46 protein-coding genes (2 of these 46 running past the window's edge) are annotated in these 57,671 nt (G+C 52.8%); 22 read left to right on the top strand and 24 right to left on the bottom strand.

Going from position 1 to position 57,671, the window contains the following annotated elements; all coding sequences use genetic code 11:
• A protein-coding gene (gene ppk1, locus JI741_RS23020) for a polyphosphate kinase 1 (protein ID WP_202013774.1) crosses the window boundary here: on the bottom strand, positions 1-378 show its start. It extends 1,677 nt beyond the left edge of the window; 378 of the gene's 2,055 nt are visible here — the first part of the coding sequence; the start codon lies at positions 376-378; its stop codon lies off the left edge, out of view.
• 275 nt (positions 379-653) lie between these two features.
• Here ppk1 and JI741_RS23015 point away from each other — a divergent pair, with 275 nt between their 5' ends.
• The 8 genes from JI741_RS23015 (at position 654) to JI741_RS22980 (ending at position 11,147) form a co-directional block, all read left to right on the top strand.
• Positions 654-3,194 (top strand): ATP-binding protein, encoded by a 2,541-nt coding sequence (locus tag JI741_RS23015; RefSeq protein WP_202013773.1) that lies wholly within the window; start codon positions 654-656, stop codon positions 3,192-3,194.
• Positions 3,195-3,652: 458 nt separating this feature from the next.
• Positions 3,653-4,675 carry a DUF2278 family protein gene (locus JI741_RS23010; RefSeq protein ID WP_202013772.1) on the top strand — a complete coding sequence of 341 codons (1,023 nt, stop codon included), beginning with the start codon at positions 3,653-3,655 and terminating at the stop codon, positions 4,673-4,675.
• A gap of 170 nt (positions 4,676-4,845) precedes the next feature.
• The gene (locus JI741_RS23005; RefSeq protein ID WP_202013771.1) at positions 4,846-5,169 is read left to right on the top strand and encodes a hypothetical protein; all 324 of its coding nucleotides are present in this window, start codon (positions 4,846-4,848) and stop codon (positions 5,167-5,169) included.
• Positions 5,170-5,414: 245 nt separating this feature from the next.
• Positions 5,415-8,132: a hypothetical protein gene (locus JI741_RS23000; protein ID WP_202013770.1), complete on the top strand. Its 2,718-nt coding sequence runs from the start codon at positions 5,415-5,417 to the stop codon at positions 8,130-8,132.
• Positions 8,129-8,857 (top strand): hypothetical protein, encoded by a 729-nt coding sequence (locus JI741_RS22995; RefSeq protein WP_202013769.1) that lies wholly within the window; start codon positions 8,129-8,131, stop codon positions 8,855-8,857. The genes JI741_RS23000 and JI741_RS22995 overlap by 4 nt, the downstream gene beginning before the upstream one ends.
• A gap of 148 nt (positions 8,858-9,005) precedes the next feature.
• Entirely contained in the window at positions 9,006-9,623 is a 618-nt protein-coding gene (locus tag JI741_RS22990) for a c-type cytochrome (protein WP_202013768.1), read from the top strand.
• Positions 9,624-9,686: 63 nt separating this feature from the next.
• Positions 9,687-10,616, top strand: a complete 930-nt coding sequence (locus JI741_RS22985; RefSeq protein ID WP_202013767.1) for an NmrA/HSCARG family protein — start codon at positions 9,687-9,689, stop codon at positions 10,614-10,616.
• Between the two features lie 15 nt (positions 10,617-10,631).
• Positions 10,632-11,147 carry a hypothetical protein gene (locus tag JI741_RS22980; protein WP_202013766.1) on the top strand — a complete coding sequence of 172 codons (516 nt, stop codon included), beginning with the start codon at positions 10,632-10,634 and terminating at the stop codon, positions 11,145-11,147.
• 152 nt (positions 11,148-11,299) lie between these two features.
• Here the strand turns inward: JI741_RS22980 and JI741_RS22975 are convergent, their stop codons facing one another.
• The 9 genes from JI741_RS22975 to cysS all read right to left on the bottom strand — a co-directional run bounded on the left by JI741_RS22975 (position 11,300) and on the right by cysS (position 24,864).
• Complete coding sequence (locus JI741_RS22975; RefSeq protein ID WP_202013765.1) at positions 11,300-12,760, bottom strand: Gfo/Idh/MocA family protein; 1,461 nt, start codon at positions 12,758-12,760, stop codon at positions 11,300-11,302.
• A gap of 25 nt (positions 12,761-12,785) precedes the next feature.
• A complete protein-coding gene (locus JI741_RS22970; RefSeq protein WP_202013764.1) occupies positions 12,786-13,448 on the bottom strand; it encodes a gluconate 2-dehydrogenase subunit 3 family protein in 663 nt (220 codons plus the stop codon).
• Positions 13,449-13,502: 54 nt separating this feature from the next.
• Positions 13,503-15,245: a GMC family oxidoreductase gene (locus JI741_RS22965; protein WP_202013763.1), complete on the bottom strand. Its 1,743-nt coding sequence runs from the start codon at positions 15,243-15,245 to the stop codon at positions 13,503-13,505.
• Between the two features lie 195 nt (positions 15,246-15,440).
• Positions 15,441-16,979, bottom strand: a complete 1,539-nt coding sequence (locus JI741_RS22960) for a RagB/SusD family nutrient uptake outer membrane protein (RefSeq protein WP_202013762.1) — start codon at positions 16,977-16,979, stop codon at positions 15,441-15,443.
• 24 nt (positions 16,980-17,003) lie between these two features.
• On the bottom strand, positions 17,004-20,594 hold the full coding sequence (locus JI741_RS22955) for a TonB-dependent receptor (RefSeq protein WP_236676233.1): 3,591 nt from the start codon (positions 20,592-20,594) through the stop codon (positions 17,004-17,006).
• Positions 20,595-20,630: 36 nt separating this feature from the next.
• Complete coding sequence (locus JI741_RS22950) at positions 20,631-21,632, bottom strand: FecR family protein (RefSeq protein ID WP_202013761.1); 1,002 nt, start codon at positions 21,630-21,632, stop codon at positions 20,631-20,633.
• 613 nt (positions 21,633-22,245) lie between these two features.
• Positions 22,246-22,848, bottom strand: a complete 603-nt coding sequence (locus JI741_RS22945; protein WP_202013760.1) for an RNA polymerase sigma-70 factor — start codon at positions 22,846-22,848, stop codon at positions 22,246-22,248.
• A 237-nt stretch (positions 22,849-23,085) separates the two neighbouring features.
• Positions 23,086-23,325 (bottom strand): membrane protein insertion efficiency factor YidD, encoded by a 240-nt coding sequence (yidD, locus tag JI741_RS22940; protein ID WP_202013759.1) that lies wholly within the window; start codon positions 23,323-23,325, stop codon positions 23,086-23,088.
• A gap of 36 nt (positions 23,326-23,361) precedes the next feature.
• Positions 23,362-24,864, bottom strand: coding sequence for a cysteine--tRNA ligase (cysS, locus tag JI741_RS22935; protein WP_202013758.1), 1,503 nt, complete (start codon positions 24,862-24,864; stop codon positions 23,362-23,364).
• 317 nt (positions 24,865-25,181) lie between these two features.
• Here cysS and JI741_RS22930 point away from each other — a divergent pair, with 317 nt between their 5' ends.
• The 3 genes from JI741_RS22930 to JI741_RS22920 all read left to right on the top strand — a co-directional run bounded on the left by JI741_RS22930 (position 25,182) and on the right by JI741_RS22920 (position 33,936).
• Positions 25,182-28,463 carry a SusC/RagA family TonB-linked outer membrane protein gene (locus JI741_RS22930; RefSeq protein ID WP_202013757.1) on the top strand — a complete coding sequence of 1,094 codons (3,282 nt, stop codon included), beginning with the start codon at positions 25,182-25,184 and terminating at the stop codon, positions 28,461-28,463.
• 18 nt (positions 28,464-28,481) lie between these two features.
• Positions 28,482-30,305, top strand: a complete 1,824-nt coding sequence (locus tag JI741_RS22925; protein WP_202013756.1) for a RagB/SusD family nutrient uptake outer membrane protein — start codon at positions 28,482-28,484, stop codon at positions 30,303-30,305.
• Between the two features lie 67 nt (positions 30,306-30,372).
• Positions 30,373-33,936 carry a VCBS repeat-containing protein gene (locus JI741_RS22920; RefSeq protein ID WP_202013755.1) on the top strand — a complete coding sequence of 1,188 codons (3,564 nt, stop codon included), beginning with the start codon at positions 30,373-30,375 and terminating at the stop codon, positions 33,934-33,936.
• A gap of 83 nt (positions 33,937-34,019) precedes the next feature.
• On the opposite strand, the gene JI741_RS22915 is transcribed toward JI741_RS22920, so the two are convergent.
• From JI741_RS22915 to JI741_RS22905, 3 genes are all read right to left on the bottom strand, one after another.
• Positions 34,020-35,054, bottom strand: coding sequence for a DUF72 domain-containing protein (locus JI741_RS22915; protein ID WP_202013754.1), 1,035 nt, complete (start codon positions 35,052-35,054; stop codon positions 34,020-34,022).
• Between the two features lie 279 nt (positions 35,055-35,333).
• Complete coding sequence (locus tag JI741_RS22910; protein ID WP_202013753.1) at positions 35,334-35,618, bottom strand: winged helix-turn-helix domain-containing protein; 285 nt, start codon at positions 35,616-35,618, stop codon at positions 35,334-35,336.
• A 3-nt stretch (positions 35,619-35,621) separates the two neighbouring features.
• The gene (locus tag JI741_RS22905) at positions 35,622-36,197 is read right to left on the bottom strand and encodes a hypothetical protein (protein ID WP_202013752.1); all 576 of its coding nucleotides are present in this window, start codon (positions 36,195-36,197) and stop codon (positions 35,622-35,624) included.
• A 250-nt stretch (positions 36,198-36,447) separates the two neighbouring features.
• Here JI741_RS22905 and JI741_RS22900 point away from each other — a divergent pair, with 250 nt between their 5' ends.
• The 3 genes from JI741_RS22900 (at position 36,448) to JI741_RS22890 (ending at position 39,307) form a co-directional block, all read left to right on the top strand.
• Positions 36,448-38,106, top strand: a complete 1,659-nt coding sequence (locus JI741_RS22900) for an amidohydrolase (RefSeq protein ID WP_202013751.1) — start codon at positions 36,448-36,450, stop codon at positions 38,104-38,106.
• Between the two features lie 60 nt (positions 38,107-38,166).
• Entirely contained in the window at positions 38,167-38,751 is a 585-nt protein-coding gene (locus JI741_RS22895) for a riboflavin synthase (RefSeq protein WP_202013750.1), read from the top strand.
• 61 nt (positions 38,752-38,812) lie between these two features.
• Positions 38,813-39,307, top strand: a complete 495-nt coding sequence (locus JI741_RS22890; protein ID WP_202013749.1) for a DUF937 domain-containing protein — start codon at positions 38,813-38,815, stop codon at positions 39,305-39,307.
• Between the two features lie 36 nt (positions 39,308-39,343).
• On the opposite strand, the gene JI741_RS22885 is transcribed toward JI741_RS22890, so the two are convergent.
• The gene (locus JI741_RS22885) at positions 39,344-39,931 is read right to left on the bottom strand and encodes a phosphatase PAP2 family protein (protein WP_202013748.1); all 588 of its coding nucleotides are present in this window, start codon (positions 39,929-39,931) and stop codon (positions 39,344-39,346) included.
• 4 nt (positions 39,932-39,935) lie between these two features.
• Positions 39,936-41,834, bottom strand: coding sequence for a sensor histidine kinase (locus JI741_RS22880; RefSeq protein WP_202013747.1), 1,899 nt, complete (start codon positions 41,832-41,834; stop codon positions 39,936-39,938).
• A 419-nt stretch (positions 41,835-42,253) separates the two neighbouring features.
• Here JI741_RS22880 and JI741_RS22875 point away from each other — a divergent pair, with 419 nt between their 5' ends.
• The 3 genes from JI741_RS22875 to JI741_RS22865 all read left to right on the top strand — a co-directional run bounded on the left by JI741_RS22875 (position 42,254) and on the right by JI741_RS22865 (position 45,752).
• Entirely contained in the window at positions 42,254-42,853 is a 600-nt protein-coding gene (locus JI741_RS22875; RefSeq protein WP_202013746.1) for an arginine deiminase-related protein, read from the top strand.
• 79 nt (positions 42,854-42,932) lie between these two features.
• A complete protein-coding gene (locus JI741_RS22870; protein ID WP_202013745.1) occupies positions 42,933-44,417 on the top strand; it encodes a dihydrolipoyl dehydrogenase family protein in 1,485 nt (494 codons plus the stop codon).
• Between the two features lie 114 nt (positions 44,418-44,531).
• Positions 44,532-45,752, top strand: a complete 1,221-nt coding sequence (locus tag JI741_RS22865; RefSeq protein WP_202013744.1) for an acyltransferase family protein — start codon at positions 44,532-44,534, stop codon at positions 45,750-45,752.
• Here JI741_RS22865 and hisIE read toward each other — a convergent pair.
• Genes hisIE through hisG form a run of 8 tightly spaced genes read right to left on the bottom strand, consistent with a single transcriptional unit; the run spans position 45,709 to position 52,822 of the window.
• Positions 45,709-46,308 (bottom strand): bifunctional phosphoribosyl-AMP cyclohydrolase/phosphoribosyl-ATP diphosphatase HisIE, encoded by a 600-nt coding sequence (hisIE, locus tag JI741_RS22860; RefSeq protein WP_202013743.1) that lies wholly within the window; start codon positions 46,306-46,308, stop codon positions 45,709-45,711. The two genes, JI741_RS22865 and hisIE, sit on opposite strands and share 44 nt — an antisense overlap.
• A gap of 32 nt (positions 46,309-46,340) precedes the next feature.
• Positions 46,341-47,096, bottom strand: a complete 756-nt coding sequence (hisF, locus tag JI741_RS22855; protein WP_202013742.1) for an imidazole glycerol phosphate synthase subunit HisF — start codon at positions 47,094-47,096, stop codon at positions 46,341-46,343.
• A gap of 7 nt (positions 47,097-47,103) precedes the next feature.
• A complete protein-coding gene (hisA, locus tag JI741_RS22850) occupies positions 47,104-47,817 on the bottom strand; it encodes a 1-(5-phosphoribosyl)-5-[(5-phosphoribosylamino)methylideneamino]imidazole-4-carboxamide isomerase (protein ID WP_202013741.1) in 714 nt (237 codons plus the stop codon).
• A 9-nt stretch (positions 47,818-47,826) separates the two neighbouring features.
• A complete protein-coding gene (hisH, locus tag JI741_RS22845) occupies positions 47,827-48,411 on the bottom strand; it encodes an imidazole glycerol phosphate synthase subunit HisH (protein WP_202013740.1) in 585 nt (194 codons plus the stop codon).
• Positions 48,412-48,423: 12 nt separating this feature from the next.
• Positions 48,424-49,539, bottom strand: coding sequence for a bifunctional histidinol-phosphatase/imidazoleglycerol-phosphate dehydratase HisB (gene hisB, locus JI741_RS22840; protein ID WP_202013739.1), 1,116 nt, complete (start codon positions 49,537-49,539; stop codon positions 48,424-48,426).
• 9 nt (positions 49,540-49,548) lie between these two features.
• Positions 49,549-50,604, bottom strand: coding sequence for a histidinol-phosphate transaminase (gene hisC, locus JI741_RS22835; protein ID WP_202013738.1), 1,056 nt, complete (start codon positions 50,602-50,604; stop codon positions 49,549-49,551).
• 20 nt (positions 50,605-50,624) lie between these two features.
• Positions 50,625-51,908: a histidinol dehydrogenase gene (gene hisD / locus JI741_RS22830; protein WP_202013737.1), complete on the bottom strand. Its 1,284-nt coding sequence runs from the start codon at positions 51,906-51,908 to the stop codon at positions 50,625-50,627.
• Positions 51,909-51,958: 50 nt separating this feature from the next.
• A complete protein-coding gene (hisG, locus tag JI741_RS22825; protein ID WP_202013736.1) occupies positions 51,959-52,822 on the bottom strand; it encodes an ATP phosphoribosyltransferase in 864 nt (287 codons plus the stop codon).
• 417 nt (positions 52,823-53,239) lie between these two features.
• On the opposite strand from hisG, the gene JI741_RS22820 reads away from it, so the two are divergent.
• Together JI741_RS22820 and JI741_RS22815 are read left to right on the top strand one after the other, a co-directional pair.
• Positions 53,240-54,253, top strand: coding sequence for a tetratricopeptide repeat protein (locus tag JI741_RS22820; protein ID WP_202013735.1), 1,014 nt, complete (start codon positions 53,240-53,242; stop codon positions 54,251-54,253).
• A gap of 83 nt (positions 54,254-54,336) precedes the next feature.
• On the top strand, positions 54,337-54,960 hold the full coding sequence (locus JI741_RS22815) for an NUDIX hydrolase (protein ID WP_202013734.1): 624 nt from the start codon (positions 54,337-54,339) through the stop codon (positions 54,958-54,960).
• Positions 54,961-55,005: 45 nt separating this feature from the next.
• Here the strand turns inward: JI741_RS22815 and JI741_RS22810 are convergent, their stop codons facing one another.
• Complete coding sequence (locus JI741_RS22810) at positions 55,006-55,566, bottom strand: ferritin (RefSeq protein ID WP_202013733.1); 561 nt, start codon at positions 55,564-55,566, stop codon at positions 55,006-55,008.
• A gap of 338 nt (positions 55,567-55,904) precedes the next feature.
• On the opposite strand from JI741_RS22810, the gene JI741_RS22805 reads away from it, so the two are divergent.
• The 3 genes in view from JI741_RS22805 to JI741_RS22795 are tightly spaced (at most 17 nt apart) and all read left to right on the top strand, a layout consistent with a single transcriptional unit that may run on beyond the window.
• Positions 55,905-56,924, top strand: coding sequence for a hypothetical protein (locus tag JI741_RS22805; RefSeq protein ID WP_202013732.1), 1,020 nt, complete (start codon positions 55,905-55,907; stop codon positions 56,922-56,924).
• Between the two features lie 4 nt (positions 56,925-56,928).
• The gene (locus JI741_RS22800; protein WP_202013731.1) at positions 56,929-57,360 is read left to right on the top strand and encodes a QcrA and Rieske domain-containing protein; all 432 of its coding nucleotides are present in this window, start codon (positions 56,929-56,931) and stop codon (positions 57,358-57,360) included.
• Positions 57,361-57,377: 17 nt separating this feature from the next.
• Positions 57,378-57,671: the 5' end (the start) of an imelysin family protein gene (locus tag JI741_RS22795; RefSeq protein ID WP_202013730.1), read on the top strand. Its footprint extends 780 nt past the window's final position; the window shows 294 of its 1,074 coding nt (coding positions 1-294); the start codon lies at positions 57,378-57,380; its stop codon lies off the right edge, out of view.

Raw genomic sequence — 57,671 nt, 5'->3', positions numbered from 1 at the left:
GTGGCGGATGGCGTCGGGTATGGGTTCGTTGTACAGGAGGCGGATGCCGTTGTCGCGCAGGGCCTGGAGGATGTCGGAGCCGATGATGTTGCCAAAGCGCGTCTGCTGTTCCATCACCATGTTGTGAATGGTGGCCAGCGTTTCTTTAAACTCCGAGGCAGCCTTGTCGGCAATGCCGGTGAGGGCGGTGAGGGCGGGCATGCGCACGCGATAGAACTCGTCGAGGTTCGACGAATAGATGGCAAGAAAGCGTATGCGTTCCATCAGCGGCACGGTGTTGCGTTGTGCCTCCAGCAGCACACGCTCGTTGAACGAGAGCCAGCTGATGTCGCGATCGAAAAAGGGATAGGAGAAAGAAGTGTCTGATTTGGGGGCCATGAGGTCGGGTCAAAGAAACATTTGAGCAGCTGCCAAAGTAATAAATTAGCCAATGGCTTGTATAGGTTTAAACGCTTATTTGAATGGCCGTATTGTACATTATGCAGGGTGGTGCCGATAGTCATTCATAAAATTTAACAAAACCGTAACAGGCAAAGATTCGTGTGTTATGTCGGCGTGATGGGCGTGTTCGTATAGTCATTTTTGTTACCTTCATTTTCTTTGAAGTCTCTATGCGCTACGTCGGTTTTGTATTTTTAGTGTTGCTCCTGATAATGCCGAGGGTTTCCGAAGCGCAGCAGGTCAACGTGGACAGCCTGCTGGCGGCGGTCGGCAAGCAGTCGGGAAAAGATCTGATGACCACCTACCGCGAGTTGAGCATCTACTGCCTGGAAGATAAGATCGACTTCGACAGGGCGCTGGTCTATGCGCGCCGGTCCGACTCGGTTGCATTGACCATTCATTCGGCGTCAGGTCATGCCGATGCGCTTTGTCTTCAGGGAGCCATCTTGTCGCAGATCGAACGCGGCGAAGAGGCGGCCGTTGTGCTCAAGGCAGGAGAGGAAGCGGCACGCGCGGCCAGCGACACGCTGCTGGTGGAAAAATGTCTCCGCATCCTGGCGCGCAACTACCTCAAGATGGGCCAGCACGAACTGGCCACAACCTACATCAACAAGGCCATCGCCACCGACAAGCGCTATGGATTTCACCGCGAGCTGGTCTTCAACCTGCGCACAAAGGCACGCATCCGCATGGGCGTTTTTGATTTTGAGGAAGCCAAGAAAATTTTCGACGAGGCCGTCTATCAATTAAAAGTCCATCCCGACCCAAGAACTTCCATGCTGGTGTTTGAAAGTTATGCCACACTGCTTCATGACCTCAATCAGTTTAACGACGCCCTGCACTACATCGAACAGAGCGTGGCCATCGCCACCGCGTTGAAAGACACCGTGGCCCTGGCAAACGGATACAACATTCAGGCAACCATCCTGAAGGCGAGCGGAGATTACAGAAAATCACATGTCTTCTATCAGAAGGCGTTGGAGTTAAACTACTCTATCAACAACCTTCCCGGAATGCATCGCAACCTCTCGAACATAAGCGATGCCTACTATCACACCGGCGATCTCAAGAACGCCTTCATCACGCTCGACTCGTGCATAAGGCTGTCGGCCAAACACAGCGGCGGCCACGAAACGGAAGCCGTGATGCGAACCAACCTGGGCATGGTCTACACGGCCATTGGCGACTACGAGCAAGCCCACCGGGTGTTGAACGATGCCCATAAAATTGATTTCGACAGCCAGCGAAACGACTGGGAAATCTACTACCGCCTGGCCGCGCTGTTTGAGAAGGAGAACAAACCCGACTCCGCCCTGTTCATGAATTTGCTGGGCTATCAGAAAGACGTTCGCGAGTCGTCGCGCCAGGTGTTGCGCCTGCAACGCGCCAAAATACTTTCGGCCCTTCACCGCATGGACAGCGCGGCCTACTACCTGAACCAGGTCCGTTTGGCGTTGGCACGAAGGCATGGCCCCGAAGGTGTTGTGCAGGTGCAGGATCGCATTCAACTTAACTATCTTCTGGTGTTGGCCTTCCACGAACAACAGGCCGGTAACGTTCAGGACGCAGCCCTGCACTATCAGAAAGTGGCGGGCAAGCTCGACTTCTGGGACAACATGGAAACGTTTAAGGCGCTCTATGCATGCTACAAAGCAGGCAACCAACCGGCTGCTGCCTTAACGGCGTTTGAGTCCTATCAGCAACTGCGGGATTCCATAAACAACAACCTCGCCCTCTATCATCAATTCGAATCGCTCACGCGCTTCCGGACGCTCGAGAAAGAAAAAGAGAATGCACAACTGCAAGCCGATAAAATTGCCTCGGCCGACCGTGTTCGAAACACTTACACCCTTGCCGCTGCCGTGGCCGGTGTGCTGCTGATGCTGGCAGGTTTTTATTTCTACACCAGCCGGAAAAATCAGAAAGCCAACGAAGTGCTCACCCTAAACAACGAAGAGAAAGAACGCCAGCGCCTGCGGGCAGAAGATGCGCTACGCGAGCTGAAGGAAACAGAAGCCCAACTGATACTCGCCGAAAAAACATCGACCATCGGCCAGATGATTGCCGGCATTGCGCACGAAGTGAACAACCCCCTCAATTTCATTCTGTCGGGTGTGGAAGCATTGCGTGAGCGCATGGCGGATTTGAAAAACGTGGAAGATCATTCGAACAAGACACCCGAGGTGAAGGCCGAAGTAGACGAAACCCTGGCCGACATCGATTTGCTGACAGACACCATCGGCAAAGGCGCCTCGCGCACCAAGATAATCATCGATGGCCTGCTCAAAATCAGCCGCGACCATGGTGGTGTGTTCAGCAGCACCAACCTGCTCGAAAACCTCGACATGGCGTTGCTGTTTCTTAAACCCGTCATCGCCCAGAAAAACATCACCACCAGCATCACTCATGGCGAGGTGCCGTTGCTCACCCTCAACGCAGGCGAAATCAACCAGGCCTTTGTGAACATCCTGCTAAACGCCGTGCAAGCCATTTCCATGAAAGGCACCATCAACATTCACATCGACACCCTCGAAGACAACATCCGCATCGTCATCCGCGACTCGGGCCAGGGCATCGCCCCCGAAAACCTCAACAAAATTTTCGACCCATTCTTCACCACCAAAGAAGTAGGCAGGGGCATCGGCCTGGGCCTCTCCATCGCCCGCAAAATCATAGCCAACCACGGCGGCACCATCCACATCGACAGCGAACAAAACACCGGCACCACCGTGACCGTTATGTTGCCGTGTTGAGTTTGGGAGCACGCGGAGTGCGTATTGACGCAAGGAAATTATTAGCGTTTTGTTATAGGATCGTTGATGAAGAGAAGTAAAGGTCATCAAACGTCTGCTTCCAAAAAAACGAATGCCACCACGACGAACATCACCACTATCTGGTATCTTCATCATTCTTTCAATATTATTTTTTTATTTCCCCAGACAATCCCACATCAATACTTTCCGGGATACAACATCGCTTATTTTAATTTCTAAGCAGACCACACCCATCATCCAAAACAATTGTTAAAACTACCCTAACCCCAACGGGTTGTAAATCATATCCCAATAATTTACCTTCGACGAAGGAGCCCGTCTATATCTTCGACCATGCCGCGAAGTAGACGGGTTTTTGCTTTTAGGCTCCCTGAACAACGTTTGGGGAATGAATGGTTTTGTTGTGATGAATTAATCAACCTAAAAAAAATAAACGTATGCCTCTCGCAAATTATGGAGTGTTAAAAGGAAAAGTGTCGAACTACATTTTGGCCAGTTCGGGCAATGAACATTTTCAAGTTGAGGTGGATGCCGGTGGGGTTTTCTTTCGCATCGCCATCAACGTGAAGTCGTCGGTGAGTCCGCCGGAAGTTTTGTTTTTTATGGACGAGCAGTTTGAGCATCCGGTTCTTCAGCAACTGGAAGGTGAAAATCTGGCTGCGGGGTTCACGGCGCTGGCCTCCACACCGGCGTCGCTGGCGCTGGATTTTATCCGGAAGAATTTGTTTCCCATCAACCAGATGAAACCCATCCCGTTCAACAAACCCGGCGCCGACAACGACCTGAACGAGAAGCTGGAGTTTTATGTGAAGCAGGCACATAGCGATGCCGACGCCGTGGTCTATGCGTTTGGCCAACGCTGGGGACCCGAACCACAAGACGACAAATATTTCCATTTCCAACCGGGCAATGGCATACACGACATCCACATGAACCAGGGCAACAGTGGCCGGTTCAAAAAAGACAACGGTGTGTATCAGGACGGCGGCCTGTTCATTCACCTGCCGTCGCGTGGCCGGTGGGTGGCGGTGTTCATCGCCTTCCAGGTGCAAGCCTGGCACACCGACGACCAAACGGGCAACCCGCTCGCCGATGTGCCCAACGATGGCGGCGGTGGCCAGCCCGGCAACACCGCGTCCGTTCGCATTGTGGCGGCCATGGTGAACCCACGCAAAGGCGATGTGGGAAAAGAATACATCATCCTCATGAATAAGTCGTCAGACCCGGTGAATCTGCAGGGCTGGAAGATCGTGGACAAAACCAAAGTGAACGCAGACCTGCTGGGCAACGTGACCATGGACGGCGGCAGCACCTTGCGCGTGAACCTCACCGGCCGTGGCGCACAGCTCGGCAACAAGGGCGGCGTGATCACGCTGTTGAACAAGAAGGGCCTGAAAGTGGACGGCGTGGCGTATAGCAAAAAAGACGCAGCGAAAGAAGGAGAACTCATCGAGCTGTAGACACCAGTGAATGCAGAGGGAGCAGAGGAAGGGCGACACGCAACGAAAGCGAAAAAATATGACGCACGCCGTTCCGGGCAGGGTTGGAAATTGTTTAGGTTGCAGGCTGCCGTGTCCGGCTGGGTTTGGCCTATCGGTCTTCGGCAGTGTCACGTAACCCGCATGGTTGTATGTTTCGAATTGTAGCTCCCTTCATCACCGGCAAGCACGACGGCATGTCGTTCTTTGTTTTCATCTTCGTGCGCAACAGGGCCACGCTCAAAGATCATGAACTGATCAATCACGAAACCATTCATTTCTATCAGCAGATGGAATTGTTGTTTGTGTTTCATTGGCTACTCTATGTTGGCTTTTATGTGTGGAAGCGATTGCAGGGTAAGCCACATCACGAAGCCTATCGCAGCATTCCCTTTGAGGAGGAGGCTTATGCGGAAGACAAGAATCTGAAATACATTTTCGAGCGAAGGCCTTATGCGTGGGTGAAGTATGTTTGACTCCGTTGGAGTCTCCTGAAAGCACAGCTTGCAATACATGATGAAAAATTTAACCAAGCCCCCATCACCTCCCCAACAACAGCTAAATGCATTCGGCTAGCTGGAATTAGATCTGCCGTTTCCCTTGCGACGGCATGGCCATTTCTTTACATTCGGTTATGAGTCCATCTATTCTGCCAACGCATGTGCAGGTAGGTGGTTTTTTTTTGGTCGTTTGTTCAAACATCGATAAACCTCTCTTTATCATGAATGCTGTTTGTTTTTCGATTTCACTGCGCCGTGTTGTGGCCGTTGGGCTGTTCACGTTGCTTTGCGCATGCGGCGGACTGCCCAAGGCCGAAAAGGTTTACATCGTGGTGCGCGAGTCTCCCAACACGCTTCTCCGGCAGCGGGCAAGCGTCGCCTATTTCAACGGCAAAGACACGGTGCATGCTTTCACCAACCCGTTTGGTTTCCTGGTCATCACACAGGATTCGCTGGTGAAAGGGAAGATGAGTTTTGAACGGCTTAAGGTCACGGCGCGCTATAGAAATCCGGCGTCGGGTGTCACGAAGTCGGCGGCCATCGCCCTCAATGCATTCAGCGAATTCTATGACCTCTATCTCGACCCTGTGGCCAAAGGCGACTCCACAACCCGCGTGGCCGACATGCACTATCACGTGAGCATGCGCCCCTACAACGCGTTTGGAAACGACATCTACAACGACCTGTTCAACAACACGGTGCCCACCAACCTGAATTGGCTGCGGGTGGAAAACAAACTCTGCGTTTTCAAAAACGGCAAGTGGAAGAAGTTCTCCTTCAACAACAGCATACTCCGCGACACCGCCCGGCTCCGCATCTTTCTGGAGCGCCAGTGGGTGCGATCCAAAGACGGCGCCAACAACCTGAAACATTTTTCGGAAGCCACCTTTCCGCACATGGCCGAAGGAAATGTGTATCTCGCCTTCAACGCCATCAGTCCGTTCGAACATGGTCTTGCCAACGAAGGCGTGAAGCGGGCCGTGAGCAGCGGGCTGAAATCGGGTGCCGACATCGATTGGCTCAACATGATGGGCAAGGACCCGCACATTTCGCATTGGGCCAACTTTCAGCATGAATATAAAATGATCACCTCCCAGGACACGTTGTTCGATAACTATCACTGGAGCACGCTGGAGCGAAAACAGAATCTGAACCGGAAACTCGCGCGCTCGGCCGTGGTGGTGAATGTGGTGGAAGGCGGCCATATTTTACAGGACAAATATTTCCCCCACGCCATCAACTTCGACATCACCGACACCACGTCGAAACAAAAGCAGGACCTCTTTGGTGAAATCCTGGCCACGGCAAAAGCACAAACGGGAAGCGAAGACAAAGCCATCGTCGCTCGCTTTGAGCGCTACCAGGCTGCCTCGCGCGCCAAAAAAGATTCATTGATCGACGACGTGCTCATGAACGAGGTGCTGCACAACGTAGACAGCCTCAAGAAAATGAACGTGCACATGATTGCCATCAGTCACCTGTCCTACAACGGCATGACGGGCCATGCACCCGCCCTCGACGTGAGCAAGAAGCCGTGGCTCGAAAACTTTACCAGCTACCTGGCCAAACGCGCCTTTGGCATCCGCGCCAGCAACGATCGCAAATATCAGAAGTCGTTCGACGGGTTGTTCTTCCGCGTGCCGGGTGTCAACAAATTTGGCGACACGGTCATCACGCGCCTGCTGCACACAGGAAAGGACACGGCCTTTGTGCACATCGACCTGAAACACTCCGACGTGCTCACGCGCCGCTTCGTGCTCGACAAATATGAACGGGCTTCGCTGACGCTTCCCAACGAGCTTCATCCGATTTGTTCACATTGTGCCGTCAACGGATTGTCTATCGACTACACGTCGCCCTTGCTGAATGAATACAGTCTCCTGAAATCGTCGCTGGCGCGGAAGTTCTATCCGTTTGCCATCAACCTCTACAACGAAGAGGTGGCGCGCATCTGCAAGCGCGAGGGCATCATCGGTGTGCCGCTGGAAGAGCGCGTGCTGGGCGGCTACATCGACAACCGCCAGCAGTGGTCGGTGTGCATCCGGCGCAAGCGTGGACGTTACACACTGGCGGCGGAAGGCGAGCGGGCACGGCGTTTCAAGTATACCCGCAAAGCAATAGCCTACCTGGGCCAGCACACCACACCGGGCACAGCGCAATACAGCCAGGAGTTTGTCGATGCCAAGGCCTACTACACCTCGATCATGAAAGCCGTTGGCGCCGACGATAAAACCGTGATGCGAACGCTCTGCGAAGACTACCTCAGCGCCGAGCCGTTTTTGCAAAACGTGTTCCACATCGTGGACATCGCCTACAAAACCAAACATCAGCAACGCCTCGACAGCCTGCTGAATGTGGCCAACACGAAGGTTAAAATAAAAGCGCATGCCACCCTTGGCGAAGCGGCCGTGGTGAAGCAAAAAGAAGCCACCGAAAAAGCGAAGCGCGGGTTGAGCCCAACCGACAACGTGAGCAACGAAGCACGGAAACTAAGAATGGAAATTATTCAGCACGTGGCCGACACGGTGCTGCAACAGTCGGAGCGCCAAAGCGAGTATCAGGCACAACTGTCGGCGGAAATCAAAAACATAAAAGACAGTGTCAGCACCCTTGCGCTTGACCCGGTGGCCATCGAACGCCAGATCAAACGCAGTGGATGGGTCAACATTTGCCTGGGCTCCGACCTCGACGGCATGATCGACCCCATCAACATTTGTCCCACGGCATCGCAGTATCCGGCGTTCAAGGCAAAGCTGAAAGTGCTCATACCGCTTTTCATCGCCATCCGTCACCAGTTTGAAGTGAAAGACAAATTGCTTCCCGATCCCTATCCCTCTACCGACTATTATTTCAACGCCAATTTCAAAGTAGACGAAGCGCTCGACATGCTGTTCTATACCAACCTCAAAGATTTCACCCTCACGAATTTTGTGTTATGAAAAAATATTTCACCTCCACCTTCTTTTTTCTCTGCGCCGTCACACTCTCGGCGCAGCACAGTTCCGAAGACTTTAAAGATGCCGCGGGCTGCGGACCGTTTCCGCTATACATCGGCCTTGGCTATGCCACGTCGCGCTACAACGATGTGGGCACGGTGGGCGAACAGTTTCTGGCAAAGTATGGCCCCGGAAAAGTGAAGCACAACCTTCGGGGGGCCAACGCTGTGTTCGGCACCACCATCATTCCCACGAAGTGGACAAAGCCCGTGTCGTTTTTGCTGGAAGGAAAATACCTGTGGCTCACGCGCGAGACGCAGGGTGTGAACAGTTCGTTCAACATGATCTCCAGTCAGCTGTCGCTGGGGGGCGGCTTTCGGTATGCAGCGTTTCCGTTTGTGTTGCAGGCGCAGTATCAGCGCATTCTTTTTTCGCGACAGGATTTCGACTTCAACCTCGACGGTGTGCGCAAGGCCATCGATGTGTCGTCGGGAGGCAACATGGTTCTGTTGCGTCTTTCCTTCCTGGACCCCGCCGGTTCCGACGGCGGGTTTGGGGTGTTTATTGAATACGGCGCGGTGTTTCTCGATCAACGCAAGAACGGTCAGCAGCTCACCACCGTCATCAACACTTTCAACGAAACCTTCAACGAGCCCGTGGACTGCACCGGCAACTATCGCTTCCTCAGCTTTGGCATTCTGGTGCCGCTGGCGCTGCGGTTGAAGTAGGGAAGGGGAGAACGTCCGCCATTCATTCCTGCCCGTCTCCCGTTCATTCCAAAATAAGCATCGTTCATTCCTTTGCCTCTGTGCAGGCGTATCGCAAAATCGATTGCGGCCGTAAAGGGTCTCATAAAATGTTTTAAACAACCCCTTTATGAAAAACGCCTTTATCGCCGCTTCCCTTATGGCTACCAGTCTTGTGATGGGATGCCGGCCAGAAAAGAAAGAAACGGTTGCCACCAACGACTATGAAATTGCAACGCCCGTAGCAACAACCCCCGTCGCTGCACCCGGCAAAGACGAATTGATTCAACGCGGCAAATACCTGGTTACCGTGGGTGGCTGCAACGATTGTCATTCGCCCAAAGTAATGACGGACCATGGCCCCGAGCCCGACCCCAAGCTGTTGTTGTCGGGTCATCAACGCCAGGAAAAACTTCCGCCCATGGAGAAGAACGCCGGCCGAAACGGATGGGTGTTGTTCAGCATGAACACCACAGCCTTTGTCGGTCCCTGGGGCTTGTCATACGCCGCCAACCTCACACCCGACGACACGGGCATTGGTGCGTGGACATTCGAGAACTTTAAGACGGCCATCCGCAAAGGAAAACTCAAAGGCCAGGAAGGCGGCCGTGATCTGTTGCCTCCCATGCCCTGGACCATGTATCGGAACATGACCGACGACGATCTGCTCTCCGTGTTCACCTACCTCAAGTCGTTGCCGCCCGTGAGCAACCAGGTGCCTGCACCCGTGCCACCCACGGAGTTGTAGTCGCATAAAAACTTCATCACAATTTTTCTTACCCACTATTTTTTCTCTCTCATAAATCTCATCATGACAAACAAACCCCTCATTCTTGTTACCGGTGCCACCGGTGCGCAGGGCGGCAGCGTTGTGCGCCACCTGTTGCAGCAGAACCGTTTCACCCTGCGATGTCTCACCCGGAATGCTGAATCCGAAAATGCCCAAGCCCTTCGCGCCGCCGGCGCAGACGTGGTGCAAGGCGACCTTGGCGACATCGACAGCCTTCATCATGCCTTGCGCGGTTGCTATGGTGTGTTTGGTGTCACCAACTTTTGGGAACATTTTGAAAAGGAATTTGCCCACGGCAAAAATCTGATCGACGCGGTGCACGCCGCCAACATCAAACACTTTGTGTTCAGCACGCTGGTGTCGGCCCACCAGGTTTCGGGTGGACGCTTCAGCGTTCCGCACCTCGACATCAAAGCCGAACTCGAAGCCTATGCACGCAGCCTGAATCTTCGGGCCACCTATGTGCACGTGGCCTTCTATTACGAAAACTTCTTCACCTTCTTTCCACCCCGGCTCAGCGACGACGGCAACTTTCACATCGGCTTTCCGCAAGGCGACACAAAGCTTGCCGCGGTGAGCGTCGACGATGTGGGTGGGGTAGTGGCCAGCATCTTTGCGTCGCCCTCCAAATTCATGGGCGAACAAGTGGGCATTGTGGGCGAAGATCTTACCGTGTCGGAATATATGGCGCAGCTTTCCGAGGCCACCGGCAGAAAACATGTCTATGATTTTATTCCACACCCCGTCTATGCGGCGTTCAATTTTCCCGGCGCGGGCGAACTGGCCAACATGTTTGAGTTCAACAGACTCTACATTCCCGAACGCACAAAAGACCTGCAACAAAGCAAGGCGTTGTTTGACGGCATGCAAAGCTTTGCCGGTTGGTTAAGCACACAACCCGATCGCCTCGCCTACGCACGCCACCCGTCCGTTTCAAAAACAGCCCTCTAACAAAAATCAAAAAATATGAAAACAACAGTCATCACGTTTGCGGCCTTGTCCTTGTCGCTCACAGCCTTTATGAAAACTCCCACAACAACCGAGAAACCCGTGGCGATCACGTCCGACCAGATGGCCGAGCGTGTAGTTGCAGCCCTTCGCCAATCGTCGGCACAACAGTATGCCGATTTGTTTCCAGCGCTTTCCGATTTTCATGCCGTCATGGAAGAGAGTGCCGACGTCTATGGCAATTCGTTGCAGGAAGCACAATCAGAATTCGGGCGCACCTATCAGGCCACCCTCGTGCCCTCGGTGAAGGCGTCGTTCGAGTCACTGATTGCGCGGGGCAAAGAGAAGGGCATCGATTGGAGATCGGTGCGCTATGTGGGCATCGAGTTGGCCGAGACCGCGGGCAACCGGTTCGGCGCAGTGCCGGTCACCATTGTGTTTGCTTCCGACGGAAAAGAGTTTCGCCTCCGCATGGACAACGCCATGGTGTTCAACGGTCAGTGGAAAGTGAGTCAGTTCATCAGGCTGGTGTAGTTCTGACCTGACAACTCGGTTTGCGTCTTCGCGCCTTTGCGATAAGGAAACTTATTGCCTGGGCGCGATCGCATTATTATCAGGCACATCGGCAAAAAAAAGAGACTGCCCTTGCGAGCAGCCTCTAAAACAAATGAACTCAAAATTCTGAACTACGACAACTTCCAGCCGCTGCGATACTCGCGCTTCACAAACTGGTTGGCTTCGTCGAAGTTGGTCACCTTCATGTTTGCACCATCCCACAGCAACTTGATGTTGCGGCCGGGATAGTCGAACGCGTTGGGTTTTTCTTTTTGCGGATAGCGCACGTCGTGGCTGCGGATGGCCAGGTTGCCCATCAACACCGTTTCGGTGAGCGGACCGGCGATCTCGAAAGGCGAGCTCACTTCCATTTTGCCATAGCCGGCCAAGCAGGCTTCCACCCATTGGGCATAGTGGCCATCGGAACCGTTGGGCACACGCTTGATGGTTTGTGGCACGCTCACTTCCTTGTTCTTCGAAGTGGGCAGCAGGCTGGGATACATGCCATAGGTGCCGCACATCATCTTGCCTTTTGTGCCGATAAAGATCACGCCGTTGCCGCCGTCGCCCATCTGTTCGTTCGCACCCAGTTCTTCGGGGCGTTCGGGTTGAATGCCGCCATCCATCCAGTGCATTTTCACAGGAGGTTTGCCGTCTTGTCCGGGGAAGGTGAGGATCACGTGCGACGATGGCGGGCAGCTGTCGGGGAAATAGCCACGCTTAAATTCGTCAACATACACGCTGCCTACGCTGGCCGTCACGTCGGTGGGGTATTTCAGGTTGAGCACGCGGAAGGGAGGTTCCACAATGTGGCATCCCATGTCGCCTAGCGCGCCCGTGCCATAGTCCCACCAGCCGCGCCAGTTAAAGGGCACAAGCTTGTCTACAAAGTCTTTCTGAGGGGCTGTGCCCAGCCACAGGTTCCAGTCGAGTTCTTTGGGAACATCGGCTTTCTTGGCGGGCCACTCAATGCCTTGCGGCCACACGGGGCGGTTGGTCCAGCAATAGACCGTGTGCACATCGCCAATGGTGCCGGCGTTATACCACTCCATGAGCTGGCGCACACCGTCGCCCGACGAGCCCTGGTTTCCCATCTGGGTCACCACTTTATATTTCTTTGCGGCTTCGGTCAGGATGCGGGCTTCGTAGATGTCGTGTGTCAACGGCTTTTGCACATACACGTGCTTGCCCAGCTGCATGGCAGCCAGTGCTTGCACGGCGTGGTTGTGGTCGGGTGTCGACACCGACACGGCGTCGATGCTCTTGTGTTCTTTTTCGAGCAGGATGCGATAGTCCTTGTAGTACTTTGCTTTTGGAAACTTGGCTACCGTGTCGGCCGCGCGGCGGTCGTCCACATCGCAGAGAAAAGCAATTTCGGCCTTGCCGCTTTTGGCAAAGCTGGAAATGTCGCCTCCGCCTTTGCCACCGGCGCCAATGCCGGCCACATAGATCTTGTCGCTCGGGGCTTTGTAGCCAGGGCCGCCCAGCACAAAGCGGGGCACGATGGTGAACGCCGCGGCAGCCAAACCGGCCTGCTTCATAAAGCTTCTACGGGACACAGCCGCAGGAATCGTCTTCTTCTGTAAGGGCATAGTGTAGTGTTAGGGTTGCGTTGGGTTATGCGTCGAACTTGACGCTGATCTCCAGCGTCCGTTCGTCGTATTTCATTCCATATTGCTCCAGCACTTCGGGGGGCACGCCGTTCCATTGGTTGGGTTTGTTGCCCGCATAGCCCAGGTCGGCAATGCCGATTTTGCTGGTGAAAAATCCGCAGGCCGTGAGGTCGCGCATGGTGTTGAAGAACGCCACGCCTTGCTTCAGCTCGGGTTTTGCTTTTTCAGGATAGGCTATGAGGTCTACCATTTCAATTTGTTGCTGCGGTGTGCACGACGCAAAGTCGGCGTTGAAACGGTTCATACACTGCAGGTCGAGCCAGGCCAGACCGCCGCGCAGAGGAACCTGGTAGCGGGGCATATCTTTCACGATGAAGGCAATGAAATCGGGCACGCCCGCATCGGAGGCGCTACCCGACGTTTCATCTTTGGGAATGATGATGTCGGCCAGCACGGTAATGGTTTTCATTTCGTGTGCATCGAAGAAGGTTTCGGCTTGCAGCTTGGCTTCGTGTTGCAACTCCGCGGGTGTGCGGTCGTAGTTCAGCGCTGCCGGTGCGGCGGCGTCTTTCACTTCTTTCGCCGTCTCGGGTTTGCAGGATTCCATTAACACACCTGCACCTACGGTGCCCACAGCCAGGGTTTTCAAATATTTTCTTCTGTCCATATTCTTTTAGCGTTTGGTGAGCGTTTCGCCTTGCGGCGTGGCGCTCACGGTGTCTTAGAGATTTTGTTTTTTCTTTTCGTCGATGATAAATTCCGATGCACGCATGGCCAGCGCCAGGATGGTCCACGTGGGGTTCTTGTCGGCTTGCGACACAAACGGACCACCGTCTACCACGAACAGGTTCTTGCACTCGTGCGCCTGGTTGTGTTTGTTGACAGCCGATTTTTTCGGATCGTCGCCCATGCGGGTGGTGCCCACTTCGTGAATAATTCTTCCGGGTGCTTCCAGGCCGTATTGATTTTCGGCTGTGCCGTCGTTACCCCAGGTCACCACACCACCGGCGTTGTGAATAATTTCCTGGAAGGTTTCCTTCATGTGCTTGGCCTGATTGATTTCATAGTCGCTCCACTTGTAGTGGAAGCGCAACACAGGAATACCGTATTTGTCGACGGTGTTGGGATCGATTTCGCAATAGTTGTCTATCCGGGCAATCGCCTCGCCGCGTCCGGCCATGCCGATGTTGGCGCCGTAGAAATAGCGGTAGTCGTCTTTGAGCGATGCGCCATAGCCACCCGCTTCTTTTTGAACGCCATCACGGCCGGGGTATTTGCCGTTGGTGCCTTGCATGCCAAAGCCGAAGCCATAGCCGGGCATTCCCATGCCGCCGCCATATTCAATGTGGTAGCCACGGGGGAAGTTGAGTTTTTTGTTGTCGAGCCACCACGGGGTGTATACGTGCATGCCGCCCACACCGTCTTCGTTGTAGCGCTTGCGGCCGATCAGCTTGGGAATGATGCCGCCCATACCCGCACCGGTAGAATCGTGCAGGTAGCGTCCCACCACATCGCTCGAGTTGGAGATGCCGTTGGGGTGACGCGACGATTTGGAGTTGAGCATGAGGCGCGCCGATTCGCAGGCGCTGGCCGCCAGGATCACCGTTTTGGCCGTCACGGTATATTCTTGCTTGTCGTCTTTGTTCACAAACGAAACACCGGTAGCCAGTCCTTCGGCGTTGGTGAGCACTTCGCGCACCATGGCGTTGGGGATAATGTCTACGTTGCCGGTGGCGATGGCGGGTTTCACCAGCACCGACGACGACGAGAAGTCGGCGTGCACTGTGCAACCGCGGTTACACTGGCTGCAGAAGAAGCAGGCGCCTCTGTCTTTGTTGATGGGCTTGGTGAGGATGGACAACCGCGAAGGGATGACCGGGATATTCAGTTTCTGTCCGGATTCTTTGATGAAGAGTTCATGCAAACGCGGACGGGGAGGGGGCAGGAAGATGCCGTTGGGTTCGTTGTCAAAATTTTCGATAGAACCAAACACACCCACCAGTTTGTCAACTTTGTCGTAGTAGGGAGCCACGTCGTCGTAGCCAATGGGCCAGTCGTCGCCCAGACCGTCTATGCTTCTGTGTTTGAAATCTTTGGGGCCGAAACGAAGGGAGATGCGTCCCCAGTGGTTGGTGCGGCCGCCCACCATGCGCGAACGAAACCAGTCGAACTTTGTGCCGTCTTTGTGTGTGTAGGGTTCGCCATCGAGCTCCCATCCGCCATAGGCGGCATCGAAGTCACCGAAGTTGCGATAGGGGGTGCTGGCACCACGGCGGGGCGATTCCCAGGGCCACTTCAACTGTGTCACATTCTTTGCGGGGTCGTAGAGCGGACCCGCTTCCAGCAGCACCACTTTGATTCCGGCATTGGCAAGTACATAAGCAGCCATTCCGCCGCCGGCACCAGAACCCACGATGCACACGTCGTAGGCCTTTTGAGTTTTCTTGATTTGAAATTCAGGCATAGTTTTAATTGAGCTTACGAGATAAATGTAATTCTTTTCCAGGAAGATAAAACCGGGTTTTATATGAACGCCCGGAAATTGATGTGGCGTATATGAAAAAATCCCTGCCCCGAATTTTCTTTCGGTGGCAGGGATTACCCAAACTACAAGAAAATTTATATGAAGGGTTTTCTTGTCTTCGTCATTCGTCACACACTACCATCCGGGGTTGTCGGGCCGCAGGTTGGGATTGTTGCGGAAATCGCCAGCCGGCAGGGGCAAGAGCAAATGTTTTTGTTGTAAGGTCACGGCGGTGCTGAGTGTTGCACCCACAAAATCTACAAACGTGTTCGAGCCGTCAACATACACTTTGTGCAGGCGGATCATGTCGAACCAGGTGATGCCCTCGTAGCACAGCTCGTGCCACCGCTCGCGCCACACCGCTTCGCGGAATTGCGCTTGCGACAGTCCCGAAAGATCGCCCAGGTCGGCACGGTTGCGAATACGGTTCACCGCGTCATACGTGTCGGTGGTGGGGCCACCCACTTCGTTTTGAGCTTCGGCATAGATCAGCAACACCTCGGCAAAACGAATCAGCGGATAGTTCAGGCCTGCGTTGCCGGTGCCCGATGTGCCGGGCACACCGTTCGCAATGGCATCGAAATGCTTGAACACATACGATTTGGTGAGGGGAAACACCGCGCCGTTGCCACCGTCATAGTAGGACTTGAAAAAGAATTCTTTTTCCACCATGCGCTTGTCGCCGGCTTCGAACGAACTCAGGAACGACGCCGTAGGCACCGTGGTGCCCACTTCGCCAGAAGCGGTGATGTTCGTGTTGTTGGGCAGGAAATACGATTGGTAGTTGCTGTTGGCAATGCCCGCCGCATACTGAATGGCAAAGATGTGCTCAAGCCTGTTTTCGGTTGCGTTGTTGTGCAGGTCGGCATAGTTGGTGAACAAATTGATTTTGTCGGGCGACGCCGTGCCAAAATCAATCACCTCTTTTGCTTTGTCTGCAGCTTTCTTGTAGTACTCCGCGCCCTTGTTCAGCGGAAAGCCGGCCATGGTCAGGTACACGTTTGCCAAAAGCGATTTCACGGCGGCGCCCGATGCGCGACCATTCAGTTCGGTCATCGGCAAGCCCGCGGCTTCGGCGTCAAGCAGGTCGGCCACAATCAGGTTGTAGACGTCGGCCACCGAACCACGCTTGGGAGTCACGTCCGCATCGGTAAACGCATAGATCGGTTTTGTCAGCAAGGGCACATCGCCCCACAGCCGCACCAGCCAGAAGTAGTGGAAGGCGCGAAGGAATTTTGCATGACCCACCCATTTCTTCTGGTCCGCCTCGGTGATGCGGGGAATGGTCGGAATTTTTTCGATAGCCAGGTTGGCGTTGCCGATGCCTTCGTAGAGCTGTCTCCACCATTGCGAGAGGTGAAGGTTGTCGCCTGTGTGCTGAAAGCTGTACAGGTTGTTCAAGTCGGAGTTCTGACCGGTTTCTGTTTCGGCTGTTCCGCTAAACGCATCCAGCATCTGGAAATTGGCCGAAAAAATGCCGGCGCCATCGCCGTGGAAGCGCAGGTTTTCATACGTGCCGTCCACAATGGCCTGGGCATGTTCCGGCACGGTGAAGAAAGTGGCCGGAGCAATGTTCGAAGGATCTTCTTCGCGAAGAAAATCCGAACACCCTGCGGTCATCCACAAACTTCCCGTGAGAAGTAGTGTGCTTATATTTTTAGAAGTGAATCGCATAATCGTTCTGTTGTTTTTTAGTGATTACAAACCAAGGCTAACACCAAACATGTATGTGGTTGGCTTGGGATAGTCGAAGAAGGTCTGACCTTGTGCAAACGGGTTGGTGTAGGTCGACACTTCTGGATCGTTGCCGCTGAACTTCGTCTTCAGGAAGAAGTTTTGTGTAGACGCATAAATCCGCAGACGGCTGATCTTCAAACGCTCGGTCACATTGGAAGGAAAGTTGTAGCCAAGCAGCAGGTTTCTGCCGCGCAGGAAAGAACCGTCTTCCAGCCAATGTGTGTCCACGTTCGACACATAGCCAGCTTTCGAATCGCGTACGGCAGCAACGTCTGTGTTCTGATTTTCAGGCGTCCAGGCGTTCAGCACCGAATTGAAACTGTTGGCCAAACCCGTGCGGTCTTCGCCGGAGTGATGGGTCATGTTCAACACATCGTTGCCATACGAATATTGCAGGTCGAGCATAAGGTCGAAATTCTTATACTTCAGCGTGTTGATGAATGAACCATACGACAGCGGATTTCCATTGCCAATGATCATGCGGTCGGCGTCGTTGATCTGGTAATCGCCGTTTACATCGAGGTATTTCACATCGCCGGGCAAAATGGGTTTACCGGTTCCACGATAGCTGTTCACACCATACTTTGCGGCTTCGGCGGCTTCGCCTGTGCCCCACGTGCCCAGGCGCACAAGGCCCCAGAACGATCCTACGGGTTGGCCTTCCATGATCACACCGGTTTGGTTGGTGAAGTTGGGGTTACCCACACCGAAGATCGGCGCCGGGGTGGCCAGCGTCAACACCTTGTTCCGGTTAATGGAGATGTTGAACGTGGTGCTCCAGGTGAAATTGTCGGTTTGAACGTTCACGGTGTTCAACGCGAGTTCAATCCCCTTGTTCTCCATGCTGCCCACATTGCGAACAATAGTGGCATAGCCCGACGACGTGGGAAGCGGTGCATCCAGTAGCATGTCCGTTGTCTTGCGGTAATACAGATCGGCTTCGATGTTTACGCGGTTCTGGAACAAGCCCAACTCCACGCCGATGTCAGACTGTGCCGTCTTTTCCCATTTCAAATCGGGGTTTCCAAGACGGTTCAGGTTCACACCAATCGTTTTTGCATTGTTCACCACAGACGTCACCGTTTTCAAGGAAGCCAGTGCCGAGTAGGTCGTGATTTCCGAGTTGCCCGTGAAGCCATAGCTGGTGCGCACCTTCAGGTTGGAAATGATGGGGTTGTCTACCAGGAAGGGCTCCTGCGATACACGCCACGCCAACGCTGCCGAAGGGAAGAATGCATATTTGTTAGACTCACCAAACTTCGACGATCCATCCATACGGCCGGTCACCGTCACCAGGTACTTTTCTTTCAGGCTGTAGTTCACACGACCGAAGTACGAGTTGAACGAGAAACGCGAACGATTCGATTCTACCGGAGGCGAGGGCAGAAAGTTTGCTGCGCTGCCCAGGTTGTTGGTTTCGAGGAAGTCGGTGATGAACGTCTGCGAGCGAGCCTGGAACCAGAAGATGTTGGTTTCCTGCCACGAGATACCGGCCATGGCCTGTATGTTGTGGATGTCGCCAATCTGTTTGGTATAGGTCAGGTAGTTTTCGAACGACCAGAATGTTTCGCGGTTGTTTTGCACGCGGGCCGATCCCTTTTGGTTGTCGGGCAGAACGTAGGCTGGAGTTTCCAGTGCAGGACGTCCGTCGTATTGATTTTGTTCGCGCTCCAGCACGTTTGTGCCCAGCGTAGAACGCAGCTCAAGACCTTCGGCCAGTTTAAAGTTTGCATACACGTTGCCCAGCACGGTGCGGCTCAGCAGGATGTATTTGCGGCTCGTCATCAGGTCAACGGGATTCTGTCCGCCCTCCATGGAAGGAGAGTAGTTTTTGTTGTGCGAGAACGATCCGTCAGGATAACGCACCGGCAGAATGGGCAGAGCTTCGGTGATCATCCGCACGGAGTTGAGACCGCCCGTTCCAAAGTCCACGATGTTTTCTTGCTGGTTGTTGTAGCCCAGGCTACCACCCACTTTCAGCCACGGCTTCAGTTGGCTGTCGAACACAAACCGGCCGGAGTAGCGGCGCAGATAAGAGTTCAGCAACAAACCGTTGTCGTCGCGATAGCCCACAAACACACCATAGGAATTGTCCTTGTTGCCGCCGGTGAACGAAAGCTGGTGGTTTTGCGACATCTTGTTTTGAGTAGACTCTTTGAACCAGTCGGTATCGTAGAGCGGGTTGCCATTGGCATCGAACAACGCAGGGTTTGTGCGGTCCAGTGCAGGATTGCGGCGTGTGTTGGTGCCGTTGACCCAGCCCGTATTGTCATATACCTTAATGTTGTCGTAGCCGAGTTGTTCGGTGGCCAGGAATTCTTTTGCGTTCAGCATGCGCACGCGGTTGGGACCAATCGTGGGCACGCTCATTTGCATGTCGTATGAAATCTTGCCGCCGCCGGTGCTGCCGCGCTTGGTGGTGATGAGGATCACACCGTTTGCACCACGCGCACCATAGATGGCCGTAGCCGAGGCATCTTTCAACACTTCCATCGAAGCAATGTCGGAAGGGTTGATGTTGTCAACAGCGTTGTTGAGCGGATACGAACCGTTGGTTTGCGTGCCCACGGGCATAATCACACCGTCGATCACATACAACGGGTTGTTGGATGTGCTGATGGAGCTGAAGCCACGGATGCGCACATTGGTTTGCCCACCCGGACGACCCGAGTTGATGTTCACGGCCACGCCGGTAACCTTGCCGGCAAGTGCCTGCGACACCGAAGGAAGTTGTCGTTCCTGAATGTCTTCGGCTTTCACCGAACCCACCGAACCTGTGAGATCGGATTTCTTCTGGGTCCCGTAGCCGATCACCACCACTTCCTCCAACGTTTGCGTGTCGGGAGAAAGCGAAGTGTTGATGAGGCTCTGTGAACTCACTGCAATTTCCTTGGAGCTGTAGCCAATGAAACTGAAAACGAGAATGGCGTTTTCGTCGGGAGCGTTCAGCGAAAAGTTTCCGTTGCTGTCGGTAACGGTACCGATAGACGTCCCTTTCACCAACACGTTCACACCGGGCAAGGGCGAACCAGCTTCGTCGGTTACGGTTCCTTTCACAGCAAAGTCGGGAGAGGCCATGCCGGTGTAGAGATCCGTGTAGTTGTCGTTAAGGTTGATTCCGGTAAAGCCTCCGCCCGAGTCGGCCAGTGGAATCATCGGCACCCGGTCTTCCTTTGGTGGAATGAGGGTGATTTGTTTTTTGCGAATCTGGTACGTGATGTTCGTACCGTTCAGCAACGTGTCGAGCACCTGTTCGATGTTGTCCGCTTTCAGGTTCAGGGTCACCAGGCGACTGGCATACTTGAACTTGCTTTCGTTGATCACAAAACTGTAGGGAGTCTGGCGTTCGATTTCGCGAAGCGCCTGTTTGAGGGTAGCGTCTTTCAGGTGAAGCTCGATGGACGACGCAGCCTGTTGGTTTGTGGCGGCGGCAACGGCACCAACGTTGCTCAGTCCTAGGATCACCACGGCCAGTAGTGTTGGCCGGTGAAATAGCCTGTTGCGTCCCGTCGGCAGGGGCCGCGGGTGGAGACATTGATAAAAGTACTTCATAGCGATTAGGGTTAAGTTGGAGTTGAAAATTTTTACTTACTCATATATTATAATCTGATTTTTTTCCTTTCTGTATTTGATCTGCGACGACAAGCGGATAAGTTCCATCACTTCGTCGATCGACTCATGTTCGATGGTCATGGTGAGGTGTTCGCGTTGCGCCAGCGACGGATCAATCACGATATCGATGGTGTAGCGATTCTCCAGTTTCATCACAATCTCCGAGAGCGGCACGTTGTCGAAGATGAGACGCTCTTCTTTCCAGGCGCTGTAGTCGGTAGGATCAACTTTGTCGACCACCACTTTTTTCAGGTCTGCGTTCACCGTGATCTGATCGCCGGGCTTCATGTAGTAGAGCTCTGCAGCGCCTTCCACTTTCAATTCAACCTTGCCTTCTTCCAGCGTGGTCTTCACATCGGGATCGTCGGCATAGGCGCGCACGTTGAACTTTGTTCCCTTCACATAGATGGAAATGGTTTTGGTGCTCACAATAAAATCTTTCGAGCTCTTCTCCACATCAAAGAAAGCTTCGCCACGCAGCACCACCTTGCGATGGGTCACACCAAAGTCGGCGTCATACTCCAGTGCGCTGTTGGTGTTTAGCCACACCGTGCTGCCATCGGGAAGGTCAACGCGCGTGGTCAGACTCTTGGAGTTATAGACCATGGCACCCCGGTTGCGTGTGGTGGTGGTCCAGAACTGACGAATAACATAGCTGGTCACCAGCAACAACGTGATGGCAGCGGCCACTTTAAAGAGCGTATGCCGTGGTGAGGGAGGGGAGAGGAACCGTTGCTTGGCATCGTCCTCTTCGTGGATGCGATGGTCGAGGGTTTTCCAGGCCGCGTCAATTTTTTCGGGATTAAACCGGCCCAGCGTAACCGAGGCTTGAAACGTTTCGTTGATCTCATCAAAATAGTTCCGGTGCAGCTCATCTTCCCGAAGCCACGCTTGTAACGCGGCAATCTCTTCGTCGTTAGTCTCGCGCTGAAGAAACTTGATGATGAGTGCTTTTATCTCCTGTGGGGTCTGATCCATAAATTCATTTTATCTCCCTATACATAATCACTACAGGCTTGTCCTGTTTTACCCTGACAACGTTTTCGGAATATTTCTAAAATACTTTTGGCGATTGCGCAGCCCATCATGATAGGGCGTCATGATGGTTGTGATGACAGCACGCAACGGTTGTGTTGACAGTCATAATGAATCTTGTAGTAACATCTTTGTTGACACGCAGACTTGCGCGCGATGAAGCGTGCAAAAAAAATAAGATTAATCAATTCATGGAGAAGACCTTGACAGAAACATCGATGAATAACATTGTTACACGTTGCCTTGACTTATAGTACATTCGACTACTATGTGGCGTGCAGCATCACAAAGCAGATGCAATGATGTTGGCTCGGAGACTAAAAGAGCATAAAGTACTTTTGACTATGAATTGAGGTTGTTACTGAGCGTGTGTGAGGCTTATGTGCGTTAGTATAAAGCGACGGACCTCTCTTATATACTATATAGAGATGAAGAAGAAAATGAAGGAGGCTGCAAGCGTGGTATTCGATCGATGTTGCAAACAACGTTAGCGGTTCCGTGCATTGGTGTTGACACAACAATCAGATTTCCCCGGAAGGTGGGGGTGTGGTCAGAATTAATTTTGATTGAGATAGGCGATGATAATGAGCGTGAGGTAGTCTTTCAACTCCACGCGGATACGCGAAAGGGCGCGCACCATCTGTGTTTCCACCGTTTTAATGGAGATGTTGAGGCGTTCTGCAATTTCGTGATACTTCAGGCCTTCGAAGCGGCTTAGTTCAAAAATGCGGCGGCACTCGGGTGGAAGATGTTCGAGGGCGCGGTGAAAATCTTTTTCCAGCTCTTCGGCCACAAACGACTCGTGCGCACTGAAATCGGAGCCCGATGATTTATAGACATACTGCAGCAGCGACGCATATTGGTCGTGCACCTTCTGATGTTCCATCGAATTGAAACAGGTGTGTTTCACCGACGTGAACAAATAGCCGCTCACCGATTGTTTGTCGTCCAGCTGTTCGCGGTTTTTCCAGATGCGGTAAAACACCTCCTGCACAATCTCTTCCGATTCGTCGATGTTGTTGAGAAACTTGTTGGCATAAGCGCATAGCCGTGGATACAGCCGCCTGAACAAAAGCTCAAGGCTGTGCGAGTCTCCTCTCTTGAGACCCTTGATGAGGTTGCTATTTTCGAGTTCCGTTTTCAGTTGACGTTTCCGCAATCGTTGAAAAGATAGGCAACAACATTCACAAAATAAAACAATCGTCGGTTCAATACATCACAAGGCGTTGTTCGGCCCGTTCGCATAATGCGCGTTTGCTACGTAGTCGGTGTGTTAGGAAGATCAAAAGTTAACCTGAAAACTGCGGTCGTAGACCGTCGAAGGACTGTCGTAAGATCATCGGAAGACCGTCGTAAGACGGCGCGCGGATTTATCCCATCAAAAAGGGGAGAAGGGCTAGTGATTGTGATCGTGATGTGGCTTGCGCGGCACGGGGTCATAGCCGTGTGTTCCCCACGGATGACAACGCGAAATGCGCTTCGTGCCAAGCCAGATGCCTTTGATGACACCCCATTCGCGAATGGCTTCGATGGCATATTGCGAACACGACGGCGTGTGCCGGCAGTGCGTGCCCAGCAAGGGGGAGATGGCCAGCTGATAGAAGCGTATGGGCAGGATTAATAGTTTTTTCAACATATATAGGTAATGTCGCTTCCTGCCCGCGAAAATTGTTTAATCGATCGTATAACTCATCTCGCCTTCCTTGCCGTCCATCAATTGCACGCCCATGCGTTTCAGGTCGTCGCGAATTTTGTCAGACAAAGGGAAGTTCCGGTCCTGGCGTGCTTTCTTTCGCAGATCGATGAGCACACCAATCACGTTGTTCAGCAATTCCTGGTTGTGTTCTTCTTCTTCGCGCAGGCCCAGCACGTCTTCCATGAAGCCGATGTAGGCTGCTTTGAATTGTTCGAACGTGTCGGCGTCAACAGTTTGCAGCGACACGTTGCCCGACTTGAAGTCGTTTATGCGCGACGCCATTTCGAACAGCACGGCAAGGGTGCGGGCCGAGTTGAAGTCATCGCTCATGTTGGTGTAGAGATCGTCGATAAGCTTCAGCAACGTTTCGGTCAGCGCATTGTCTGCATTGGCCTTGCCGGGATGTTGAAGTTTTTTGACGATGCCGAGCGCGTTCGAAAGTTTTTTGAATCCTTTCTCGGCAGCCCCCAGGGCTTCGTTCGAAAAGTCAAGTGTGCTGGAGTAGTGCGACTGGAGCATGAAGAAGCGCACAGGCATGGCGCCATAGCCCCGATCGAGCAGCGGATGGTTGCCATCAAACAATTGCTGTGGCAGGAATGAGTTGCCCAGCGACTTGCTCATTTTTTGGCCGTTCACGGTCAGCATATTGGCATGTATCCAATAATTCACCGGGCTCTTGCCGTTGGCACCCACAGCTTGTGCGATCTCGCATTCGTGATGGGGAAATTTCAGGTCCATGCCGCCACCGTGAATGTCGAACGTGTCGCCGAGGTATTTTGTGCTCATCACGGTGCACTCAATGTGCCATCCGGGAAATCCTTCGCCCCACGGCGAGGGCCAGCGCATGATGTGGTAGGGCGACGCTTTTTTCCACAACGCAAAGTCTACTTTGTTACGCTTTTCATCCTGGCTGTCGAGTTTGCGGCCGCTTTCCATCAGGTCTTCCAGCACACGGCCGGAGAGGATGCCATAGTTATGCTCTGTATTATACTTGGTCACGTCAAAATAGACCGAGCCGTTCACTTCATAGGCAAAGCCATTCTCCAGCAAACGCTTCACGATCTCGATCTGCTCCACGATGTGGCCGGTGGCCGAGGGTTCGATGCTGGGCGGCAGAATGTTGAACTGACGCATCACGTGGTGGAACCCTTCGGTGTAGCGCTTCACGATCTCCATGGGCTCCAGCTGTTCGGCACGGGCCTTTTTGGCGATTTTGTCTTCCCCTTCGTCGGCGTCGTTCACCAAATGTCCCACATCGGTGATGTTGCGAACATACCGGACTTTATAGCCCAGGTGGCGCAAATAGCGCGTAATCAGGTCGAACATCATGAACGTGCGGGCATTCCCCAGGTGCACGTCGCTATATACGGTGGGACCGCACACGTAGAGGCCTACATGGCCCGGCACGATGGTTTCAAGGCGTTCTTTTTTCCCCGAAAGGGAGTTGGTGAGGTGGACAGGGTGTTTTTCGTAAAGCATGATGACTAAAAATCGGCCCAAAATAACACTATTAACGGACTTTGGGTCCAAAGACGGCAATGGAGCGAAGAATAACAAAAGGGGCTTCCGGCGTGAAAAGACCGGGAACGTTATCGCTGTGTGCGCTAACAACGTCACCGTTACCGATACCGTAATCGATTGTGTAAACGTTTGCGGAAAAAAAATATGATGTATTTCAATCGATGCCGGACCAAAATATCTACATTCGAAGAATGCATAGACCAAATATTGTTAGGAATAGGCGGGATATGCAGAATTTCTATCAACCAAATTAATTTTTAACCCAAACTATTTTTATGAAAAAACTCTACAAGAGGGTGAGTTTGTCATTGGCAGCAATGCTAATGCTACTAGCCTCAGTAGCCCTGGCACAAGAAAGGGTTGTGACAGGAACTGTGGCTGATGAGTCCGGGAATACCATGCCCGGTGTAAACGTTATCCTGAAAGGGACCGCCAAAGGAACGGTGACCGATGCTGATGGAAAATTCAGCCTCCCGGTGCCGGGCGACAATGCGGTATTGCTGATTACGTTTGTGGGCTACGGAACCACCGAGGTTCAGGTAGGCACGCAAACCAGTATTGAAGTGAACATGCAGCCCGATCTCACGTCGCTGGATGAAGTGGTGGTTACCGGTTATTCGATCGACAAACGTCGCGAATTGACAGGTTCGGTTTCGACCGTTAAAACCAAAGACCTTACGGTGAGCCCCACGGGTAACGTGGAGCAGCTGTTGCAAGGTCGCGTGGCCGGCGTAACGGTTATCACAAACGGTCAGCCCGGCACAACCAGCCAGATCCGTGTGAGAGGTTTTGGTGGTTTCAAAAACAACCAACCCCTCTACGTTGTTGACGGAGTGCCTACTGACGACGTGTCGTTCCTTAACCCCGACGACATTGAAACAACAACCGTATTGAAAGACGCAGCGTCGGCTTCCATCTACGGAGCACGTGCTGCCAGCGGTGTGATTGTATACACCACCAAGAAAGGCAAGAAGGGACAAAAGCTTAACGTGACCTACGACAACATGTTTGGTTACTCGCTTCCCGGCAAAGGTCTCAGCATGATGAATCCCCAGGATTTTGCTGACTGGACCTGGAATGCCATCAAGAACACCGAAAATGCAAACGCAGCCGCGGCCAACAGAGCCCCGAACTACGCACAAGCCATTGCAGATTTCAAGCACCCCCAATTCGGAACTGGCCTCACGCCCGTTATTCCGGACTATATCAACGTGGGTGGAACATCTGGCGTAGTGGGCGCTGTGAACCTCGATGCTGAGTTTCAAAAATACAACGTCGATCCCCGTAACGGCTCTATCTACCAGGTAGTGGCCGCCAACAAATCGGGAACCGACTGGTACAAAGAAATTACAGGCCCTGCGCCCGTGTTCCGTCAAACGCTTGGCGTGGCCGGCGGTGGCGACACACACCGTTTCTATATCGGTTTGAGCCAGCAAAGCCAGGAAGGTATCCTGAAAAACAACAGCTTCAAACGTTATGCGGTTCGCGCCAACTCCGAATTCGATGTGCTTCCGAATTTGCGCTTTGGTGAAAACCTTCAGTTCACCCTGTTGCAACGTCTCGGTCTGTCGGGCGGTGATGGCGGTCGCGGTATCGCAGCCGATGAGAACGACATCCTGAGCGCTTTCCGTATGCCTTCTATCATTCCTGTCTATGACGTGTTCGGCGGTTATGCCGGAACAGCAGCCAAAGGCTTCAACAACCCCAGAAACCCCGTGGCAGCACGCGATGGCCAAGGCCAGAACTCAGGCTTCCAACCCGGTGGTTTTGGTAACATCTATTTGGAATTGGATGTGGTTCCCGGCCTGACGTTGCGCACCAGCATCGGCGGTAGCTACAGCAATTACTTCTATCGCAACTTCACACGCTGGCAATACGAGAACTCCGAAAACAACTCGGCGTTCGGCTACCAGCAAGGACAAGGCTATACCTATAGCTACACCTTCACCAACACCGCCAGCTACAAGAAAACCTTTGGCGATCACGGCGTAGAAGTTCTCCTCGGCCAGGAAGCCCTCAACATCGGCAACAGCGACGATGAAACACAAAACGGTTTGAACCCTTTTGTGTGGGATCCTGACTACATCAACATCACCGCCACCAACTCGCGTCAGGCAAATGGCGCATTTGTTTCGGGTGTTCGTTTTGCATCGTTGTTCGGATCGGTTAAATATTCATTCAAAGAAAAATACATCCTGAGTGGTGTGGTTCGTCGCGACGGTTCTTCCGTGTTCTCGGCAAACAATCGCTACGGTGTGTTTCCCGCAGTGTCTGCCGCATGGCGCATTTCGGCTGAGCCCTTCATGCAATCCATGTCTTTCATCAGCGACTTGAAAATTCGCGGAGGCTGGGGTGTTATGGGTAACTCGAAATCACTCGACCCCAACAACTCCAACACACTCTTCTATGGAACGGTGGGTAACTCTGGATACGACATTGGCGGCACAAACAGCAGTGCCAACGTTGGTTTCTATCGCACCCGCATCGGTAACCAGGACACGAAATGGGAAGAAAACGTTACGACCAACATTGGTATCGACGGTCAGTTCTTCGGTGGCAAACTGGATGTGATCATCGACTTCTGGAAGAAAGACACAAAAGGTTTGTTGTATGAAAAACCTATCGTGGCATCGGTTGGAACAGGTGCACAAGTGCCTTCGGTGAACGCCGCCCGCATGTTGAACCGCGGTATCGATATCTTCCTGGGTAACAAAGGAACCATCGCTACCGGTCTCGGCTACGAAGTGGCCTTCTCGGGAAGCTTCCTGCACAACGAGATCTCTTCGATCGGTGACGGTGAAACCTACCTCACGACAGTGAACCCTGGCTTCCGTGGCATCAACCCCATCCGGAACCAGCTCGGTCAATCCATCTCTGCTTTCTATGGCTACAAAGTTGTTGGCTTGTTTCACAACGCCGAAGAAGTATCTGCTGCTCCTACACAATCGGGTGCCGCTCCCGGCCGCTTCCGTTATGCTGACCTCAGCGGTCCCAACGGTGTGCCCGATGGCGTGATTGACGACAAAGACAGAACATTCCTGGGAAGCCCTGTGCCGAAATTCACAGGTGGTTTCAACTTCACCTTGCGCTATAGCAACTTCGACCTGGCCGTTTACCTCTACGCTTCTTTGGGTAACAAGATCTTCAACCAGTCGCGCTGGTTCACAGACTTCTATCCTTCATTCCAGGGTGCTGCCATCAGCAACCGCGTGAAAGACAGCTGGACACCGACCAACACCGAAGGTTCTATCCCCGTGTTTGAAAGCGCATCCAACTTCAGCACAAACACACAGTCAAACTCTTTCTATGTAGAGAACGGTTCTTACCTGCGTATGCAAAACATCACGCTGGGCTACACCGTGCCACAGGCTGTGTTGGATCGTCTGAAAATGACCAAGCTTCGCTTCTACATTTCGGCCAACAACTTGTTCACCATCACAGGCTACAGTGGTCTTGACCCTGCCGTGGGTGGTGCTGCCGATACCAACTTTGGTATTGACGTAGGAAACTACCCTGTAACAAAAGGTTTCACCGGTGGTTTGAACATCGCTTTTTAATGATAAGACATGAGAACTATGAAAAATATATCTAGACTAAAAGCAACAGGAACGATACTATTGATGTTCCTCCTGCTCTACGCGTGTAAGGACAGCTTCCTGGACGTGACGCCGAAAGGTGCCGCCAACCAGACACAGCTGGCAAACATTCAGGGAGCAGAAGCTTCATTGATAGCAGTCTATAGCCAGGTGAACGGCCGCGCCAATCGCATGGCCAGCCCATCAAACTGGGTGTGGGGAAGTATTCGCGGTGGTGAGCACAACAAAGGCACCGACCCTGGCGACTTCAGCGACATCAACCCGATTCAGCGTTTTGAATACCAGGCAACACAAGGCGTGATCTCCGACAAATACAACGGTTTGTATGAAGGCGTTGCCCGCGCAAACAACGTGTTGAGAGTATTGCCCACGGTAGATGAACCAACAGACGACATCAAAAAACGTAAGCTGGCCATCGAAGCGCAAACTAAATTCCTGAGAGCGCACTTCTATTTCGAATTGAAGAGAACCTTCAACAACACACCTTATGTAGACGAAACATTCGACTATCAAAAGGGTATCGACAAGGTGAAGAACGATGTTGACCTCTGGCCCAAGATTGAAGCCGACATGCAATTTGCATACACCAACCTCCCCGAAACACAGTCGGAAGTGGGTCGTGTAAACAAATGGGCCGCCGCCGCATACCTGGCCAAGATCTACATGTATCAGCACAAATACGCCGAAGCAAAAGCATTGTATGACGATCTTATTCCCAATGGAAAAACATCCAACGGAAAAGCGTTTGCTCTGCAAGCCAAGTTCAGCGACGTATACCGCGCCTCGAACGACAACAACTCGGAGTCAATCTGGGCCTATCAGGCCGCTGCCAACACCGGCAGCGTGAACAACGCCAACCCTGAGTTTGACCTTAACTGGCCATACAACACCGGTGCTGACGGTCCTGGTAACTGCTGTAGCTTCTTCCAGCCTACGTTCGAAATGGGTAACTCCTTCCGTACGAAAGATGGCTTGCCGTTGAAAAACGGAGAATACAACCTGCCTGCAAACGAGCTGAAGACCGACATGAACGTTGACTCGAAAGCAGCCTTCACCACCGATCCTGGTCCTGTTGATCCACGCCTCGACCACTCTATCGGCCGTCGCTATGTTCAATACCTGGATTGGAAACCGTTCCCCGGTAAAGCCTGGATTCGTAACCAACCCAACGCTGGCCCTTACTCGCCCAAGAAGTATATCTACTACAAGGCCGACAAAGGAAGCTTGCAGGACAACAGCTCATGGACACCCGGCTACACCGCGATCAACTTCACCGTGATCCGTTTCGCCGACGTGTTGCTCATGGCCGCTGAAGCCGAAATTGAAGTAGGTTCGCTTACCAAAGCAAAAGACTACATCAACCAGGTGCGCGCACGTGCTGCAAACCCCGACGATTTCGTGAAGGGTGTGGTGACTGGTTTCCAGAAAACCAAAGACAACACCGACGACTACGAGAAGCCTATCATGGACTACACACAAGATGCAACCTTGTATGAGATCGAACTTTACGATGACTTTGCCGACAAAGCAGAAGCGCGTGAAGCCGTTCGTTTCGAGCGCAAGCTTGAATTGTCGGGCGAAGGCCACCGCTTCTATGATCTGGTGCGCTGGACAACCGGCGACACCCCGGATTATGTGAACCAGGTGATCACGGCGTACCTTACCTACGAAGCCCCTAAACTTCCTTCGGGAGCGTTCACGGGAGCGAAGTTCGATAAGGGCAAAGACGAATTGCTGCCTATTCCCCAGGCGCAGATCGATATTGCAACCCCTTCGATCCTGAAGCAAAACCCTGGATTTTAATCCATACTAAACATCAGATTTTAAGTAAGGCCAATGTAAATTGGCCTTACTTTTTTATTGTGCTTTTATGACAAACAGATCTTTACGAGGTACGACTCTCTTTGTGTTCGCCGGCTTGCTCATGATGCTGGGCTGTGCAAAGAAAACGGACACCCTTTTTCAACTGAAATCTGCCGACGACACCGGCATTGCGTTCGAGAACACGGTGGAGGAGTCGGACAGTTTTAACATGTTTACCTATGAATACATCTACAACGGCGGCGGTGTGGGCGTGGCCGACTTCAACAACGACGGCCTGCAGGATGTGTTCTTCACGGGCAACCAAGTGCCCAATCGCCTCTACCTGAACCAGGGCGATTTCAAATTCAAAGACATTACCGAACAGGCCAACGTGAACGTGAAGGGCAAGTGGAACGAAGGCGTGGCCGTGGTCGACATCAACAACGATGGCTGGATGGATATGTATGTTTGCGCCACTACCAATCCCATTCCCGAAATGCGCACGAACATGTTGTTTGTTAACCAGGGTCTGAATGCGGAGGGCGTGCCCACATTTAAAGACATGGCGGCCGACTATAAAATTGACTACAACGGTCACAGCGTGATGGCCGCCTTCTTCGACTACGATCGCGATGGTGACCTCGACCTGTATGTGCTGGTGAACGAGAAGATCAACAACATGCCCACCAACTATCGCTTCAAAATTACCGACGGCTCATCACCCAACAATGACCGCCTCTTCCGCAACGAAGGCAACGGCACGTTTAGTGATGTGACGCTGGAATCGGGCATTACCTATGAAGGCTTTGGCCTGGGCCTGGCCATTGCCGATGTGAACAAAGACGGCTGGCCCGACATCTATGTGTCGAACGACTATTTGTCGAACGACATTCTGTACATCAATCAGGGCAACGGAAAATTTGTCAATGAAACGACGGCACTCATTGGCCACAGCAGTCAGTTCTCCATGGGCAACGACGCGGCCGATGTGAACAACGACGGTCTGCCCGACATCATCACCGTGGACATGCTTCCCGAAACCAACGACCGGAAGAAAACCACCATCGGAAATAAAAGCTACCAGAATTATATCAACAACGAACATTTCAAATATGAATACCAGTATGTGCGAAACATGCTGCAGATAAATAACGGCGCGGATAAAAATATCAAGTTCAGTGAAGTGGGTCAACTGTCGGGCATTCACCAGACGGAGTGGAGCTGGTCGCCGTTGTTTGCCGACTTCGATAACGATGGCAACAAAGACCTCATCATCACCAATGGTTTTCCCAAAGACATCACCGACAAAGATTTTGCAAACTACCGCGCCGATGTAGGCAACGTGGCGAGCCACCGCCAATTGATCGATTCCATTCCGATTGTCAGAATTCCCAACTACGGCTTCCGGAACAACGGCGACCTCACGTTCACCGACGTGACCAAGACGTGGGGACTTGACCAACCGTCGTTCTCTAACGGCGCCGCCTTTGCCGACTTCGACAACGACGGCGACCTTGACTACATCGTGAACAGCATCAACGGTAAAGCCCTGGTGTATGAAAATTCACTGAACCCCGACAAACCGAAGGAAGGAAAAGCAAAGACAAATTACCTGCGCTTCAAATTGAAAGGACCGGAGAAAAACATTCACGGCATCGGCACAAAAATCACGTTGCACTATGGCGGCGGAAAAATTCAATACGGTGAACAATCGGTATACCGCGGTTTTTTGTCGTCGGTAGAAGAGACTTCGCACTTTGGTTTAGACTCTGTTGCCGTGGTGGATTCGGTTGAGGTAAATTGGCCCGATGGCTCGACACAATGGCTCAAGGATGTGAAGGCCAATCAGGTGTTGACAGTTGAGTACGTTAAAGGACAACCCGTGCCTGCGCCAACGCAACCCGTTCGTGTCACGGGCGCACTGGTGCACAATAGCGCAAAACGATTGGGCATAACCTTCCGTCATGAAGAGGAAGACTTTATTGATTTTAATTTACAGCGCACGCTGCCGCATAAATTTTCTCAAGCCGGTCCGGGGCTGAGTGTGGGCGATGTTAATGGTGATGGCCTCGAAGACTTTGTTGTGGGCGGATCCACTCACAACGGCGTGAGCGTCTACCTGCAAAAAACCAACGGCACGTTTGCCTTGTCTGGAAAACCGGAGAAGAATCAATTCAAGCTCGAAGAAGACGAAGGCCTCTTGCTCTTCGATGCGGACGGTGATGGTGATCTGGATTTGTATATCGTGAGCGGAAGCCTGGAAGGGCAGCCCGACGAAAATCCCTATCAGGACAGACTTTACACCAACAACGGCAAAGGAAGTTTTGCGCTAAACACGGTGGCGCTTCCCGAAACAAACGCGAGCGGTTCGTGCGTGCGGGCAACCGATTTTGACAACGATGGCGACCTCGATCTTTTTGTGGGCGGACGAATTGTGCCAAGTCAATATCCCAAACCTGCGCAGAGCTATGTGTTGCTAAACGAAGGCGGCAAATTTACCGATGCCACAAAAACAATTTGCGATACATTATCAGCCGCAGGCATGATCACCGACGCGCTGTGGACGGACTTCAACAACGACGGCAACCCCGACCTGATGGTGGTGGGAGAGTTTATGCCCCTGACGTTCTACAAAGGCGATGGCAAGACGCTGACGAAAGTAGACAACACAGGCGTGCAACAATTTAGTGGCTGGTGGAACAGCATCACCGCAGGCGACTTCGACAAAGATGGCGACACCGACTATGTGGTGGGCAACCTCGGCCTGAACAACGCCTTCCAGGTGACGAAAGAAACTCCGTTGAAACTCTATGCCAAGGATTTCGACGGCAACGGAAGCACTGACCCCGTGATGGCCTGCTACATGCGCGAGTCCATGACGGCCGACACCAAGAAATTGTATCCCGTGCATTTCTGGGATGAGTTGAACTCGCAGAGCCCGAAATTCAGAAACAAATATTCGCGCTACAAACAATACAGCAAAGCCACCATCGACCAGGTGCTCTCACCCGAAGATCTGAAAGACGCCATGGTGCTGGAAGCAAACTACCTGCAGTCGGCCTATGTGGAAAACAAGGGCAACGGCACGTTTGCGCTTCATGCATTGGCCACACCCGCGCAGGTGGCCCCTGTGCTGGGTATGGTGACCGACGATGTGAATGGCGACGGCAACCTGGATGTGCTCATGGTGGGCAACGACTATGGCAACGAAGTGTTTATTGGCCGCTACGACGCGTTTACCGGCGCCATCCTGGTGGGCGATGGCAAGGGAGCCTTCCGCTATGTGGCATCCGCGCAAAGCGGATTCTACACCCCGGGCGATGCCAAGGCGTTGGTGAAACTGTATGGTGCCAAAAACGAACCGATTTTCATGGCGTCGCAGAACCGCGATAGCCTTGCCGTGTTCAGCCCCGTGTCGTCCAAGCCAATCCAGGTGTTTGCTCCCGCGGTCAATGATAGCTGGGCAGAGCTGGTCTATGCTGACGGCAGGAAACAACGCGTGGAATTTTATTTTGGTGTGGGCTATCTGTCGCAGTCGTCGCGGCGGTTGGTGGTGCCGGCCGATGTGAAAGAGGTAGTGGTCTACGATCGCGCCGGCAAATCAAGAAAGGTTTCTGTGAAAGGAGTTTAGTCTATGTGTGTGCGAAGCGCACGCTGAAAAACAAAAGCCATTCATCGTTCGGTGAATGGCTTTTGTTTTAGGGGGGATAGTTATCATTCCGAAGCTTTTTTCGGAGGTGATTTTTTTGTTGGTGTTTTTTTCGGGGCCGCGGCTTTTGCGGCCGTTGTTTTTTTAGCCGGTGCGGCTTTCTTTTTCACGGGCAGGGCGCCGAACAATCCTTCTTCCTGTTCTTCGGCGGGGACAAACACGGGCTCGGGGATGTGCGTACCACAGTGTTTGTTGAGCTGCTGAATGAGATACTTGCTTAGTTCGGGTGAGTGAATTTCTTCGTGCTGGTGCATAAAGAAATAGATTTTGTCGATGCCCGTTTCCATCCACACTTTCATGCGTTGCACCCAGGCGTCGATACGGGTGTAGTCGGTAGGGTGGAGGCCGTTGCCCACAAAGCGGATGAAGGCTTCGGGTGTGGTGAGGTGCATGTGCACACAGTCGCGGCGGCCCGAGGCGTCGGTAATGATGGCGCCGGCCTTGGTGCGTTCCATCATGTCGAACACGTTCTTGTTGGCTTCGGCGTTGCTAAACCATTCGGGGTGGCGCAATTCCAGAAACAGGTCGACGTCTTTGGGCAGGCCTTGGATGAACGCCTCCATGGTCTCTAGTGTTTTGGGACCCATGCCGGGGTGGGGCATGAGGAAGATGGGGCCAAGCTTGTTTTTGAAACCGCTGATGCCTTCAAGAAACTGGTCGGTTTTTTCGCGCACGTCTTTCAGGCGTTTGATGTGCGTGATCTGGTCGGTGAACTTGGGGCAGAATTTGAAATCGTCGCCCACCTTTGCGGCCCACCCGCTGGTTTGCGCCTGCGTGGGCATGCGATAGAATGTGGCGTTCAGCTCGATGCAGTTGAAGTGTTTGGAATAGTGATTGAGGAAGTCGGCTTCCTTTGTTTTCTTCGGATAGATTTTGCCCACCCAATCTTTGCGACCCCATTTGGCGCACCCCACAAAGATTTGCGGCGTGTGGCCCAGCGCTTTGTTTTTTGTCAGGATGGCTTGTGTGCCCGGGGCGTCGGGCGGAAGCGTGAAGTCAACCTGGCCGATGTCGTTGTTCTCTACTTTTCCAAATTCCATAGGGAATAAAGATACGAAACCTGGCAAACGTAGACGATCAAATCAGCCGAAAAGCGTAACCGTTTTTCAGGAAAAAATAATGACGTATTCCGTGGGGTTTGTCGGCGGGCTGGCAGATATTCAGATTGCCGTATAGTTTTCGTGAGGCCATCATCCACATGGATAGGGATGACCACCTTATGAAAAACAGTGCTCGTCAATGTCAAATCGTTCCGGCATAGCCATGCCTGTAGCCATACCGATAGTCCGACGCATATGAGACGCGTTATGCTATTTTGCTTATTTCTGAATATACTGTTTCAGGGCGGTCACATATTCTTCAAAAGCTTTGATTCCTTTTTTGGTGACCTTGCAGGTGGTGAGGGGCTTTTTTCCTTTGAAAGTTTTCTCAACAGAAATATAACCGGCCTCCGAAAGTTTGTCGAGTTGCACGCTCAGATTTCCCGCGGTGCTGTTCGTTTTTTCGCGGATGAAGGTGAAATCGGCCGACTCCACACTGAGGAGCAGCGACATCACCGCCAGCCGGAGCTGCGCGTGCAACAGGGGATCCAGATCTTTGAACATTGTTTAGTCTTCTTTTTTACTCCTCAACAAAACGCCCGGCACAATGAAGCCCGCGGTCACAGCAGCGGCGCCGATGAGGAATTGCCACGGGCCGCCCACGGCAAAGCAAGCAATTCCGGCAACCCAAAACAAAATGCCCCCGACAATCAGGGGTCTGAATCGGATGATGATGCCCGAGAGCAGGGTTGGGATGGCGCTGACGAGCAGGATGACCGGGTTAAGCTGATAGTTGATCAGTTTGCCAAACGCCATCAGGGTGAAGGTGATGACCCCAAACGTGACCCACATCCAGATGCTGACGCGGTCGAGGTGCGTCATGACGCGCTCCCGTTTGCTTTGCCGGTAGCCGATATAGAAACTTGCCAACCACGCCGGAAACGCAGCCGTCCACGCAATGTACGGATAAGGATAGTCGACCATGATCAGGGCAAACATACCCAGGTTCGCCAGCGCAATCACAACCCCCCAGAGCAGAAAGTAGATGCTGTTGCTCTTCAAATTGCCCTTTGTGTTCAAGATCATTTCGGTGATGATGGCCAGGCTTTGCTGGGTGGTGAGGGTTTCTTCTTCGTGTTTCATATCCTGTAATTTTTTAAGCAATCCACAGAGCACAACCTGCCCCGGCGACGTGAAGTCATTCCGGAAAATTGCAAACGATGGTAGTTTGCCGGAAACGCAGCAGGCGATTGTGCCAGGTCAAATGTATGAATATTATAAACTAGTTTATATTATAAACTAAAATATATTTTTGAGCCGCTTATCACCATTTGATTCAGGGCCTTTCAAAGTTTCTGTAGTTTAAGTCCAACCTAACCTGACTTAAAAACACATGATGAAGAGAATTTTACTAGCACTAGCCATCACCTGCGCCATAGTGGTGGCGCAGGCGCAAACCACGGGCGTGAGCGACGAGCGCCTGGCCAAGCTGAAGGCAGAGGTTGTTGCCGAAGTGGAAAAGCAATACACCCTCGCGCAACAAATCAACGACATGTTGTTCAGTTTTTCAGAGTTGGGGTTTCAGGAATATGAAACCCTGACCTACCTCACACAGCTGTTGGAGAAAAACGGATTCAAGGTTCAGAAGGGGGTGGCCAATGTGCCCACCGCGTGGATCGCGACGTGGGGAAGCGGCAAGCCCGTGATCGCGCTGGGTTCGGATGTGGATTGTATTCCCAAGGCGTCGCAAAAACCGGGTGTGGCCTATGCCGACCCCGTTGTGACGGGCGCACCCGGCCATGGCGAAGGCCACAACTCCGGACAGGCGCTGAACATTGTGACGGCCCTGGTGATGAAGAAAATTATGGAGCGCGAAAAAATTCCCGGCACCCTCATGCTCTGGCCTGGGGTGGCCGAAGAACTGGTGGGCACAAAAGCGTTCTATGTGCGCGAAGGTTATTTTAAAGATGTGGATGCCTGCATCTTCACACACGTGGGCAGCAACCTGTCGGTGAGTTATGGCGACGCCGGCAACAACGGCCTGGTGTCGGTGAAGTTCAGCTTCGAAGGACAGGCTGCACACGCGGCCGCAGCACCGTGGCGTGGCCGCAGCGCGCTCGACGCTGTGGAGCTGATGAACATCGGCTGGAATTTTCGTCGCGAACACCTGGAGCTCACGCAACGGTCGCACTATGTCATTTCCGACGGTGGCGATCAACCCAACGTGGTGCCCTCGAAAGCATCGGTGTGGTACTACTTCCGCGAGCGTACCTACCCCGACATTAAAAAACTTTTTGACCTGGGTGTGAAGATGGCCGACGGCGCCGCGCTGATGACCGATACCAAATATACCTACGAGATTCTTGGCTCGGCCTGGCCCGGACATTTCAACAAGCCTATGGCCGAGGCCATGTATAGCAACATCAAAAAAGTGGGCTTGCCGGCGTGGAGTGCCGAAGATCAGCTGCTGGCCCAGGCCACGCAAATTGAAATGAAAAGCAAGGAGACCAAAGGCCTTGATGTGAAGCTCGACACCATTGTGCAACCCAGCGACACCAAACCGATCATGATGGGCGGACGCCAGTTGATCGCCATGGGCGGTGGCTCCGACGACATCGCCGACATATCGTGGTCGCTGCCTACCATCGTGCTCCGGTATCCATCAAACATCCCAAACCTGCCGGGTCACCATTGGTCAAACGCCATCTCCATGGCCACGCCCATCGCTCACAAGGGCATCATTGCCGGTGCCAAAGCCGAAGCCATGACGTTGCTGGATTTGTTCCTGAAACCCGAGCTGGTGAAAGCATCGTGGGACTATTATAAAAACGAGCAGACAAAAGAAATCCAATACATGCCCCTGGTGGGCCCGAAAGACGTTCCGGCCACATACCTTAACAAAGATGTCATGGTGCGCTTCAAACCGCAGTTGCAGAAGTACTACTATAATCCTGCGAAGTATAAAACCTATCTGGAGCAACTGGGCATAACCTATCCCACGTTGCGCGACGACCAGAAGAAGGCCATCGAAGAAAAGAAAGCGAAAGGTTGAGGTGAGAAAATAGCGGTTTCACAGGGCTTCTTTTTATTTTTGCACGCTAAGCAGAAAGCTATGTTCACAGGAATAATCGAAACCATGGGGGAAGTAACGAAGCGCGAGCAGGAGGGAGCTAACACGCACTTCAAAATTGCCAGCACGCTCAGTCACGAGCTTAAGGTAGACCAGAGTGTGTCGCACAACGGTGTGTGTCTCACGGTGGTGGGTGTGGAGGATGGCGCCTATTGGGTAACGGCCATTCATGAGACGCTCCAGAAATCGAACCTGGGAAGCCTGCAGGCCGGCGACAAGGTGAACCTTGAACGCTGCATGCTCAACAACGGCCGCTTCGACGGGCACATTGTGCAAGGGCATGTGGACCAAACCGGTGTGGTGAGCGCCATTGCCGAAGACAGCGGAAGCTGGCTGATCGATTTTAGCTACGATGCCGCCCTTGGCAACGTGACGGTGGAAAAAGGTTCGGTAGCCGTGAATGGCGTGAGCCTTACGTGCTTTAACAGCGAAACGGGCCGGTTTAGGGTGGCCATCATTCCCTATACCCACACCCACACCAACTTTCATCAACTGAAAGTCGGCAGCACGGTGAACCTGGAGTTCGACATCATCGGCAAGTATGTGAAGCGTTTGTTAAACAAATGATTTTGCTGGGAGGTGCGGCTTGCTTTTGGTACCTTAATCGAACAACAAACCCTCAAACGCCATGCTTGATCAACTCATCAAACTCGTAGAACAAAATGCCGGCGACGCCATTGTGCGCAACCAGGCTGTTCCTGACAAGTTCAACAATGCGGCCATTCAGGATGTGGCCCAGCAAATTTTCTCGGGCCTGCAAGGCCAGGTGGGTGCCGGAAATTTTCAGCAAATCACGTCCATGTTCAACGGTGGTGCAGGATCACTTTCGAGCAACCCGATGGTGACGCAAATAGTGTCTGGCATCGCAGGCAACTTAGCCTCGAAATTCGGCGTGTCGCCGCAGGCAGCACAAAGCATTGCTGGCAGCCTCATTCCGCAGGTGATGAATCAGTTTGTGAATAAAACCAACGATCCCAACGACAACGACTTCGACTTGCAGAGCATGCTGCAATCGTTCGGAGGAAACAGCGACCTCGGCAGCATACTCGGAAAGGTCACGGGTGGCTCGTCATCGCAGGGTTCTGGCGATCTTGGTGGAATGCTGGGAAAGATTCTGGGATAGTTTCTTACCAAATAGAAAATTTATACGGGCTTTCTTTCACACGGTGGAGGAAGCCCTTCTTTTTTCGTTCCAGGCCAGCAGGGCTTTGGCTACGCGGAAACCTGTCCATCCGCAGCCTGCACCAATGAGCCAACCCACCGTGATGTCGCCGGGATAGTGAACGCCCAGGTAGATGCGCGTGTAGGTGAGCAAGACGGCCCAGAGAAACAGCCACACAATCCAGGGTTTGGTTGAGCGCAGCAGCAACGTGAAAAACGTGGCTGTGCCCATGGTGTTGGCGGCGTGGCTTGAAGCAAATCCATAAAGACCGCCGAGGTATCCATCCACCAGGTGAACAAGCCCTTTCAGCGTGGGCTCCTGCGAGGGGCGGAGGCGCGCAAAATAGGGCTTCATAAATCCGGAAGTGATTTGATCTGCAAGCACAATAACGAGGGTGATGCCGATCAGTGGAATCCACACATCCTTTTTATACGTGCGGATGAGAATGTAGAGCAAGAAGAGGTACAGCGGCAGCCACACAAATGTTTCCGTAGCAAACAGCACGATAGGATCAAGCCAGGATACATGAAATCCGTTGAGGAAGAGCAGAAGTTTTTTATCCCATTCAATAAGTTGATCGACCATGATATCAGGAGTGTAGCGTAGCGTTTTCGTTTTCTTGTATCATCCACTCAAACGCGTCCTGTGGTGTGGGGAAAGGTTTGAGCGTGATGTTGTAGCGTTGCACGTTGGTCTGAATTTTTTGAATGTAGTCAACAACGTGCGGGTCGTTGGCGTCAGGGCGAATAAACGCGATGCGGCGAAGGCCGTTCTTCGATGCCTCGGGAACAATGTTCTGAAACATCCAGAGTTGATCTTCGGGTGCGATGGGCCCCTGATGAACAATGTCGGACAGCCAGTTTGGGGTGTTGTATACGCGCAGGAATTCCAGCGCTTTCGAAAACACCTGGCGATATTGCTGGCTGGTGACGGGCCCGTTCCAGATCACACCCGTGGAGTTTGCTGTGGCATCGAAAAATATTTTTGCATGCGGCTCGTCCAGCAACATTTGCTGTTTTACGTTTTCGGGCTTGCGCAAATATACAGTGAACTCGGTGAATTTGTTCAGCTCGCTCATCACGTCGATGCGCCCGCCGAGGGCTTCGCATTGCAACTTCACGAGGTAAAGCCCAAGGCCTTTGCCTTCGGTGTGCTGGTGGAAGCGACGGTAGAGCTTGAACATGTTGTCGCGGTGCGAGTTGAGGTCGATGCCCAGGCCGTTGTCGCGCACGCGGATCACAAAGAAGTCGCCTTCGTCGTGGCTGGCTACGCTTACCACCGGTACACGTTCGGGCGACCGGTATTTGATGGCGTTGCTGATGAGGTTGTAGAGTATGCTGTGCACCATGGGCTTCACAGAATAAAGTGTCGGGCACTCTTCCAAGGAGGCTTTCAGCTGGATGTGATGCGACAGTATTTCCTTCTCCAGCGAAGTGAAGATGGTTTGCACTTCGGCACGTAAATCGATTTTCTGCCGGATCTGAAAAATGTCGTGCCGGATGTCGATGATCTGGCTGAGCTCGCGAATGATTTCGTCGAGACGGAAGGTAGAGGACCTGAAGTGCGAAAAAACTTCAGCATCACTTTCGCTGAGGCCTTCGGTGTTCACCAGCTTGAGCAATCCCAACAGGCTGGCCACCGGTCCGCGCAGGTTGTGCGACACCGTATAGGAAAACTGGCGAAGCTCGTTGTTGTGTTTCACCAGTTCGGTGTTGGTCTCCACCAGGTCCATGTTTTTTTTCACCAGCTCCGACTCCAGGTGCAACGTTTTGCTATAGAGCCTGTCGCGTTGATCGTCGATGACACGGTTGGCTTCGATAAGCTTGTCCTGGTTGGCTTGCAGCACTTCGCTTTGCGCATGGATCTCGGCATTCTGTGCTTCAATTTCGGCGTTGCGTTCCAGGAGAAGCACGTTGGCCAGATTGAGGTCTTCGATGAGCTCGGCGTTGATGCGTTCGTTTTTTTCGGAAAGCCATTTCAAAAATCCCAGTGAGCCCACCATGATGAAGTAGGTGAGCAGGATCACGATGTTGGTAAAATAATAATTCATCAGCTTCAGCCGGTCTTCGGGGTAGGGCACACCAAACGCCGCGTGCAACGGATCGTGTGCCATGAGCACGAGCAGGCCGCCCAGCGCGCAGAGGATCAGGCCGGTTCTTTCTTGCAGGGAAAACAACATCCACGGAATCACACAACAGCCCAGCACCACAATGCGGAAGGTGAAATAGTCCAGCTCTTCCTGTTGATCGTAGTAGACCCATTTGGAATAGATCGACAGGGCCATCACCAACACCGGGCTGAGGAAACTGATCCACACACGCGCCAGTGTAGTGAACCCTCTGCTGTTTAGCAGAAGCACCACCAGCGCCATCGCGCCCAGCACAGGAATGAGGTAGGTGACGATGTTGGCACCATACCAGAGGTAGTAGAAAAAAGTGGTGACGAGACTGAGGGTGAAGAGGATGGTGGCGACTGCGTTGGCCAGCATAATGCCACGTTTTTCAGATGAGGTCTTTGCAAAGGCGACGCCCGTATAAATAAGTGTGCGCAAAAAATTCATCTGAGAAATTAATCTTCTTTAGGCTTACTTTGTCAAAGTTAATCAATTAACCAACACGTTTCTGCGTGTGCATTCAAATGAACGGACAAAGAGGTTCGACTGTTTTCGTGTGCAGGCCATCGGCCTCCGATCAGCACCAGCATCAACACGCTTTATCGCCTGAAATATCCCTGTCATCAGTGATAGACCGCATCACTGATCAACTGATCGCTGCCGATGTTCCGGTGTGTGTATACAATTATGTGACACAATTATCGGACGGGCTACAGTGTGCGCCAACACCGTTGGCTTTTCATGCCGGGGGAAAGCTTGTGGTGCATAAACCAATAGATGCTCCGGGCCAGGCGATGATAAATTATCTGACAAAAACGTTCAGGATTGCCGACGTGATTCAACTCGGGGAAACACCCGGGCGCAACACCGGAAACCTTGCCGCGGTTTTTGACGACGGCAGCAAACGAATGTATGCATGCCGCGAAGGCGAAGGCGTTGCCCCGGAGGTGCAGGCTTGGGCTGAGGCGGTAGGCTACCAACCCGTGCCGCTCGCGGTTACCGAAGAAGACGGACGTGCTTCGACCGACATGGCGTCGGTGTTGTTCCTGGGCACGGGCTTCGCGCTAGTGTGTCTGGATGCGCTTCGGTCGGAGCAAGATCAGGATACGTTGCTGGACGATCTTGTGGCGGCCAACCGGAAAGTGATCGCCATCAGCTATGCACAACGAAAGCGATTCATCACCGGCATCATGGAGGTGGCCACGCACTATGGCGAACCCGTGGTGGTGCTCTCCGAAACATTCCACAACAGCCTGCTGCCCGGCCAGGCCGACGCACTGAGCAGCTTTGCCACACTGCTGCCCGTGTCGTGGGATGAGGCTGGACCGTGGGGTGCCGGAATATCGCCTGCGGCTTTCTTCACCGCCGTTTCGCTGGAGAAAATTGTCTCCTAAAAGGGACGCAACGGTCTCTGTCTCCTTTTCAACTTGCGATTTTATTGTACATTGTACGGGAATACTTTGGTCTTCGGTTATGGAGAAATTTGATCTGGTGGTAATCGGGGCGGGCCCTTCCGGCTATGCCGCGGCTATGCGCGCACTCGACTTCAAAAAGAAAACATTGCTCATTGAGAAAAACAAGGTCGGCGGTGCCGGCGTCACCAACGGTGCGCTGTCGTCGAAGACCTGGTGGGAGCTGTCGCGCGAAACTGCGTCGTTCCGCAAAAACCTGAAACGGTTCAATCTCAAAGTGCCCAGCATCAACTACACGGAAATCCAGGAGGAAGTGGCCCGCGCCATCGAAGAGCGCAAGGGCATGCTGGAGGAACACATCCACATGATGAAAGACTCTCATTACAGCAGCCTGCTGAGCTTCAAAAAAGGCAGCGCGCGACTGGTGAGCGAACACGAAATAGAGATCGACGCCGGGGCCTACGAGAAGGAAGTGGTTTGGGCTGAACACATCGTGCTGGCCACGGGCAGCCGGCCCCGCTACCTGCCCGAGTTGCCCATCGACGAAAAGATCGTGATGACCAGCGATGGCATCGAGAGCATGGAAGACTTTCCGGAGAGCATGGTCATTGTCGGTGCTGGGGTGATTGGTTGCGAGTATGCCACCATCTTCTCGGGCTTTGGCAAAACCAAAGTGCACCTCATCGACAAAGGCGCCCGCATTCTGCCCTTCGAAGACGAAGACATTGTGCGCGTGATTGAACGCAACATGGAAAACAACGGTGTGCTCATTCACCGGAACTCGCGCCTCATCCGCATGGAGATCAAACACGGCCGAGTGGAATACGAACTCGAATACGACGATACCACCAAAGGCATCTTCAACGTGGCCAAGGCCCTGGTGGCCGTAGGCCGCACACCCAACTACGAAGAACTGTGGGACGACTCCGTGAACATCAGCATCTCCAAGCGCGGCATCGAAGACAACGACACCCAAACCAACATCCCCAACATCTACGCCGTGGGCGACATCACCGCCGACATCTCGCTGGTGAACGTGGGCGAACTGGAAGGTCGTTATGCCGTTGAAAAAATATTCGGCAATCCCCGACATAAACTGATGTATGAAAACATCAGCACCATCATGTTCCTCAACCCCGAAGTGGCCAGTGTGGGCGTGAACGAAACACAGGCCCGCGAAAAAGGTGTGGACTATAAGGTGGTGACGCTCGACTACAGCTGCATCCCCCGCGCCATTGCCAAACGCAACACACAAGGCTTCATCAAAATGCTGGTGACCAACGACGACCAGATGAAAATTCTCGGACTCAAGATCATTGGCAACCACGCGTCAAGCGCCATTCAGGCCGTGGCCGTGCTCATCAGCATGGACAAGGGCATTGAAGAACTGGCAGAGTGCGTGCATCCCCATCCCTCCATCACCGAAGGCATACAGGAATGTGTGCGCATGCTGTTGGGGAAATCATTGTTCAAGCCCGCAGCCCTGAAAGGAAAAATTTCGTGCCGCACCAGCACTGGAGGGGTTTATCAGGATATTCATTTTTAAGATGTAGTTTCTTAAAATAGACGGTTGAACATCTATGTGAACGAATACCCATATCATGGTATGGATTGGCACATGGATTCGACAGAAATTGTGTTGCATAAAAACCTCTCTTTTATGCAACCGTCTCAAAAACCGTATCTCACAACGTTGACACCCCTGCGCGGCATCGCGGCGCTGCTGGTGGTTGTCTTTCATTCCAATCTCATGGTGATGGGCTTTGTGCCCCCGGGCTACACGAAGCTGCTTGACTTTGGCTGGCTTTGGGTGGACTTCTTTTTTATCCTCAGCGGATTCATTATGTGCTATGTTTATGGAAGAGATTTCGAACACGTGGTGACGCGTGGAAACTACTGGAAATTTATCGGGGCCCGCTTCGCGAGAATATATCCCATTCATTTGTTCACCCTCGTCTGGGCTTCGATCATGACGGCCATCGTGCTTTCGTATGCGCGTGGACTTGATCCGTTTTTTCAGGAGATGTTTAATCTCGGGGCCATACCATCGTCGCTCGTGTTGTTACAAGGCATGCATTTGTATACGTCAGCACCCTTGAACACACCGTCGTGGTCGCTGAGCACGGAGTGGTGGATGTATATGATTTTTCCGTTTCTAGTTCCCTATTTCACGAATGTGCGCAGCGTGTGGAAGATTGTTACGGTGATCTTGATTGTGGCGGGCTACGTTGGATTGAAGTATGGGCTTGGCGATGGCAAAGGCCCCTTTGGCTATTCGATCAACTTTGTTGCCGACTGGGGATTTATCCGTTGCTTCCTGGGGTTTGCCATTGGCATGCTGGTCTACGATCTGTACAAAGCCGGAACAGGCTATACACTTTTCAAGTCGAGCATCAGTTTTGCTATTTCGTTTCTTGGTGCTCTGGTAGCGATGCACCTTGGAATAGACGACATGCTGACGCTGGCTTTCTTTCCGTTCATCATTCTCTGCGCGGCCTACAACGGCACACAGGTGAAACGCATGTTGGATTGGAAACCGCTGCAACGGTTGGGCGACTGGTCGTTTTCGATTTACATGGTGCACATTCCCATCGCCTACTTTTTTACAATCTGGTCTGTTCGCCAGAATCCGACGCTGTTTGCCGACTTCATGAAGCTGGTAACCACACCACCCGATCTGGCGCTGGGGTGGAAGCTGTGCATTGGGTTGGTCGCCCTTACCTTGATTGTGGCTTCGCTAACCTATCGCTACGTCGAGATACCGGCGCGCAACTATCTGAACAAACGTTTTCAAACCCGTCGCACACCGCTTGTTGTGGAGGAGGCAAAGGCCCAGCTTATTTTCCATGACGCTTCTTCAGCACGTCAAGCACATCGTTGAGTGAATGCCCTTTTGCCGTGAGCAGCACGAGGTAGTGAAACATGAGGTCGGAGGCCTCGCCGAGGAAGAGTTCGGTGTTGTTGTCTTTTGCTTCGATGACGAGCTCCACCGCTTCTTCTCCAACTTTTTGTGCCACTTTGTTGATGCCTTTGTCGAAGAGCGACGCGGTGTATGATCCGGCGGTGGGGTTTGCCTTTCGATCCTGAATCACCGCTTCGAGTGTGGCAAGGTCCCAGCGTTCGTTGGTTTCGTTGAAGCAGGTGTCGGCGCCCGTGTGGCAAACCGGCCCTTGTGGATTGGCCTTGATCAGCAACGTGTCGCCGTCGCAGTCTATGGCGATTTCGACCAGGTGCAGGAAGTTGCCCGAGGTTTCGCCCTTGGTCCACAGACGTTGTTTGCTGCGGCTGAAGAATGTCACCTTCTTTTCGGCCAGTGTTTTTGTATAGGCTTCTTCGTTCATATAGCCCAGCATCAGCACGCGCAGGGTTTTGGCATCTTGGATCACACAGGGCACGAGGCCGTCGGTTTTGCTGAAGTGTATGGTTCGTTCGTTCATGGCATTCGGTTGAAATAGGGTGTAGAGAAAAATCAGGCGCGCATCGCGATGTTCCGTTCTTTCAGATAGGTCTTCAGTTCCGGAATTTTCACCTGGCCGAAGTGAAAGATGCTGGCGGCCAGTGCAGCGTCGGCCTTGCCCAACACAAAGGCGTCGATGAAATGTTCTTTCAAGCCCGCGCCGCCGGAAGCGATCACCGGAATGTCGAGCATGGCGTTGAGCTTGCTCAGCGGGTCGATGGCAAAACCTTCTTTGGTGCCATCGTGATCCATTGACGTGAACAGAATTTCGCCGGCGCCACGTTCCTGTCCTTCCTTGGCCCACGACAAAAGTTTTTTGTCGGTTGCTATTTTTCCTCCATGCGTGTGCACCGTCCATTGGTTGTCGATCTTGCGGGCGTCGATGGCGAGCACGATGCATTGGGCGCCAAAGGCACGCGACAGATCATCGATCAATTGTGGGTTGCGCACGGCGGCAGAGTTGATGCTCACCTTGTCGGCACCGGCCTCCAGCAGCGGCGCCACATCGGCCACAGAGCTGATGCCGCCGCCCACCGTGAAGGGAATGTTGATGTGCCGGGCGATGTCTTTGACCAGCGACGCAAACGTTTTGCGTTCTTCGTTGGTGGCCGAGATGTCGAGGAACACCAGTTCGTCGGCACCTTGTCGTGCATAGAGCGAACCCAGCTCAACCGGATCGCCCGCGTCGCGGATGTTCACGAAGTTCACACCTTTCACGGTGCGGCCGTCTTTGATGTCGAGGCAGGGAATAATTCGTTTGGTCAGCATGACGCGTTTATAAAGTTTTGAGTTCTTCCAGTGTGATGCGGCCTTCATAAATTGCTTTGCCCACAATGGCGCCGTCGGCACCGATGCGTTTCAGCTCGCGCAGGTCTTCGAGGTTGCTCACGCCACCGCTGGCCACGAGGTTCAGTTGTGGGAAGCTCATGAGGATGTTCTTATACAATTCAATGTTGGGTCCCGTCAACATGCCGTCGGTGCTGATGTCGGTGCACGTCACATATTCGATGCCGTTGCGTGTGTAGTCTTTCAGCAGCGAGAAGAGGGTGAGGGGAGAGCTTTCCTGCCAGCCGCTGATGGCGATGAACTCGCCTTTCACATCGGCACTGAGAATGATTTTTGATTTGCCGAATTTTTTCAGCCACGAAATCACTTTCAACGGTTCTTTCACCGCCACGCTTCCCAAGTTCACTTGCTTCACGCCCAGGTTCAGCAGTTTGTCAATTTCTTCTTCGGTCTTGATGCCGCCGCCGAAGTCCACGGCGAGGCCTGTGTTTTTGGCGATGTCTTCCACCACTTTCCAGTTCACCACTTTGCCGGCTTTGGCGCCATCAAGATCCACCACGTGCAAATCGGTGAGGCCTGCTTCTTCAAACGACCGGGCTACCTGCACGGGATCTTCGTGGTATATTTTCTTCTGGGCATAGTCGCCTTGTGTGAGCCTGACGCACTTGCCGTCTATGATGTCGATCGCGGGAATGATTCTCATGTCAATGGGTTATAACGCTAAAAAACTTTTTAAAACCAACTCGCCGGCCTGCGCCGACTTTTCGGGGTGAAACTGCACGGCATAAAAATTATCCTTATGCATGGCCGCGCTAAACGGCTTGATGTATTCGGTGATGGCCGACGTGTGGGGATTCACGGGCACATAATAGCTGTGTACAAAATAAGCATACTGACTTTCAATGGCGTTGTCGAGCCAGCCGTTGCTCAGGGTTAGGTTGTTCCATCCCATGTGGGGAACCTTCATGTCGCCTTGGGGCAGAAAGCGCTTCACCGTTTCCTGGAAGATGCCCAGGCAGTCGGTGCTGTTTTCTTCTGAGAACGTACACATGAGTTGCATGCCCAGGCAGATGCCCAGCACAGGTTGCTTCAGCGACGTGATGACCCGGTCGAGCCCTTTGTTGCGCAGGTAGGCCATGGTGGTGCTGGCTTCGCCCACGCCGGGGAAAATCACCTTGTCGGCTTTTGCAATTTCTTCAGGGCTGTCGGTGATGGCGAAGTCGACGCCCAGTCGTTCGAGGGCGAACGACACAGACTGAATGTTGCCGGCGTTGTATTTTATGATAACGAGTTTCATCGTGTTTGTTTTTTAGATAACACCTTTTGTGGTGGGCAGCTGGTTGCCTTCGCGCTTCACGGCCATCTTGATAGCTTTGGCAAAAGCCTTGAAGATCGACTCGATTTTGTGATGCTCGTTGTCGCCTTCCACTTTAATGTTGAGGTTGCTTTTCGAGGTGTCGGAAAACGATTTAAAGAAATGGAAAAACATTTCTGTTGGCATCTCGCCGATCTTTTCGCGCTTAAACTCCGCGCTCCACACCAGCCACGGACGACCACCAAAGTCGATGGCTACTTGTGCGAGACATTCGTCCATGGGGAGCGTGAAGCCATAACGTTCGATGCCGCGCTTGGTGCCAAGGGCCACCACAAACGCTTCGCCGAGTGCGAGGGCCGTGTCTTCAATGGTGTGATGTTCGTCGATGTGAAGGTCGCCTTTCACGGTGATGTCGAGGTCCATGTTGCCGTGGCGCGCCAGTTGGTCGAGCATGTGGTCGAAGAAACCAAGTCCCGTGTGGATGCTTGATTTGCCCTGGCCGTCCAGGTTCAGGGTGATGCGAATGTCGGTTTCTTTGGTGGTGCGAGTCACCGTGGCTTTCCGGTCGGGCAATGTCACGTGTGTGTAGATCTCTTGCCAGCTTGTGGTCACCAGCGAGCAATAGTCGGTGAGTCCTTTCTCAGCCACTTTTTCAGTAAGGCTGCCGTTGTTGATAAGGATGGCTTTTGCGCCGAGGTTCTTTGCCAGTTCCACATCGGTGATGCGGTCGCCGATCACATAGGAATTAGCGAGGTCGTATTGACCGTTGAAGAACTCCGTCAACATGCCGGTGCCGGGTTTGCGTGTGGGCTGGTTGTCGCGCGCAAACGAGCGATCAACAAAGATTTTTGGAAAGCGGATGCCTTCGTTCTCAAACGTCTTCAGCATTTTGTTTTGGGCGGGCCAGAAAGTTTCTTCAGGAAAGCTTGCTGTGCCGAGGCCGTCCTGGTTGGTCACGATCACCAGTTCAAAGTCGGTGTCGCGTGCAATCTTGCCGAGGCCGCTGAACACGCCGGGATAATATTCCAGTTTTTCGAGACTGTCGATTTGCTCGTCGGGTGGTTCGAGAATGAGGGTGCCGTCGCGGTCGATGAATAATACTTTTTTCATGCAGTGGAGTTATAGCGTTTTCAGCGCGTCGATGAGTTGTTTGTTTTCTTGCGGTGTGCCCACGGTGATGCGAAGACAGCCGTCGCACAACGCCACGCGCGAACGGTCGCGCACGATGATGCCTTTGTTCATAAGGTACTTATAGGTGTTGTGCGCATCGCGGACTTTTGCCAACACAAAGTTGGCATCCGAAGGATAGACATGCTCCACCAACGGAAGCTCTAGCAATGCGTTCACCAGCGTGGCGCGATCGCTCACGATGGCGTTTACCCAAGCCTCTTTTTGCGCAACGTTGTCAAGCGCAGTCAACGCCAGCGTCTGGGTTTGGATGTTCACATTGTAGGGGTATTTTATTTTGTTCAGCACGTTGATGATCGCTTCCGACGCGAAGCACATGCCCAAACGAAGACCGGCAAGGCCCCACGCTTTGGAGAAGGTTTGCAACACGATGAGGTTGGGATAGCGCGACAGTTCCAGCGCAAAGCTCTTGCTGTTGGCAAAGTCGATGTAGGCTTCGTCGATCACCACGATGCCGGCAAATTGATTCAACATCGTTTCCACACGCTCGCGGCTCAGGAGATTTCCCGTGGGGTTGTTGGGACTGCACAGGAACATCACTTTGGTGGATGCATCAATCTTGTTGACAACCGCATCCAGGTCGAGGTCGAAGGTTTCGGGTGTGAGCAACACGCGTTGCACGTTCACGGCGTTCACATCGGCACATACGGAATACATGCCGTAGGTTGGTTCTGTGATGAGAATGGAATCCTGGTGCGGTTCGCAGAAGGCCCGGATGATGAGGTCGATGCCTTCGTCGCTGCCGTTGCCGAGAAAGATTTGCTGCGGCATCACGCCTTTGAGCGCCGCCAGCTTCTCTTTCACGTCCCATTGCAGGGGATCGGGATAGCGGTTGAAGGGTGTGGGGTATGGATTTTCGTTGGCGTCGAGCGAAACTTCTGCTTCGCCTTTAAACTCATCGCGCGCAGAAGCATACGGCTTCATGTTCAGAATGTTTTTGCGCACAAGCGACTGAATATCGAGGACTGTATTTTTTGGTGATGACATGGTGGCGTTTGTTTGATGGGTTACTGAAGAGCGTCGAGGCGAACACGAATGGCCATGCTATGGCCCATGAGTTGCTCGGCTTCCGCCATTTTTTCTACCACCGGGCCAAGCTTGCGCAGACCGTCTTTGGTGAGTTGTTGATAGGTGATGTATTTCATAAAACTTTCCAGCGCCACACCGGCAAAAGCCTTTGCGTGGCCGTTGGTGGGCAGCGTGTGGTTGGTGCCCGAAGCATAGTCGCCGATGGCTTCGGGCGAGTAGTTGCCGAGGAACACGGAACCTGCGTTCACAATCTTGCCGGCGATGTCTTCGGGATTGTTCATGTTGATGATGAGGTGTTCGGGAGCGTAGGCGTTCACAAAATCCAGCGCATCTTGTTCGTTGGGCAAAATCACCACGCGGCTGTGGAGCAACGCCTTTTCGGCGATGGCTTTGCGCGGAAGGGCGTTCAGTTGTTTTTGAATTTCCTGCTGGATGGCTTCGAGGTGCGTTGTGTTGTTGAGCACCAGGATCACCTGGCTGTCTTCGCCGTGTTCGGCCTGCGACAAAAGATCGGCGGCAATAAACGTAGGGTTTGCCGATTCGTCGGCCATTACCAGTACTTCCGAAGGACCCGCCGGCATGTCGATGGCCACACCTTCTTCCACCGCCAGCTGTTTGGCTTTGGTGACGTATTGATTGCCGGGTCCGAAGATTTTATAAACGTTGGGAATGGTTTCGGTTCCATAGGCCATGGCCGCAATGGCCTGCGCACCGCCAACTTTGAAAACTTTCTTCACGCCCACCAGCTGCGCGGCAAACAAAATGGCCGGGTTGATCTGACCGCTTTTGTCGGGCGGAGAACACAACACCACTTCGCGACATCCGGCGAGCTTTGCGGGAAGACCCAGCATGAGCACGGTCGAAAAGAGTGGGGCGGAGCCACCGGGAATATAGATGCCCACCTTGTCGATGGCCACGGCCTTGCGCCAGCAAATCACACCGGGTGTGGTTTCCACCATCACCGGCTCGCGGCGTTGGGCCGCGTGAAATTTTTCGATGTTGGCGGCGGCGGTGCGGATGGCAGTCTTCAGCGATTCGTCCAGGCTATCCGTTGCGCGTTGAATTTCCGCTTCCGTCACCTGAAGATTTTCTACGGTCACTTTATCGAATTGAAGGGTGAGTTCGCGAAGGGCGCTGTCGCCCGACTTCTTCACGCGGTTCAATACGTTGCGCACGGCGCCATCCAAAAATTCCAGCGCAAGCTGGGGTCTTTCCAAAAGTTCGCCCCAGCCGTCGCGGCCCGGATTGTCAAATATTTTCATGGGTGATATCAGTTATGTCAAAAGTCTGTCTACAACCAGTGTGTTGTTTCTTATACAATCATCTTCTCAATGGGGATCACCAGGATGCCCTCGGCGCCAAACGAACGCAGCAGGTCGATCTTCTCCCAGAAATCATTTTCGTCCACCACCGAATGGAGCGAGCTCCACCCTTGCCGTTGCAACGGGATGATGGTGGGACTTTTCATGCCGGGAATGACGGTGGTGATTTTTTCGATCGCGTCGTTCGGGCAGTTCATGAGAATGTACTTGTTGTTCTTGGCTTTCTTCACCGCTTCAATGCGGAACAACAGTTTGTCGAGTATGGCTTGTTTCTCTGGTTCCAGGTCGGGGTTGGCAATGATCACCGCTTCCGATTGCATCACCACTTCCACTTCTTTCAACCCGTTGCTCAGCAAGGTGCTGCCGGTGCTCACAATATCGCAGATGGCGTCGGCCAATCCTATGCCGGGGGCAATTTCTACAGAGCCGCTGATCTCGTGGATGCCCGCAGGAACCACGTTGTGCTTCTTTAGAAAATCTTTGACGATGTTGGGGTAGGAGGTGGCGATGTTTTTGCCGTTGAGCGAAGGAATGCCCCCATAGGTTTCGGCGCGGGGAATGGCGATGGAGAGGCGACACTTCGCGAAGTCAAGGCGCTTCACAATCTGGTTTTTCTTTTGTTTTTCGGCGAAAACATTTTCACCCACGAGACCCACATCGGCTACTTTGTCTTCAACATATTGTGGGATGTCGTCGTCGCGGAGAAACAATACTTCGACGGGGAAGTTACGGGCCTGGGTTTTGAGCTGGTCTTTGCCATTGCTGAACTTGAGGCCGCTTTCTTTAAGAAGGTCGAGTGAGCCTTCCTGCAGGCGTCCGGATTTTTGAATGGCGATGCGCAATAATGTGTTCATTTCTTCAATAGTGGTTTAAAAACAAAAAAGGCTTGTCACACCGTGACAAGCCTTTTGAAAATCTTTTATGATCGATCAAGATACAGCATTGCCACGCACGATGTGCTTCACATGGTGATGGTGGTGGATGCCGATGTTGATAGTGTTTCTCATTTGCGGGTGCTAAGAAATCAAATAGTTTACTTATCTCAAAATTTGAACCGCGGAAAAAATAAAATAAAGCAATTCCACTCTTCTTCTTTAGCTTTCGGACCCATACGGTAGTTAGGAAAAAGGCCGTCTCCACCAGCGAGAGACCTGAAGGACCGCCGGTCCTGGTCGGGTTAACGTTCGTTCGCAGGGTTGGGTTGAGATTGCTTTTAAAATGGTTAACTACCCTGTGCACATTACGTAGAGACTTTAAACTTTCAAAAGACGATGAAACGAATGATGGGTGTGCTGTTGCTCTTGCTGGCGGCCTGTGGTGAAAGCAAGGAAACACGGTTGCAACGCTTTTTGCTGCAAAGCAACGACATGATCACCAACCGGAAGGAAGACGAGGCCGAACACTTTCTGCAGGAAGCCCTGAAGCTCGACTCCTGTTTTGCCGACGCCTGGAACAACCTGGGCACACTGCACTTCAACAAACTTAAATTCCGCGAGGCGCTGAACGACTACGACCACGCCATTGGCTGCCGTCCCGACTATCTGGATGCTTATCTCAATCGCGCCAACACTGCCTATGAGTTGAAGGAATACTATAGCGCCCTGAAAGACATCGACAAGGTGATTCAACACAAACCCGACACGGCCGTGGCCTACTTTTCGAAAGGCCTGATCCACACACGCCTTCGCGAATTCGACAAGGCCATGAATGCCTTTAAGCGCGCGCAAACCCTTGATCCGAAAAATGCCGAAGTGCTGGTGAACCTGGGCACAGTGCACTATTATAAAAAACAGTTCGACAGCGCGCGCCTGAATTTTGAACAAGCCTTGCGCCTCAATGCCAAAGAAGGCAATGCCTACAACGCCCTGGCGCTGGTGGACCTGGAGTTGCAGCACTATGACCAGGCCAAACTAAACCTGGCGAAGGCCCTGGCGCTCCATCCCGACGATCCTTATTTCCTGAACAACCGCGGCTACGTTTCCCTGCTCACCAACGACATCGAAAAAGGCAAGACCGACATCGACGCCAGCATCGGCATCGATCCCTACAACGGCTGGGCCTATCGGAACAAGGGCATTTATTATTTACAGACCAGGCAGTATGCCGACGCGCTTCGCCTGTTGAAGCAGGCCGAGGGAATAGATCCGTTTATCGAACATTTGTATTATTACTTAGGAGAAGCCCATCGCCTGGCCGGCGACAACAGCGCGGCGTGTGCCAGCTATGCAAAGGCCATCGAACGCAACGAGGTGCCAAAAGATGCACACCTGCCGAAGTGTAATTGACGGCCAGACAAAATCAGCATTTACCTTTCTGCAAATCCTCATTTTCTGTGGAGGAATGTTTCCTTTTTTGCAACTTGGCCCGCATGGACTGGTATGCGAGACTACAGGAGAGATTGACACAACCCTTGCCGGGGCCAACCGCCCACGAGCCGCTGCGGGCAGCACCCATTGGCCAACCTATGCCGGACTTTGGCCACCGGTTGCCGCCTCGTCCCGGAGGCGTGCTGATTTTACTTTATGAAGAAGATGGCGTAGTGAAATTTCCGCTCACCAAGCGACAGGAATATCCCGGTGCACACAGCGGTCAGATCAGCTTGCCCGGAGGAAAAGCCGAGCCCGGTGAGTCGGCAGTTCAAACGGCGTTGCGCGAGGCCGAAGAAGAAATCGGAACCGTGGCCAACACGCTGAAAGTACTGGGAACCCTTTCGCCATTCTTTGTGATCCCCAGCAATTTTATGGTTACCCCGGTGGTTGCGCTTAGCCCGGCCGTGCCGGTGTTTGTGCGCAATGAATATGAAGTGGCCAGGATCTTGTCGTGCACCGTCGATGCATTGGTGCGCGAGGATGCTGTGCGTGAAAAAGAAATTCTGGTGGCGGGAAGGGTGCGGATGATGGCCCCGCATTTTGAGATTGAAGGCGAAGTGGTGTGGGGTGCCACGGCCATGATGCTGAATGAATTTCGCCTGGTGTTGCGCGAGGTTTTATAAAAGCAAAGGCGCAATGGGCGGTTGCGCCTTTGCTTTGCGTGAACACTATCGTTCTGACGATATCTTTCCGGAAACGCGCGCGGCATAGGCTTCGAGCTTGCCCACTTCCTGGTCGATCATCCAGAGGCCAACACCTTCTTCGCCGATGATGTCGAAGATTTCTACGGCGCGGCGGGCCAGCGTTTCTTCTTCGCGCTGTTCGTTCACATACCATTGCAGGAAGTTGAATGTGGCGAAGTCTTTGATTTGCAGACATTGGTCCACAATGTTGTTGATAGACTTGGTGACTTCAATTTCATGAAACAACACCTGCTCGAAAACTTCGCGCAAGCTTTTGAATTCATGCTTGATGCCCGCCACTTCCGGTTGAAGTGCGTGGCCACCAGCGGCGTTCACATAGCGAAACAGTTTGAGCATGTGATGGCGCTCTTCTTCAGAATGTTTGTAGAGGAATTCGGCCGATATTTCAAATCCCTGGGTGTCGCACCAGGAGGCCATAGACAGGTAGGCCGCGGAAGATTTTCCTTCCATCACAATCTGCTTATTTAACAAGGCTTCAATCTCCGGAGTGATCGAGCGCGCGGGGGTATAGGTCTGCTTTTTCATAGGGTCTTTCGTGTGTTTAAATCTTTAATCAAGTTATGCAAAACACGTTTTTGGGCTCATAAATTCAACTCTTTCTATTTGGATTAAATCTAAATAAGAAATAGTATTGCACTCTATTTTGAGAAGAAATGCTACCGTCCAGGAAACACCTACTGACTATCGTCCTCTTTATCAGTTGCTTAAACGGGGCTTTCGCCCAGGTTCTTACCCGGGAAGACTCCCTTTCGGCAGGGCTGATAAGGTCAAATAACACTACCGTCCTTTCCGGCTACGGTCAGCTGAAGGTTGAATACGATGCGCAGCTGAAAACGGCTACGGCGAACCTCACACGCAACGTCTTGTTCATCGGTCACCGGTTCAGCAACCGGATCTACTTTTTTTCGGAGCTGGAACTTGAGAATGCCAAAGTGGTTGGCGGCCAGCCCAGCGGTGAGATTTCGATGGAGCAGTTGTTTCTGAAATTTTCATTGAATCGTGACATGTATTTGCAGGCGGGCCTCTTCATTCCCCGCATCGGCATCACCAACGAAAACCATTTGCCCACCACCTTCAACGGAAACGACAGACCCTATGTGGAGACGTTTCTGATTCCCGCCACATGGCGTGAGATTGGCGTGGGACTCTACGGAACGGTGCGTTCCATTCCCGGCTTCAACTATTCGTTTGCCATCATGAACGGCCTGAACTCGCGCAACTTTGTGAACGGCTCGGGCATAAAAGAAGGCCGGCAGGAGGGAAGCAACGCCACCGCCGCCAACCTGGCTGTGACGGGCGCCGTGTTGTATTACGTCAAAAGCTGGCGTTTGCAAATGTCCGGCTACTACGGTGGCAGTGCGGGAGTGACCAAACGCGTGGCCGACAGTCTTCAGCTTCAATCGGGCGTCTTTGGCACACCGGTGTCGATGGGCGAGATCAATGCCCAGTATCATCAAAACGGTTTGTCGTTCAAGGCACTGGCCGCGGTGTCGGGCATTCGCGATGCGTTCGCGATCAACCGCGCCTATGCCAACAACACACCCAGCATGATGGTGGGCTATTATGCCGAAGTGGCCTATAACTTCTATCGCATCATCAATCCCGATGTCAATAAGAACCTGTCGCTGTTTGTTCGCCAGGAATTTATGGATATCAACTATCGCGTGCCCTCCAACGGCATAAAGAACGGCGTGAATCATAAGACTTTTACCGTGGTGGGGCTTACCTATCAGCCGGTGAACGGCGTGATCATCAAGATGGACTATGCCCTGCGCAAAACACAACCGCGCAACGAAGACCTGATTGTGACTCCCTTTCCACAGCAGTTGCCTTACTACACATCGAACGGATTTTTCAACATCGGCCTGGGCTATAGTTTTTAACAGCATGAAGACGAGACGAGAATTTTTGAAAGACACCTGCACCACCTGCCTCGGCACGGTGGCCCTGGGGTTCACGTTTTCACAACTCTCTTCCTGTTCGTCGCTTCCGGTATTTAAAGCCAATCTCGAACAGAAAACAGTGACCGTGCCGTTGACCTCGTTTGCCGAAAGCAACCTGGTGATCGTGCGCGACATGCAAGTGCAGTTCGACATTCTGCTGGTGAAGAAAAGCGCCGAAGAATACAACGCCCTGCACATGAAATGCTCTCACCGCGACAACCCTGTGTCGGCCACCAAATCGGGCCTCTATTGTCCGGAACACGGCAGCACGTTCGACCTCGACGGCAACGTGACCAAGGAGCCGGCGCCGCTTCCTCTCAAGAAATTCAAGACAACGTTATCGGACCAGAACATTACCATCGATCTTAACTCATAATCATAATTCATACACACATGAAGAAATCCTATATAAACCTGTTGCTGAGTGGCGCTGTGGTGGTGAGCCTGGCCAATTGTTCGAGCGACGAAAGCACACCGGCGGTGAACACCGAACTGAACGCACAAGTGTTGACGGAGTTCTCGACCAACTTGCCCCAAACCGTATACGGCTCACTGGCCTCGAAGACCAGCACACTTTATGATCAGGTTGTGGCCCTGTCGACCGACGGAGCGACCGACGCAGAATTGAATGCTGCGCGCACCACCTGGAAGCAAGCCCGCGAAGCCTGGGAACAATCGGAAGCATTT

The sequence above is a fragment of the Chryseolinea lacunae genome, assembly GCF_016735595.1.
GTDB lineage: Bacteria > Bacteroidota > Bacteroidia > Cytophagales > Cyclobacteriaceae > Chryseolinea > Chryseolinea lacunae.
This window is presented reverse-complemented; position numbering and strand designations above follow the sequence as displayed.

What these genes read in the sequence shown, in the direction of transcription:
- hisB (WP_202013739.1), bottom strand. Translation starts at nt 49,539, where the DNA reads ATGAAAAAAGTATTATTCATCGACCGCGACGGCACCCTCATTCTCGAA.
- JI741_RS22915 (WP_202013754.1), bottom strand. Translation starts at nt 35,054, where the DNA reads ATGGAATTTGGAAAAGTAGAGAACAACGACATCGGCCAGGTTGACTTC.
- JI741_RS22820 (WP_202013735.1), top strand. Translation starts at nt 53,240, where the DNA reads ATGAAACGAATGATGGGTGTGCTGTTGCTCTTGCTGGCGGCCTGTGGT.
- cysS (WP_202013758.1), bottom strand. Translation starts at nt 24,864, where the DNA reads ATGCTTTACGAAAAACACCCTGTCCACCTCACCAACTCCCTTTCGGGG.
- JI741_RS22950 (WP_202013761.1), bottom strand. Translation starts at nt 21,632, where the DNA reads ATGGATCAGACCCCACAGGAGATAAAAGCACTCATCATCAAGTTTCTT.
- JI741_RS22910 (WP_202013753.1), bottom strand. Translation starts at nt 35,618, where the DNA reads ATGTTCAAAGATCTGGATCCCCTGTTGCACGCGCAGCTCCGGCTGGCG.
- JI741_RS22920 (WP_202013755.1), top strand. Translation starts at nt 30,373, where the DNA reads ATGACAAACAGATCTTTACGAGGTACGACTCTCTTTGTGTTCGCCGGC.
- hisG (WP_202013736.1), bottom strand. Translation starts at nt 52,822, where the DNA reads ATGAACACATTATTGCGCATCGCCATTCAAAAATCCGGACGCCTGCAG.
- JI741_RS22800 (WP_202013731.1), top strand. Translation starts at nt 56,929, where the DNA reads ATGAAGACGAGACGAGAATTTTTGAAAGACACCTGCACCACCTGCCTC.
- JI741_RS22875 (WP_202013746.1), top strand. Translation starts at nt 42,254, where the DNA reads ATGATAAATTATCTGACAAAAACGTTCAGGATTGCCGACGTGATTCAA.
- JI741_RS23015 (WP_202013773.1), top strand. Translation starts at nt 654, where the DNA reads ATGCCGAGGGTTTCCGAAGCGCAGCAGGTCAACGTGGACAGCCTGCTG.
- JI741_RS23000 (WP_202013770.1), top strand. Translation starts at nt 5,415, where the DNA reads ATGAATGCTGTTTGTTTTTCGATTTCACTGCGCCGTGTTGTGGCCGTT.
- hisF (WP_202013742.1), bottom strand. Translation starts at nt 47,096, where the DNA reads ATGCTGACCAAACGAATTATTCCCTGCCTCGACATCAAAGACGGCCGC.
- hisC (WP_202013738.1), bottom strand. Translation starts at nt 50,604, where the DNA reads ATGTCATCACCAAAAAATACAGTCCTCGATATTCAGTCGCTTGTGCGC.
- hisD (WP_202013737.1), bottom strand. Translation starts at nt 51,908, where the DNA reads ATGAAAATATTTGACAATCCGGGCCGCGACGGCTGGGGCGAACTTTTG.
- JI741_RS22890 (WP_202013749.1), top strand. Translation starts at nt 38,813, where the DNA reads ATGCTTGATCAACTCATCAAACTCGTAGAACAAAATGCCGGCGACGCC.
- JI741_RS22930 (WP_202013757.1), top strand. Translation starts at nt 25,182, where the DNA reads ATGAAAAAACTCTACAAGAGGGTGAGTTTGTCATTGGCAGCAATGCTA.
- yidD (WP_202013759.1), bottom strand. Translation starts at nt 23,325, where the DNA reads ATGTTGAAAAAACTATTAATCCTGCCCATACGCTTCTATCAGCTGGCC.
- JI741_RS22900 (WP_202013751.1), top strand. Translation starts at nt 36,448, where the DNA reads ATGATGAAGAGAATTTTACTAGCACTAGCCATCACCTGCGCCATAGTG.
- JI741_RS22955 (WP_236676233.1), bottom strand. Translation starts at nt 20,594, where the DNA reads ATGAAGTACTTTTATCAATGTCTCCACCCGCGGCCCCTGCCGACGGGA.
- JI741_RS22970 (WP_202013764.1), bottom strand. Translation starts at nt 13,448, where the DNA reads ATGGACAGAAGAAAATATTTGAAAACCCTGGCTGTGGGCACCGTAGGT.
- JI741_RS22870 (WP_202013745.1), top strand. Translation starts at nt 42,933, where the DNA reads ATGGAGAAATTTGATCTGGTGGTAATCGGGGCGGGCCCTTCCGGCTAT.
- JI741_RS22975 (WP_202013765.1), bottom strand. Translation starts at nt 12,760, where the DNA reads ATGCCCTTACAGAAGAAGACGATTCCTGCGGCTGTGTCCCGTAGAAGC.
- JI741_RS22810 (WP_202013733.1), bottom strand. Translation starts at nt 55,566, where the DNA reads ATGAAAAAGCAGACCTATACCCCCGCGCGCTCGATCACTCCGGAGATT.
- hisH (WP_202013740.1), bottom strand. Translation starts at nt 48,411, where the DNA reads ATGAAACTCGTTATCATAAAATACAACGCCGGCAACATTCAGTCTGTG.
- JI741_RS22895 (WP_202013750.1), top strand. Translation starts at nt 38,167, where the DNA reads ATGTTCACAGGAATAATCGAAACCATGGGGGAAGTAACGAAGCGCGAG.
- JI741_RS23010 (WP_202013772.1), top strand. Translation starts at nt 3,653, where the DNA reads ATGCCTCTCGCAAATTATGGAGTGTTAAAAGGAAAAGTGTCGAACTAC.
- JI741_RS22960 (WP_202013762.1), bottom strand. Translation starts at nt 16,979, where the DNA reads ATGCGATTCACTTCTAAAAATATAAGCACACTACTTCTCACGGGAAGT.
- JI741_RS22925 (WP_202013756.1), top strand. Translation starts at nt 28,482, where the DNA reads ATGAAAAATATATCTAGACTAAAAGCAACAGGAACGATACTATTGATG.
- JI741_RS22995 (WP_202013769.1), top strand. Translation starts at nt 8,129, where the DNA reads ATGAAAAAATATTTCACCTCCACCTTCTTTTTTCTCTGCGCCGTCACA.
- JI741_RS22965 (WP_202013763.1), bottom strand. Translation starts at nt 15,245, where the DNA reads ATGCCTGAATTTCAAATCAAGAAAACTCAAAAGGCCTACGACGTGTGC.
- JI741_RS23005 (WP_202013771.1), top strand. Translation starts at nt 4,846, where the DNA reads ATGTTTCGAATTGTAGCTCCCTTCATCACCGGCAAGCACGACGGCATG.
- hisA (WP_202013741.1), bottom strand. Translation starts at nt 47,817, where the DNA reads ATGAGAATCATTCCCGCGATCGACATCATAGACGGCAAGTGCGTCAGG.
- JI741_RS22980 (WP_202013766.1), top strand. Translation starts at nt 10,632, where the DNA reads ATGAAAACAACAGTCATCACGTTTGCGGCCTTGTCCTTGTCGCTCACA.
- JI741_RS22905 (WP_202013752.1), bottom strand. Translation starts at nt 36,197, where the DNA reads ATGAAACACGAAGAAGAAACCCTCACCACCCAGCAAAGCCTGGCCATC.
- hisIE (WP_202013743.1), bottom strand. Translation starts at nt 46,308, where the DNA reads ATGAACGAACGAACCATACACTTCAGCAAAACCGACGGCCTCGTGCCC.
- JI741_RS22985 (WP_202013767.1), top strand. Translation starts at nt 9,687, where the DNA reads ATGACAAACAAACCCCTCATTCTTGTTACCGGTGCCACCGGTGCGCAG.
- JI741_RS22865 (WP_202013744.1), top strand. Translation starts at nt 44,532, where the DNA reads ATGCAACCGTCTCAAAAACCGTATCTCACAACGTTGACACCCCTGCGC.
- JI741_RS22885 (WP_202013748.1), bottom strand. Translation starts at nt 39,931, where the DNA reads ATGGTCGATCAACTTATTGAATGGGATAAAAAACTTCTGCTCTTCCTC.
- JI741_RS22990 (WP_202013768.1), top strand. Translation starts at nt 9,006, where the DNA reads ATGAAAAACGCCTTTATCGCCGCTTCCCTTATGGCTACCAGTCTTGTG.
- JI741_RS22880 (WP_202013747.1), bottom strand. Translation starts at nt 41,834, where the DNA reads ATGCTGGCCAACGCAGTCGCCACCATCCTCTTCACCCTCAGTCTCGTC.
- JI741_RS22815 (WP_202013734.1), top strand. Translation starts at nt 54,337, where the DNA reads ATGGACTGGTATGCGAGACTACAGGAGAGATTGACACAACCCTTGCCG.